Below are 57,671 nucleotides of genomic sequence, written 5' to 3' on the forward strand. Positions count from 1 at the left end.
GTACAATAGCTAATAAGAAAAAATGGTGGATCAATAAAAATCCTATCTTCCCGGGCCCTGTAGATTTTACATACTTTCTAGGACCTTATTTTGTTGGCACACTGTGGATATTTAAATTAACTTACGGCAGTTTTTTCAAATACTTACTTACAAATATAGCAATAGATTGGATTAATGCTTTTCCTTTTTTCTCTATCTCTCAAAAAGTTGGATTATTTAAATTTAAAAAGATGAAAGCTAGCACGTGGGGAGTTATGAGTGTGTGTTGGGCCATTTTAATTTATGGGATTCAGTATTTAGTGGAACAATCCATTAAACCAAAAAAATAGTTCTCAAACAAGATTTTAAAGGATTTTCATTCGGAATGATTGGTAACGAAGAAAAGTGTACCTGAGATAGAAGGATATTTCAAAATACAAAAAGAAATTATTTCCTTGCAAGATGCACTTCAACTGGTTCAAGATCAGGCTAATGTTTCCTTAAAGTAAGAGAAAAGATCCTATAGTAGTTCATTCACGAACTTGAATTGCTATTGGGGATGGCCTGTTAACCTAAATATGAAACATTTTAACAAAGAAGGCTACTGATATTCAGCAGCCTTCCTTGTTAGAGTATACAGCATCGGCGGAGGAGAACTATAAGTAGGGACCAGTCGTTGTGCCTCAATAATTTTGCAGAAGATGAACTGACGCAGGATGGGGCAATTTTTTTCGAAAAATCAATTTTTCTTACACTTCCAGCCCAAAAAATCATACTATACATTACGTACTGGGCATTTATCATGAATAAGAGAAGCCCTTTAAACTTTGAGGAAAGGATTAAAAAACCGTGAATAATAATCAAGATACATGGAGCAAATCTATGAATGATGACAATACATGGAGCAGAACTATGAATAATGACAACACATGGAGTCAAACTTTTAATTTCACGCAACAGCCTGCCGCATCTGCCTCTACTTCTAGATCTGCTCCTGTCCCCATCACTGTCCCGGTCAATGTCACACTCCCTGCCCCTGTCCCAGCTGCTCCCCCGGGAGGGATGATAGGCAGGGTGCTTGCAATCATTTCAGCAGTTTTCTTACTTGGTGCAGCTGTCTTTTTCTTAGTTTCCGTAGTCGTAGAGTAAAGTTTCAGAATGGAGCTTTCGAAGCATGATTATTTGTCAGGTGAAGCAGTAAGTCGAACCTTATTAGGGACAATTAAGAAAATGAACGAACATTTACTATAGAATTGTAGAAGATTAAGAGAATGTTTGATTTATGAAACTAAAAAAGGTACTTCTAAACATCTTAGAAATTATCATAGATTTGAATAGAACCGTTCAAATACTTATAGATATATTCCAATACTCCCACTGCATGAGAAAAGCCGATTCCTGTAAGCAGGAATCGGCATGCTTCATTTTTTAAAGATTTCCGATAGATAGATATTTAGTCTCTAAATATGGTTCGATTCCTTCAAGTCCGCCTTCGCGGCCGATTCCGCTTTCTTTCATGCCGCCAAATGGGATGTGAGCGCCAGACGGGGCACCGTCGTTCCAACCGACAATTCCAAAGTCCAGATGTTCACTCAAATATGTTCCTGCTTTATAGTCATTTGTGAAGAAATAGGCGGCCAGTCCGTACGGGGTACTGTTCGCAATTTCGACCGCTTCCTCCAAACTCTTAAAGGTGATGATCGGCGCAACGGGACCAAATGTTTCTTCCTGCATAATATTCATGTTGAGCGTTACTTTGGTTAATACAGTAGGATAGACAAAGAAGTAGCCTTGTTCTTGATCAACATTGAATTGATTTCCTGCCAGAACTTCCGCTCCTTTTTCAACCGCATCATTAATTTGAGCGACAATTTTGTTGTAGCCTTTTTCGTTAATAATAGGTCCTATATTCGTATCTTTATCCAGCCCATTACCAACTTTTAGCTTTTTGGCTGCTTCTGCTAATTTTTTAGAGAAGGCTTCAGCAATATTTTCATGGACAATAATCCGATTGGCACAAACGCAGGTTTGACCTGCATTCCGAAATTTTGTGGCGATTGTCTGATTCACAGCGAAGTCAAGGTCAGCATCTTCTGCAACGATGAGCGGAGCGTGGCCCCCTAATTCCATTGTTACATGTTTAATCGTATCGGCACTGTTTTTAATTAATTGCTTTCCGACTGGGGTAGAACCTGTAAAGGTAATTTTGCGCACATACTCACTGCTTGTAAAAATATCCCCCACCATTGTACCGGGACCGTTCACGTATTGGATAACATCGGAAGGAATCCCAGCTTCATGTGCCAGTTCTACTAATCTCATTGTTGTTAACGGAGTTTCGACGGCAGGCTTTACAATAAACGGGCATCCGGCTGCTAATGCAGGTGCTGCTTTCCTAGTCATCATTGCAGCTGGAAAGTTCCAGGGCGTAATCGCGGCAACTAAACCGATTGGCTGTTTGGTGACAATGATTCTTTTCGTTTCGCTTGCCGCAGGGACGGTTCTTCCGTAGATGCGTTTTGCTTCCTCTGCATACCAATCAATATAGCTCGTTGCATAGTTGACTTCGCCAAATGCTTCACTTAATGGTTTGCCATTTTCCAACGTCATAATTTCGGCTATTTCTGCTTTATGTTCTTGGATGACTTGCGACCAGTTTCTTAATAAGCGGGATCGTTCATGAGCGTTCACCTTTGCCCATTTTTTAAAACTGTCATGGCCATTTTTTATGGCTTGTTTAATTTCTTCTTCACTATCGACTTTTACTTCTTTGATTAGTTCACCTGTTGCCGGATTTTTCACTTGTAATAATTCTGCCATCTAACTCCACCACCTCTTTTTTTGTAGAAACTATTTATCTATAATTTTTTTGAACCATCAAGCTTCGGCACTAGCGACTAGTTTGCCACCATCAATATCAATAAAGTAACACTATAAGCATGGTCGGCGATGCAAAGGTTGCCATTGCTTCTCCCTTTAGCTACATATTTCTTTTTTTTTCCTGTCATTCAAACGCCTTTGATTCAGTGGCATTCTAATCGCCCATTATCATAGTATCAAATTCTAGTAAAATTATTACAAAAATCTGATCCAATGAAAAGTACCAAAATAGAAATAAAATAGGTACCAGATGGAGACGAAACTAAATTTGTCAATATAGTTCGGTAAAGCCAGTTCTTCAAGAAAACTGGCTTTATCCCACACGAAGTTTCCACCCTCTATGCAAAAGTTTCGCACAGATTTTCCCTGTTTTCAAAAAGAAAAAGCACTCTTAAGCGAGTGCTTCTGGACCTATCTTTGCCTTCTTCCTTTTTTTCCAAAAAAACAAACAAAGCAAAAAAATAAATGCGCCTACTGAATCAATCATCACATCAAAAACGGAGGAGGTTCTGCCTGGTACATACGCCTGGTGCCACTCATCTGTCGCAGCGTAAATGGCCGTAAACAACCATGCAAATTGATAAGCCCGCGGCCGCTTATTTAATGCTGTTTTGAATAAAACCGCAAGGATGCCAAAAACGGTCACGTGGGCTGCTTTGCGAATTAAGTAATCAATTATACCAATGCCACTTGAATCTTTCGGAAAAATATCCCCGAGTATGTTTGTTAAAAAACCTCTAGTGTGTTCATCATTATAAACCGGCAGGGCTGTAAAATAGAAAATTTGTATGCACCATGCGACCACCAATGCCCACCATATCCAACGAAATTTCACAAAATCCACCTCTGTGCCATTTTAACGTAAATCGGCAAAGCTGAAAATAGGATTTGAGTCGTAGAATGTCGTTTTGTCAGAATTATGTAGGAATATCTTCAAAACAACGGAAATGGCAGGGGAGCAGTGTTAGGTTCAGTTTTCCACTAAAAAAACGGTCTGGGAAGGAATCAGACCGCCTTTTATATAGTATTTTTAAAAAACATCAAAAATCAAGTTAACATAGCTCCGCCGTCTATCAAGATTTCTTGACCTATAACGTGGCTGGATAAGTCGGATACTAAGTACATCATTAGGTTCGCAATCTCTTCAGGCTCGGCATAGCGCCCATCTGGAGCAGTAGCTGCAAATTGTTTTCGCGTTGCTTCAGCTGCTGCCGGGTCCCCCTGGCCAAAGCCGCTTTCGATGGAACGCATCATAGCTGTGTTTACCACACCTGGACAAACTGCATTTACTCGTACTCCGTGTGGTGCTGCCTCAAAGGCGGCAGTTTTTGTCATACCAAGAACGGCGTGTTTGCTTGCGCCATATGCAACCATACTTGGAGTTGCCGCCAAACCTGCCCCTGAAGATGTATTTACAATTGCACCGCCTTTTTGTTCAATCATGTGCGGAAGTACATATTTCAAGCCCAGGTATACTCCACGTACGTTGATGGCCATTAATTTGTCGAATACTTCTGTAGGGTAATCTACAAGTGGAACAATTTTTCCTTCCCAGCCAGCATTATTTAGGAAAATATCAATTTTGCCATACTTCGAAATTGTCTTCTCAACATAGGCTTTAATGTCTTCCTCGCTTGTCACGTCAGCTTTCACAAATAGCGCTTCGCCGCCATTTTCCTGAATTAGGTTCACTGTCACCGTTCCAGCTTCGTCAGACAGGTCAACGACGACCACTTTTGCACCATTGTCTGCAAGAGCTAATGAAGCCGCCCGGCCAATTCCGCCACCACCCCCAGTGACAATTGCTACCCTACCTGTGAAGTCAAATTTTTGCATGTGATTTTCCCCCTTTATTCATTCATAAAGACTTGGATCGTATAGTATGCGCTTTCATTATAACTCAATAGTTGTTTAACAAATCTGAATTTTTCATGAATATTTTGTGGCAGGTCACGGTTAAAAATAGAGAACCGTGTATTTCCATGGAACTTCCTCGCTGGATCTTGTCCAGAACGATAGATTAGTTTAGTGTGACTTTATTTTAAAGCAACAGAATAGATATAGAAGGGAGATGTTTCAGCACTTCTCCCCTCTATTAGGCACCCATTTCAATAAAGGTCGAGTATTTTTCATATTTTGGCAGAAAAAAATTGTTTTTTATTGTAAAATTATGATTAATAGTATCTAATTTTCACTTTATTTGGCAACGCTTTCGATCAGATTCTTTAAACATGATGAACTAGAGAGGGTTTAACAATGAATACATTAACACCTCCAAAAAAAGCTACCTTAATTGCCTGCATGTATTTCCTGTTTCATGCCATATTTTTGTTTATTTTTCGAAACAATCAACGGGACTTAGCGTTTGTTAGTGATTTTTTTCAAACAACCGCTGCCATGATTTCGGGTTATTGGCTATTTAAAAAGTATTTAGTGGAACAGAGTAAGGATCGGAAGTTTTGGCTGTTTCTCAGTCTGACGATCTTCTGTTATGGCATTGGGATGCTTATCTGGGATTATTACGAACTCTATTTGAACGTCAAAACACCATTTCCTAGTTTTGCTGATCTGTTTTGGATGCTGATGTATGGATTTGTTATGATCGCCTATATCTATCTAATGTTCATTAATAGAAAAATAATCCGACTAGGGCAGATAATCTATGACACGTTAATTGTCGTTGTCGTTGCAACTTCGGTGAGTTGGGAATTAATCCTCAAACCAATGCTAGGTAGTTTAGCAGACCAAGGGATTTGGGACTATATCGTCACTGTCAGCTACCCGATCGGCAATTTAGCGATCCTCTTTGTTCTGTTATCTTTTTTGAATACAGTCAGCCTAAAACTTTCTTCCAACGTATTTCTGTTTGCTTTTTTCGGAACGTGCAGCTTTTTACTAGCAGATATCCTGTTTTTATACCTTATCTCCAAAGGACAATATTCGTCTGGCAGCCCTGTTGATCTCCTGTGGACACTGGGAATCTTTATGATTGGAGTCTCTTCTTTTTACTCTAAAACTACTATCCTTATTATAAAGGACCACACGGATCAAGTTAAAATAGACAAAAAGGGTTGTCCAAAAAGATTCTTTTCATTTCGGTTATGGATACCCTATCTGGGGGTCATTTTTCTATTTTTCATTATGATGATACAAGGAGAGGGTACTACTAGTATTCACTTCGGTTCCATACTTTCAATCATGCTCATCATCTTTCGCCAGATTTACACCTTGGTTCAGAATGATGCCCTCCTTGAGCAGTCCGTTCGGTTAAATCAAGAACTGGAATTTAAAGTCCAACAAAGAACGATGCAGATTTTCCGAAAAAATCAACAACTGAAGGAATCTATTGAAAAAGTGGAACACATGGCTTTTCATGATCCGTTAACAGAGCTGCCTAATCGACGGTATTTTGAGCAAAATTTAAGAAAAGCACTGAGTCACGCAAAGGAGAAAAATGAACAGCTTGCGGTTTTCTTTCTTGACCTCGACCGCTATAAATTGATCAATGATACGCTAGGCCACTCGATCGGTGACCTTTTATTGAAGGAGGTTGCTAGCAGATTAAAATCATGTGTAGGGGACGCTGGCGTTGTCAGCAGACATGGCGGGGATGAGTTCTTAGCCTTTTTGCCAAATGCAGACAGAAGAAAGGCTGCCATGGCCGCAGAGAATATCCTCGGATCCTTAAGAAAGGTGTTTATCGTTGGTGAACACCAATTATTTATCACTTCAAGTATCGGGATCAGCTTGTACCCGGATCATGGCTGTGAACCAGAAATACTAACGAAACGAGCAGATGCAGCCTTATTTGCCGCAAAAAAGGCGTTTCGAAATCAGTATACCTTTTACGATACATCGATGAATATGGGAACGATGGCTGATCTGGATTTAGAGAATGAGCTTCGCTTTGCCTTAGAAAAGGAAGAGTTCGTGCTTGTCTATCAGCCGTTAGTTCAAATCCAAGATCGGAAGTTAACGGGAGTGGAGGCCCTGATTCGCTGGAAACATCCAATGAATGGCTGGATGTCTCCTGAAAAATTTATCCCGCAAGCGGAAGAAAGCGGGTTTATCATTCCTTTAGGTCTTTGGGTGCTGGAAACGGCCTGCAGACAGTGGAAGCAGTGGGTGGAAAACGGATACCCACCGATTACGGTAGCTGTAAATATTTCCATTAAGCAGTTTTTTCATCCGGATTTTCTAAACCAGCTTCGTCTTGTTTTGAAGGAATCAGGAATGGACCCAGCTTATTTAGAGCTGGAAATTACCGAAAATACCTTTGTAAGCAGTAATACGAAAGAGTTATTTGCGGAACTCAAACGGATCGGAATAAAGATTAGCATTGATGATTTTGGGACAGGATACAGCTCGCTCCAATACCTAAAAAGGCTTCCAATCAATAAATTGAAAATTGATCAATCATTTATTAAGGAAATTCCCACCGATGTAAGTGATGTCGCCATCGTCCAAACGATTATTGCGATGGCCCATCATATGAATCTTGAGGTAGTTGCAGAGGGAGTTGAAAATGAAGACCAGCTGATTTTTCTGCAGAAGAACCTTTGCCATACCGCTCAAGGATACTTTTTTAGTAAGCCATTATTGGCGGAAGAGTTGGAGAGAACGGGTTTTGGTGCTGATCCGGTGCGAAATTCACTGTCCTGAACAAGTGAGTTTACTGCGGGGTTCGGAACTGATCAGCTGCCAACTCTGGGGGATGACAGCATTTTCCGGTGCTGCCCCACTGCCAAATTCCAGAGCAACTGTGTGTCGTGACGGTCTGTCTCTGTACAACCGAAATGAATCTATTGCTTTAAACAAAGAGTAGGGCGGTAACGAGAGCTTTCGTTACCGCCCTCAGGCTTTTTCTAAACTAAGTTATATAGAGGATTTTTGTAATTGTTAATAGATTGGAGCATAATGAATCCAATTAATTGAAGGAGTTTATAAAGTGGATATTCAACACCTTAAATATTTTGTAGAAGTGGCCAAGCAAAAGAATTTTACAAAAGCATCTCAAATTTTGCTTGTTTCTCAACCATCCATTAGTAAGATGATAAAAAGTCTTGAAGATGAATTAAAGGTCACATTATTAGATCGGTCAGAGAGGAAAATTGAACTTACTGATGCGGGGGTTATCGTTTATGAACAAGCTTTAAAAATTTTGCAGTCGGTCGAAGGTGTATATGCTTCTGTTAATGAGCTGATTCATGTAAAAAAGGGAACCGTAAAATTGGGATTAATGCCTACAACAGGTGTATTGCTTTTCCCTAATATACTTGCTGGATTTAAGAAAGAATATCCGCAAATTGATATCCAAATGGTCGAATACAATGGAAAACAATTAAAGCTTAAGGTAGAAGAAGGAGATATCGATTTAGGCATTACAGTACGGCCAGTGGCTTCCGATTTTGAATCGATCCCTTTGTTATCGGAAGAACTAGTTGTCCTGGTAGATAGTGAACATGAGTTGGTCGAAAGAGAGTCCGTCCGTTTATCCGATTTAAAAGATGAATCCTTTATCCTCCTAACAGAAGATTATGCCCTTCATGATGTGGTGCAGCAGGCATGTATGCAGTCGGGATTTGAACCAACAGTTGCTTATAAAAGTTCTCTGTGGGATTTAATCGGTGAAATGGTCACAACAAAGCTAGGAATTTCGTTAATCCCTAGGTCGATGGTGAGTCGGTTTAATAATCGGAACGTGCATGCGATTTCCATTTCCGATCCACGTATCGAGTGGGAATTAGTGCTCATTTACAAAAAAAGTAAATATCTTTCTTTTGCCGCGCGGGCGTTCATAGAGTATATTCAGTCGAATAAACTTTAAGCTTCTATAACTTTCTCGCATAGTTTTTATAGTTTATATATATTTTACGAATTGAAGCACTCCGAGTAGAATGATTTATAATTCTTCACACTTTTTAAAAAATTCTTTTATACTATGGAGGCTATGACGATGAGCGAAATAAAAATAGAATTAACCACCAATAAAAAAGAGAAACCTGCTATGAATCAACTAGGTTTTGGACGATTTTTCACCGACCATATGTTTATCTTAGATTACATAGAAGGAAAGGGTTGGCATGATCCACGCATTATTCCGTATCAATCGATTTCCTTAGATCCAGCGGCAAAGGTTTTCCATTACGGTCAAACGGTATTTGAAGGATTAAAGGCGTATGTAACAGTAGATAAAAGGGTGTTATTATTCCGTCCAGAAAGCAACTTCAAACGGTTAAATGCATCTAATGAACGTTTATGCATCCCTGCCATTAATGAGGAACATGCATTAGAAGCGCTTAAGCAATTAATTACAGTGGATCGTGAATGGATTCCGAATAAGTTAGGGACATCCTTATATATCCGTCCATTTATTATCGCAACAGATCCGCATTTAGGCGTGTCATCTTCGAAGAGTTTCCAATTTATCATGATTATGTCTCCAGTTGGTTCTTACTACAAAGAAGGCATTAAACCAGTCAAAATTCTAGTTGAGCAGCACTATGTACGTGCTGTTGTCGGGGGAACGGGTGGAGCGAAAACAGGCGGTAACTACGCTAGCAGCCTTAAAGGACAAGAAATAGCTAGCAAGGATGGATATTCTCAAACGTTATGGTTAGACGGAAAAGAAAGACGTTACGTGGAAGAGGTAGGAAGTATGAATATCTTCTTCAAAATGAACGGAACAGTCGTAACACCTGCGTTAAATGGCAGTATCCTGCCAGGAATTACACGTGATTCAATGATTCAATTGTTAAAGTCAAAAAATATTTCAGTCGAAGAGCGTCGCATTTCAATTGATGAGGTTATGGAGGCTTATCATAACGGAACATTAGAAGAGGCATTTGGTACGGGAACAGCAGCTGTCATTTCGCCAATTGGTGAATTAAAATGGAAGGACGAAAGAATCATCGTTAACAATGGTGAAATTGGAGAAGTAACACAAATGCTTTATGATACATTAATAGGCATCCAAAATGGCTCACTTGACGATCCATTTAAATGGACAATTAAACTTTGAACTTAGCAGTACAATACAAACGGGCGCATTTCCAGAGTATGGATCTGCGCTTTTTTCATGAAAGGGCCTTATTGTTGAACAATTTTTTAGATGTAATTAGTATTTATGTTATAAACTAAGATCGTTTATTGAATGGTTATAAGGGCATAGGGGGTGTCGTTTCTAGAACAGCCGAACTAAAAAAATGAAGACCACGAAAATAACACATGATAAAAGAGCAGGATAATGGATTTGATAAATGATACAAAAAACCCTTCAGAAGACAAATTAGTGACGGTTATTGTCGGTTAAAAATCTTTAACTGGCTGCTTGTCCTGTAAAATAAGTTTTGCATTTAATTAACTGTTGGAGTGGATTGGGATTTAAGCGCATAATAATACTTGTATACTACATAAGAACCAGAGGAAGGACTTTATAAATGAGTAAAGAGAGTGTTAACAAATTAGGAACAGATAGAATTGGAAAGTTGTTGGTTCATTTAGCTGTTCCAGCGATTACAGCTCAATTGGTTAATATGCTCTATAACATTGTGGATAGAATTTACATAGGGCATATTCCAAATATCGGTGCTGCAGCATTAACCGGAGTAGGGATAACATTTCCAATTATTATGATCATTGCGGCATTTAGTTCTTTAATTGGGATGGGGGGAGCTCCTCGGGCCGCCATTAGAATGGGACAAGGCAAAAATGATGAAGCGGAACAAATATTGGGAAACTGTTTTGTTGCTTTAATCGGAATTTCCGTTGTTTTAACGATTTTCTTTTTATTTTTTGGAGAAAAATTACTAGTGCTGTTTGGCGCAGGTAATGAAACACTTCCATACGCACTGAAATTTTTAAACACCTATGTATGTGGAACTATTTTTGTTCAGACTGCTTTAGGATTAAACACCTTTATCTCAACACAGGGCTTTGCTAAAATTAGCATGCTTACAGTTGTAATCGGGGCTGTGATTAGTATCATTCTTGATCCGATTTTTATCTTTGGCTTTGGCATGGGCGTACAAGGTGCTGCGGCTGCTAATGTCATTGCCCAATCTGTTTCAGCAATATGGACATTAAATTTTCTATTTGGCAAAAAATCAAAGCTTAGAATTCGAAAAAAATATATGAAGCTCCAAAAATCCGTTATTATTCCTGTTCTTCTTTTAGGAGTTTCTCCTTTTATTATGACAAGTACAGAGAGCCTTTTAAACATTACTTTTAATGCATCACTAAAAACCTATGGAGGAGATATGGCAGTAGGAGCCATGACCATTATGTCCAGTTTAATGCAGGTTCTCATGCTTCCCATAATAGGATTAACACAGGGGGCGCAACCAATTATCAGCTACAACTATGGGGCTAAGAATAATGACCGTGTGAAAAAAACATTTAAATTACTTATGATTTCTTCCTTAAGCATTTCATTTGTTTTTTGGCTTTTGATGAGTCTTTTTCCAAAATTATTTGTTTCTTTATTTAGCAATGATCCAAAGTTGGTGGCAACCACTGTGTGGTCAATGCGAATTTACATGGCTGCAGCATTTGTAATGGGGGCACAGCTTGCCTGTCAACAAACTTTCATTGCCATTGGGCAGGCGAAAACATCCCTTTTCCTTGCTCTGTTACGCAAAATTATTTTGTTGATTCCGTTAATCTACCTTTTGCCACATTTCTTTTCTAATAAGGATTTCGCGGTATTTCTTGCAGAGCCAATCTCAGATATACTTGCAGTTTCCGCTACTGTTACATTATTCGCGAATCAGTTTAAAAAGATATTAGCAAAAAACTCCTCAATGAAAAAAGTACATGTTGGATAAAGCAAGAGAAAGCTCCTTGTTATTCCATTTAAGGGCTATTTTCCTGAATAAGAGGAGGAATTATTAAAAAGAAAACCGAAGCTCTATTTTCTTTAATTAACTAGCAGTTAATTTCTTTGGAAGCGGAACGCTTTTAGGCAATTTTTCAACGACTAAAGTAACAGCTGAAGAAAAAAATCGTTAAGGAATAAACAATCCATGCATCCTGCTTAGCTAAATTTGTAATTAATACAGATGTGTCAAGGATGTATCTCTAATCGTAAATGCGATGACAAATATTATACGCAGCATATAATAGGGTTATGACAAAACCATAAAAAATGAAAAAGACGCCCATCGTTAAAAAATGACGATTAGCGTCTTCATGTTATTTACAGATTTATTAGCATATGCCGATTATCTTGGTAACCATTCTGCTTTGTTAGCTCCTCTTGGTACCAAGGCTGTATCATAATGTTCCGGTGTTTCCGACATTTGAACCTGGTCTGTATAGCCTTCGTAAGTACCAACCGGTGTTTCTGCAGTAAGCATTTCAGGTTTGATTTCTTCATGGCCTTCTTTTTTGTTTGCAGTTTCTTCCACATATTTAGGATCGAATACTCCAAGAGAAAGTATCCATAGAGATATACGTGTTAAAGAAACATGCACACGGTAGCTTCCTCCTTCAGTTATTCCTCTAATTAAGCTGATATGATTCCTATTGACGCAAACCAATAAACAAAATCAAAAGCTAGGTTATATATGTATTTTATTTTCATTATTCCATTAAAGCGCCCTTATATATAACGGACTTAGTCAATGACTTATTAAGACGTTTTTGGCTCAATATGAGTGATCCCGGAAATATTTTTGAAAGTTGCCGCATTTTTCAGCGGAAGAATGCGGCTTTCAGACGTTGAAAATAAATAACCTTATTTGTACTTAATATTACCTGCCCTGTGTTCCGTATCATTTTAGTAAAGCACGAAAGGAGATCCTACAAGGGTCAGTAGAATGAACAAGACCACGATTAACGCAAAAGAAACGTTACTAATGAATATAGATCTTGTAAAGACATAATAGTGAGGTATGTCTTATTTTTTTTGTAGCTATAACCCATTTAAAACTAAAGAATATGTTAACTGTTTTCAGACATGCCATATAAGGACAAGAGAAGAGTGAAAAAACTAGTAAAAGAATCTAAGCTAATGAAATGAATCTGAATACCTTATATTGAGTTTATTCTTTTTTGAAAGGATATAAGGAGCGATGAAATGGAAAAAAATGAAATAGACAATGAAAGTTTAAAGCCAAACAACTCGTGTGTAATCGGACCGACCAATGCCGAAGAGCGTCGAAGAGAGGCCTATCATGTTCGTGAAGAAGCTGCCCATGTCCAGAAGAAACTTCTTCTCCCGGAACAGCCTTGCAATCATGATGAACACTTGTTTTTTAATAAAATCGCTAACTATTCGAAAGGGCTTCCACACAATTCACTAGGAGAAGTTGACCTTAAGGCTTATAAATCCTTTGTTTACGCATTAAGAACGGGCAAACCAAAAGATTTTGAAAAGATCCCACTTGGCGGAGTTATCAAATTGTCCAATCCTCAAGCAGCGTATACATTTGACCTAGCCGGACCTGATAGTCACCATTTGGGTGTTATGGCTCCACCGTCCTTCAGCAGTGCATGGGAGGCGAGTGAGATTGCGGAAGTTTATTGGCAGGCCCTTACCCGTGATGTCCCTTTCGAAGACTATCACACCAATCCTATGACCACATTGGCCGCTTTAGATCTATCCAAGTTTTCTGATTTTCGGGGACCAAAAGTTAATGGACTAGTCTCTACGCAGACCTTATTTCGAGGTAATACACAAGGTGATCTCATCGGACCATACATCTCCCAATTCTTGTGGAAGGACATACCTTATGGAGCGACAACGATTCCTCAGTTATATCGTACCGCAGTAGCAGGGGACGACCACATGACATCGTATGGAGAATGGTTAAATATTCAAAACGGATTACTTCCAACAACGAAGAATCAATTTGACCCGAAACCTCTCTATATCCGTAATAGCCGAGATTTAGCCTCATTTGTTCACAAGGATTTTAACTACCAATCTATCCTTAGTGCTTGTTTAATTCTATCTAGTTTAGGGGATGCTGCACTTGACCCAGCAAACCCTTATCTGAAATCCGGGACCCAGGTTGGTTTCATTACTTTTGGCACTCCACATATTCTTGATTGGGTCGCCAAGGCTGCAAGGACAGCTCTAGAGGCTGGTTGGTTTCAGAAGTTTTTGGTCCATCGCCGACTCAGGCCAGAAGAGTTCGGTGGCCGCGTCCACAATCAATTGACAGGGGCTTCTAGTTACCCCATTAACCCTGAACTACTCAATTCAGAGGTTGTTTCCCAAGTTCACAGCAAATTCGGAACATACCTTTTGCCCCAGGCCTATCCGGAAGGCTGCCCGACTCATCCATCCTTTCCTGCAGGACACGCCTGTATGGTTGGAGCCGGCGTCACGATGTTAAAGGCATTTTTTAATGAATCATTTGTTATCCCCAATCCCGTTGTAGCCTCATCTGATGGTCTCTCCTTACTTCCTTTCACAGGTCCTTCATTGATGATTGGGGGGGAATTAAATAAACTTGCATCTAACATCGCCCTTGGACGGGATGCTGCCGGCGTCCATTGGCGTTCTGACGGCATCGAAGGGCTAAAATTGGGTGAAGCAGTCGCCATCGGTATCATTCAGGATTACAGGAAGACTTACAATGAGTATTTTAACGGATTCACTCTGACTAAATTTGACGGAACTACCATCAAAATTGGGTAGTATCTAAAAATCTTAAGATGCCTATCATTTATTATCTATTACCTATTACTATGATTATAGTAGCAGTTAACTTGTTCACGATTTGCATTAGATCTAAAAGGCAAAATGTCGAAATGAATTCTACTAATTAATGACAGAGCTCTGACACTAAAAAGGTGCCAGAGCTTATTTTCTTAATTCCTAAGGACTAAGACTATATTTTAGTTATTCCATTAAAGGGCGCATTTCAGGAGTAAAGAAAGTGCCCTTTTCTTATGTTTCAATGTTTCTCATAGTTTGCGATTGCTGAATAATCTATGTATGAACAAGACTCTTCTTGAACATAATAGAATCTAGATTAATGGATTTATACAGTAGGAGAGTCAAATAATCATGTTATTATCCGAAGTATGGGAAAAGTATTTTTACCTAATTTCGGCTCTTTTAATTTAGCAGATGGATGTATAGGAATATAGCCTTCCTCCTGTGTCCATTTGAATAGTGATTTAACGCAGCGAACTCTGTGTCCTAAACTAGATGGCTTTAAGTGATCTCCTACCTGTACTAGATACTCTTTTAATTTCTCAGTTGTCAATTCACTCATATCAATATTGTGCATGGGAAAGGTGATAAAGAAAGGGAAGTATATTTTAATACTCGTTGTTTCATTACCACTAGTGCGGTAATGCTTTAATAGGGTGGAGGGCAGGTGCCTTTATTGAATCCCATTTTCACCTTAATATTGTAATAAGTCCTGAAATGATTCAGCAGATAATGTCCATCATAAATTTATATCCGTTTTCGAATACTTTTTTCATTATGAGGTATGATAGTATATTGTTATTCTTAAAAAGGTAGTTTTTATAATTCACCGTTGTAAAAAAGCAATATATTGCGATTTAATCAGAGAAAGAAATGCTATATGTAGTATGGAAAATAGTCAAATTACCGTTTGTGTGTGAACCAGTATATATAAACGAAAGGGGACTAATACATTGAATAAAGAGGAACGCATTAAAGTTTTACAAGATGTAATAAAAATAAAATCGGTAAACGATAATGAATCAGAAGTAGCTGATTACTTAGCAGATCTATTCCAAAAACATGGGATTGAATCTGAAAAAGTAAAATATGGTGAAGGCCGTGAAAGCTTAGTAGCCACTTACAAAAAAGGTGACGGTAAAGTTTTAGGCATCAGCGGACACGAAGATGTTGTAGCAGCTGGTGATGAAAGTGAATGGAAATTCCCACCATTCTCGGCTGAAATCGATGGTGACAAATTATACGGCCGAGGTTCAACGGATATGAAATCTGGTCTAGTAGCCTTGGCCATCGCTATGATTGAAATTAAAGAAGAAAACGTAGACATCAACGGGACATTGAAATTCATGGGAACTGTTGGTGAAGAAGTCGGTGAATTAGGTTCGACACAATTAACTAAAGAAGGTTATGCAGATGATCTTGATGGATTGATTATTGGTGAACCAACTGGCCCAGCATTGATTTACACTCACAAAGGTTCAATGAACTATACAGTTGTTTCTCGTGGTAAATCTGCGCACAGCTCAATGCCTAAAGAAGGTATTAACTCAATCGCAAATATTAATGAATTTGTGACTCGTGCTAATGCAGAAATGCAAGAAATCACTAACAAATACAAAAATGATGTATTAGGTGAAACTGCTCATTCTATTACAATCATCAATGGTGGGGATCAAGTTAACAGTATTCCTGCTATTACAACATTACAAGGTAATATTCGTACAATTCCTGAATTTGATAACAGCAAAGTTAAAGCATTGTTACAAAATATTGTTGATGACTTGAACAAAAAAGAAGGATTTAACTTAGAATTAATCGTTGATTATGATATTTACCCTGTAGAATCTAAATCTGATTCTGAACTAATTAAAGCTATCCAAGCTGTTTCAAATCAAGAATTGCCTGTAACTGGTATTTCACCAACGACAGACGCAGCTGCATTTACTAAAGCTAACAATGAATTTGACCTTGTAATCTATGGTCCTGGCGTTTCAGATTTACCTCACCAAATAGACGAATACGTATCAATTGAAAACTACTTAGAAATGATTGATAATTACAAAGCAATTTATAAAGAATACTTAAAATGAGTTGTTACTATTTGATAAAGTGTACCCTATAGAGTAGACACCACAAAAAAGTCTACCTATAGGGTACTTTTTTGTATGTTAAGAAATAAGATGAAACAGAAAAATTACAGACTTTCCGAAAGAGAAAGCCCATGCAGGTCGTTAGCCCGTCTTTAGACATGGGATTAAGCATTTGAAAATATCACTATTTTTATTTTTATACAGATGTGATGTATCCTTAACAATGAGATATTATGGAATTCGTTGAAAATAAGTTTATTTGGTGTATTATTTAACTATACCTTTTAGTATAAAAGGTTAGATTTAATATAGATGAAAATTTTCCTACAATGGTATATGTATGGTGGTTTCTAAGAATTGTAGTAGAAGAAAAAATAATAATACTTTATTTTAAAGATTAACAAAGAATCCTTTAATTCTTTTATTATTATACATTTTAAACTATCAGGTATATCCTGCAAATATGAATGATAGGTGGAATATGAAATGAATTACCGTGTTTTACTATATTACTATTACACGACGATCGAAGACCCTGCAGCATTTGCAGCAGAGCATTTACAAGCATGTAAAAATTTAAACTTAAAAGGACGTATTTTAGTTGCCTCAGAAGGTATTAATGGTACCGTATCGGGAACGATAGAAGATACAAATGCATATATGGAGATGATGAAAAACAGTCCATTATTTGAAGGCATTGTATTTAAAATTGATGAAGCAGAAGGTCATGCCTTTAAAAAAATGCATTGTCGTCCACGTCAAGAACTTGTGCACTTAAGCTTGGAAGATGATATTAACCCGAATGAATTAACAGGCCGTTATCTATCGCCAGTTGAGTTTATGGAAGAAATGCAAGATGAGGATACAATCGTATTAGATGCACGCAATACCTATGAATATGATGTTGGTCACTTCCGTAATGCGATTCGTCCAGACGTTGAAAATTTCCGAGACTTGCCTCAGTGGGTACAGGAAAATCGAGAAATGTTTGAAGGCAAGCGCGTTTTAACATACTGTACAGGTGGTATTCGCTGTGAAAAATTCTCAGGTTGGTTAGTCCGCGAAGGATTTAATGATGTTGGGCAATTACATGGTGGTATTGCAACATATGGTAAAGACCCAGTGGTGAAAGGGCAGCTGTGGGATGGTCAAATGTATGTATTTGATGAGCGTTTAACGGTGCCAATTAACCAAGTAGAGCATGTGATTGTCGGCAAAGACCACTTTGATGGCACACCTTGTGAACGTTGTATTAACTGTGCAAACCCAGAGTGTAATAAGAAAATTATTGCTTCTGAAGAAAATGAAGCGAAGCATCTTGGCGGTTGTACAATTGAATGTACGAAACATCCTCATAACCGCTATATTGTGAAGCACAATTTGTCAGAAGAGCATGTACAAAAGGTCATTGCTCAATTAGAAGCAGAATCTAGTGCTTTGTTATGATACAAGAATAATGATGCTATCCATGCGTTGTCCAGAGTCAGCTTTTGTTTATCGGACTCAGCACAACAAGAAGATAGAACAGTTTGATGAGTTCTATAATGAAATTCAAAATTTCTCTATTTGTTAAAGCGTGATATATTAATATTTTCAGCAATCAGGCACAATTCTGAAGCGAGGATTGTGCTCTTTCTTTATGTTTAGTGCCATATTTGCAGAGCGCCACCAAAAAAATTGGATATTTATGTTACATTTTAGAAGAGAAAAATGCATCTAAAGTAACGGGTAGAAGAGTTGACTAAAGATTTTGCATTTTGTGATATTATTTACTAGGCCTTAAAATTTCTGTCAACTAAGTGTAGTCAATTTACAAGACCGATTAAGAAACGTGTACATTTAATGGAATTGCTCTTTTTTGACATCAAGATTAAACTAGCATTTGGAGGGAGAAACGTGCAAAAAAATCAAGAAAAAACGCTTCAACGCGGGTTGAAAGAAAGACACATCACTTTAATGTCTTTAGGGACTGCGATTGGAGTCGGACTATTTTTAGGGTCTGCTAACGCCATTCAGTTAGCAGGTCCTGCTGTTTTACTTGCTTATGCATTCTGTGGGTTAATTATGTTTTTTATCATGAGAGCTTTGGGGGAAATGGCGGTTTCAAATCCTGTTTCAGGTTCATTCAGCCAATATGCCCACGACTACATAAGTCCGCTTGCAGGGTATATCACAGGATGGAATTATTGGTTCTTATGGGTAGTCACCTGTATGGCAGAGATCACTGCCGTAGGTGTATATATGAACTTTTGGTTTCCAAACTCGCCATCTTGGGTTTGGGCATTAGCCACTCTTGTTGTGATGGCATCTATTAATCTAATAACCGTTAAAGCTTATGGGGAGTTCGAATTTTGGTTTGCACTCATTAAAATCGTTACTATCATCGGTATGATTTTAATTGGATTTGCGATGATTTTCTTTGGAATTGGCAATGGCGGAGTTGCGATTGGTCTTAGCAATCTATGGGAAAACGGTGGATTCTTTCCACATGGAATAAAAGGTGTGACCATGTCACTTCAAATGGTGATGTATGCCTACTTTGGAATTGAAATGATAGGAATTACTGCAGGTGAAGTGAAAAACCCTGAAAAATCATTAACAAAAGCCATTGATTCTGTATTTTGGCGTATTTTAATTTTCTATGTTGGCGCCACATTCGTCATTCTTTCTATTTACCCTTGGGACCAAATCGGAACATTAGGAAGCCCGTTCGTTATGACATTTGAAAAATTGGGCATTCGTTCTGCAGCAGGCATTATTAATTTTGTTGTATTGACAGCCGCTCTTTCATCTTGCAACGGGGGCATTTTCAGTACAAGCCGCATGCTGTATAATTTATCAAAAAATGATAAAGCACCGAAGAACTTCAGTAAATTGACAAAGTCAGGAATTCCTGGCATCGCCACTGTATTCACTGCGGCTATTTTGTTAGTGGGCGTTGTATTGAACTACCTCGTTCCTGCTAAAGTGTTTATTTGGTTTACAAGTATTGCAACATTCTCAGCAATATGGACATGGGTTGTGATTCTGATTTCTCAACTTTGTTTCAGAAAGAAGTTAACACTTGAACAGACAAATAGACTGAAATTCAAACTTCCTCTACATCCGATTAGTTCTTATGTTGCTCTTGCCTTTTTAGTATTCGTTGTCGGATTATTGGCATACAACCCTGATACAAGAATTGCAGTTATCGTTGGTCCACTCTTCATCGTCGTGCTGACTGTCATTTACTACATGATGGGTATGAACAAATCGAACAATGAAAATAGCAATCAAGAAAAAGCACAGACGAAAATGTCTTAGACAAATTACTACCTTGTTCAACGACACTTCCTGTTACTTGCATAGTCTTGAACTAGTTATCTAAATAATAGTAATAGCCCCCACTCTATAAAGGTGGGGGCTATTTGGCGCTTACTTTTATATTTGTTTTTCATAACGTGTAAATCTGCATTATCCTGCCGTATCTTCTGCATTACAAGGGGCATAACAAGGGGACGGTTCTCATGCTTCCATTAAACACTAGATAACAAGGGGATAACAAGGGGACGGTTCTTATGCTTCTATTAAACACTAGAACCGTCCCTTTGATTTCTTTAATCACAAACTTGGATATAAAAATATAAGGTCGAACCATCTTTGACGGTAGAAAGTACCTTGTGTCCATGTCTTTCGGCCGATTCCGGTACATTGATAAAGGACTGAGGACAATCGGCGATTACTTCCAATACTTTCCCGGCCTCTAGTTTCTTTATAGCATCAAGTGTATAAATTTCTGGATAGGGGCAGGATTCCCCCCGGACATCAAGCGTACCATCTACTAATAACTGTTCATTCTTTTTTTCAGACATCTTCATGACCTCCAATACGTTAAGCTGTAGTTTTCTTGGATGCAGGTGTACTTCTGCGTGCAATCTTTTTGGTATAAGAATTTTCTTTCCATACGACAAGCAGATAGAGAATAACCAGTAAGGCGCCTGTTACGAATAGGGCTCCGCTCCATCCAAGTGAAGTGATTAAATTGACTTCAGGCGCCCCTTTCACAAGCACATTAAAAATTCCCCAGTGATCCCAGCCGTAAGCCAGGATGGTGGCACCGACAATATTTCCGATCCCAACTGCAATAAATTGAACCTGGCCTTCCATTAATCGATACATCCAGCCTGTTTCACATCCGCCTGCAATTACAATCCCCACTCCAAACATGACACCGCCAAGGAGTGATCCCAGACTTGCCCAGTGAATGACGGGCTGCGCCCCTTTGTAAATAAAAATGGCTGTTCCAACCGTTTGAATGGCCATTCCAATAATAATCGCTTTGGCCATCGTTCCTCTGCCTGTAAGCCACAGATCTCGAAGACCGGATGTAAAGCAGATTTGCCCTCTTTGGATGAGCATACCGAATACGGCACCAAACAGTGCAGCAAGTCCTAACATCGGCTGCCCCGATGAAATATAATAGATCGCAATTAAGACAAGCACTCCAAATACAACTGCAGCGGCGTATAGCTGTCGACGATTAGGTTGAATAGTTGAGGAAGAGACCTTAGCGGGACGAATACCAAATTCCACTTTTGGTTTTCCCTTAAAAATTGGCAGGACAGCTAATTTGACTCCAATATATGTTCCCAGTGCAGTACCTGCAATAAAGAACCAGGCGTGGAGTGAAAATTGAGGTACTCCTGTAAAAAAAGCAGCCAAGTTGCAGCCCATTGCAAGACGGGTACCAAACCCGGCCAGGGCCCCGCCAACGAAACCCCACACCCAACGCCGTTTCTGCCGGGGAACTTTCCATTTGAAATTTTGACTTATAAGTGCACTGAATAAGCCTCCAAGGAGCATTCCCATAACCAGCCAGCCATCGGTTCGATTGATGGGTTCTCCTTTTAGTTTAATGGCATTAAAATAAGCCCACTTGGAAGTATCAACGCCAAATAACTGAAGGAAATTTCCACCCCAGCGGGTAAATTCACCGGTAACCGCCCAAAGTGTACCGGTCAGGCCAAAATAAAATGCGGCAAATACACCGGCGAAAACCAGGACGATGAATGGATTCCAAAAGCGATTAAAAAATCTTTCCTGAATTCTTTCTAAAAAAGCAATCATAGATGACCTCCTCGTTGTAATGAACACTTTCTTTGTTAGCCTATAATCAGAAAATATTTCTTTTTCATTATAGAGAAGTGGTATCATGAGATAAATTCAATTTATCGATAATATCGATGAATATCTATCGATTAAATAAATATAAAAATACTCTTGTTGAAAGGATACACAAATCAATTTCAGCACTAGCAGAGGGGATGAACGAATGGATTTACACCAGCTATTTGTCTTTACAAAGGTAGTGGAGCATAAAAGTTTTTCTAAGGCAGCAGAGGAGATATTCTTGAGTCAATCAACCGTCAGCTCTCATATCCAAGCATTAGAAAGAACATTCAATACGAGACTGTTTGATCGGGTCGGGCGAGAAATTATTCTTACGCCTTTTGGGAGCCGATTGTACCAATGGGCATTAAAATTACTACTTTTAAAAGATGAAGCCATGCTTGATTTAAAAGAGGGAATGACTGAACTTCGGGGAATGATTCGGATCGCGGCAAGTTCTGTTCCTGGGCAATTTATGCTTCCAAAAATGATCAAGCACTTTAGGAATCAATATCCGAATGCAGTTTTCCAAATTGAACAAACTTCTTCAAAAGTTGTGCTGGATAAGGTATTAAACGGTACTGTTGATGTAGGATTATTGGGGAAGGAATTTGAAAATGATAAACTTTGTTATATTCCATTGTTAAAAGAAAAATTAGTGCTCATTACATCAAATAAAACAGAAATAAAAGGACCAGTGAATATTCAGGATCTCTTGAAATATCCATTTATTATGAGAAATTCCGGATCGGGAACAAATGCGGCCATTGAGCAGTTTTTGAAAAAGAATAAAATCTCAAAAGAACAAATGAATATCATTGCTTATACAGAAAGCGGTCAAACCTTAATCCAGTTTGTAATGGAGGGCATAGGGATTGCCATTATCTCAGAAATTGCGGCTAGAGAATATACAAAAAGACAATTACTTAAAATGAAAGAAATCAACGGCTTCGATGACGAAAGATATTTTTACCTTGCTTATAACAAAAACAAAACGCTATCTTTACTTGCTCGATTATTTATTGAACATGGAGAAAAAGGGTTATATCATTGGCTTAATGGTTCGTAAAAAGCAACTAATACATGGGGGAAATGAACATGGAAATAAATATTGCACAAAACCGTGCTGAATTATCAGGAAAGTTAACAAATGTATTAGATTCCAGAACATTACAAAAATCCCACAAAAGACTTGTTGAAATATTGACTGCAGGTATGACGGTTCTTGATATTGGTTGTGGCACAGGTGCTATTACACGTGGAATTGCAGAGAAAGTAGGCCCATCAGGTCGTGTAGTAGGAATTGATAATAATTCAGATCTAATTGAAAAAGCTCGCCAATCGTATGCTGGGATACCGGGATTAACATTTGAAATTGGTGACATCTATAACCTTAACTATGAAAGTCAGTTCGACATTGTCAATTCCTCAAGAGTATTAATTTGGCTTTCTGATCCATTAAAGGCATTGGCAGCGATAAAATCTGCAGTTAAAATTGGTGGTCGTATCCTGATTGCAGATTATAATCATGAAAAAATTACATGGGATCCACAGCCACCCTCTAGTATGCTTTCATTTTACTCGACTTATTTAAAGTGGCGTTTCGATGCGGGCATGGATAATTCGATTGCCGACCACCTTAAAGAGATGTTCCAACAAGTTGGTTTTAAAGAAATCCTTGTTACCCCACAACATGAAGTCATAAAACGATCTGACCTTGATTTTAAAACCCGGATTGGAATATGGGCTGATACGGCGTCAAGTAGAGGACCTCAGATGGAAAGAGATGGTTTCATCACAGAAAAGGAATATAGGAAAGCAGAAAAGGAATACCGTGAATGGATGATTCGGGATGCGCAATATTTAAAGATGTATATGTTAGCAGTTGAAGGTGTGAAACTCTCATAGTTAAATGTATTTTGTAAAACAATAATAAAATGGAAATAAAAGTATAATTCCTAATTTTTTTATAGATGAATATTGGAAAAATCATTTGGCCATATTCCACAAAACGGGCGCGTTTCTTAAGTAAAGAAAGTGCCTGTTTTATTTCAAGGAATCTCACAGTTCGACCAATTAGTTATTCATCTGCGATTGTTGAATAACTTCGTTTAAAAAAGTCTCTCCTTGAACATATGATATCTTGACTAATTGATTTATACCATAAGAGAGTGAAAGAATAATGTTATTATCTGAAGCATGGCATAAAAAGCGGCACCCTCATTATTTCTCAGGGTTTCGAAATTTTCGTTTCCACGTTTGTCCATTACCAGGCAGATCCAAATATATCATGGGGGCTGATTTAAGAAATGGAACTTTATTCGAAATTATTCTAATCCTTTTACTGTAATTAGTAAGAGCAATCATTTTTCTACTAATTAAATAATATAATTTTAATGACAAAAACAGGTTTACTGAATGATTAATTAGGAGAAAAAGGGGAAGGAAATATGAAGAACTTCTATAAATATGATAATAGTATATCTAGCAATCTTCGATTTCATAGATCATTCTGGATTTTATTCCTTTCATTTTTTTTTTATGGTTATGATTATCCCTAGTATTATTGTTTATAGTACGGGTAACGTTGAACATAAAGAGACCTTAAACGGATCGAATCAAAAGCAAAGCTCCTCTAAATTTCAAAAAGGACAAGAGTCTTCTCAAAAATCTCCATTAACAATTGGGTGGGTTTCAGGTAATAATCTAAGCCTTCAACATTTAACTGATTATAAAAATCTAAAGGTTGTGTCCCCCGATATAGCATCTATTGATAATCAATATAATCTCCAAGTAATTTCTGATTCTTCGTTAACAAATACCATACAAAAACAAGGAAAAGTGGTATGGGCACTAATCACAATGAGAACCGATACAAAAACAAATGTACATGCATTTCTTGCTAGCTCTAATAAGACCAAGGAAGTGATTAAAAATATTGATCAATCTGCCCTAAATAATAATTGGTATGGAGTCAATCTAGATATAGAAAATGTGAGTAGTTCGGATCGGGTAGCGTTTTCCCAGTTTGTTGAAAAGTTAGCCGTTGAATTAAGCAAATCTTCTATTATTCTTTCCATTGACCTTCCTCTCGATCCGAATGCATTTGATCATGAAATTATTGGTAAATATTGCAATTATATTGTTTTTATGGGGTACGACCAGCACTGGTCGACGGATCCCGTTCCTGGTCCTGTCACATCCTTATCATGGTTAAGGGAAAATCTACAAGAATTTATACAAACAGGGATACCTCCTGAAAAAATCATCTTAGGACTTCCTGCGTATACCAGAATTTGGGAAGAAAATGAGCAAGGGCAGATTGTAAAAGATCCTGCTGAGCCTATTCAATATGTAGAAAATTTATTAGAGCAAAATCATAGAAAGTTGTCTTGGGACCCTACTTTAGGAGAGTATTATTCCACTTATACAGTAAAAAACCAACAATATAAAATTTGGCTGCCCACTGCAAAGTCTTTTAACATTTATCTAAATTTAATTTCACAGTTTCACCTAGCTGGATCTGCTGTATGGAATCTAAATCAAATAGATTATAATTACTGGAATAAAATATATAATAATTAGGATGGTGAAGAGATAGAGACAAGGGAGGCATACCATTGTTTGCTCTACAGGGCTAGATACAACAAACTTAAAGTACTGGTGCGTTAGTAGAAGAACAATTCAGTGATTTTAGGGTTGAGACATATCTTAGTTATTCCATTAAAGGCGCGATTGCGGAATTAAATTTAATCGGACCCTTTTTATTTTACAGAGAAGCATTTCACAAAAATTAAACACTTTTATTTTAACCCCGTCTAAAAATCAGAACGGGGTTATGTGTGTTACCGTGTTTAAAATCTACTAACTTTTCTCCAAGTTTTCACCATTGTCCAGTAAACTTCTAATCATCAAGTAACGAAAGGAGGAAATAAAGTTGAATGCTAGAGTAAAGCTAGGTATTTTCTGGGGTGCGATTGTTGTGTTGATCATTGGTGGAATCAATTTTTTTAGACACCTGCTTGGCGGTCATCGGCACTTTAAAGGCGGTCCTAATGGATTTCGCTCAGGGAGAATGATGGGCCAACCCGGTGGTTTTGGACCGCGTGCATATATGAACGGCCCGCATCACGGAGGAGAATTCCATGTGATCGGATTTCTGCTATTCCTCATCATTGCAGCAGCTGTTGTCGTTCTTGTGGTGAGATGGTTGAGAAAGAGAGCAAAGGCTTCTTTGATACAGCAATTGATTGAAACACCTGTCGTTGGTTCACATATAACTGTCAGCAACCAAAATGCGAGCATCTTAGATCAATGGGAAAAAAATTTAACAGATAAAAAGGAGATTGAATAAAATGGGTATCTTTAAAAGATTAAAAACGATTACCAAGGCTGAACTGAATGGGTTATTGGATGGCTTAGAAGAACCGATTGCGATGTTGAATGAATATTCTCGGGAAATGGAGCAAGAGCTCGCGAAAGGTCAGCAGGCGTTGGCACGACAAATTTTTGTAGAGAAAAAGCAGGCAGCACTCATTTTAGATACACAGGCATTGGTTGACAAAAGAACGCGGCAGGCAAAGCTGGCGATTGACAAGGGTGAAGAGGCAATGGCCAAGCTTGCTGTACAAGAAAAGCTGATTCACGAAAAGCAGCTAAAGCTCTATCTGGAACAGTATGAAACATTAAAAGGGCAAACGCAAAGCCTGACTGAAAAGTTAAATGAGCTGAGAGGAAAATATCATGAGCTTCAGCATAGGAAAATTCTTTTAGCTTCACGTGCGAATGTTGCGCAGTGCACGAAACAAATCCAGAAAGCCACGGTCTCCTTTCAAACGGATACGATTGCCAGAGGAGTCGCCCGGGCAGAGGAACGGATTTTAATGATGGAGGCACAGGTACAAGCTGGAGGTTCGTCAGCTTTTGCTGGGCACGACGCAGACTACAAAAACCTTGTCGACGATGAGGAACTGATGCTTGAAATTGAAAAGCTGAAAGCGGAGAAAGTGACTTTATAGATAAGTAGGGCCAAGGCAGAAAAGGAGCACACCACGTATGCTCCTTTTCTTTTTAATAACAAGGCTTCGTTACTGTTTATTGTTGATGACCTTAACGGACAAATTAATGGTTCTAGTAGTGAATTTTGTCCGTCATAAAGCCGATGAAGGACAGTTTCATGGTTCCAGCTGTCGATTTTGTCCGTCATAAAGCCGATGAAGGACAGTTTCCGGGTTCAAGCGTTCGATTTTGTCCGTCATAAAGCCGATGAAGGACAGTTTCCGGGTTCAAGCTGTCGATTTTGTCCGTCATAAAGCAGATGAAGGACAGTATCATGGTTCAAGCGTCCAATTTTGTCCGTCATAAAGCCGATGAAGGACAGTTTCCGGGTTCAAGCGTTTAATTTTGTCCATCATAAAGCCGATGAAGGACAGATTCCGGGTTCAAGCGTCCAATTTTGTCCGTCATAAAGCCGATGAAGGACAGTTTCCGGGTTCAAGCGTTCAATTTTGTCCTTCATAAAGCCGATGAAGGACAGTTTCCGGGTTCAAGCGTTCAATTTTGTCCGTCATAAAGCCGATGAAGGACAGTTTCCGGGTTCAAGCGTCCAATTTTGTCCTTCATAAAGTAGATGAAGGACAGTTTCCGGGTTCCAGCTGTCGATTTTGTCCGTCATAAAGCCGATGAAGGACAGATTCCGGTTTCAAGCGTCCGATTTTGTCCTTCATAAAGCCGATGAAGGACAGTTTCCGGGTTCAAGCGTTCAATTTTGTCCTTCATAAAGCCGATGAAGGACAGTTTCCAGGTTCCAGCTGTCGATTTTGTCCTTCATAAATTTTTTAAGTTAAAATAAAGGTTGCATTGGTACGATTCGGGTGATGGGTGAAGATTTATCGTCCAAAATCCTGAAGGTAAAGGAGTTCTGTAATAGATGAATATCTTATTAGCTGAAGATGATCCAAGTCTTGGTGAATTAATCGTATATATGCTAAAAAAGAAGGGTGAATATAAGGTGGATTGGGTAATGGAGGGGGAGGATGCTTACGATTATGCCATCTCGTCACACTATGATGTAGTAATCCTGGATTGGATGATGCCAAATGGGGATGGTGTTGATGTCTGCCGCCGGTTACGGAGGCAGGGATATTCCGGCGCCATTCTAATGTTAACAGCTAAGGATACGGTTCAGGACCGAATCGAAGGCTTGGATGCAGGGGCGGATGATTATTTGGTTAAGCCGTTTGAAATTGGGGAGCTGCTGGCGCGGCTGCGTGCCCTTTCCCGCCGCAACTTTGCACCGATTTTGGAAGAGGAAATTGAGATTGCAGGTTTGGTACTGAACCGGCTGAGTCATGTGGTTTGTCAGGGACCTCAGCACATTCAATTAAGTCCCCGCGAATTTGAACTATTAGATTTATTAGTCCAAAATAGAGGACAGGTATTGCCCCGGGAGATCATTTTGGAGCGAATTTGGGGCTTTGACACGGACGTAGCACCTAAAACAATTGATGCGACGATCAAGTTGATTAGAAGAAAGCTGGAAGCATTCGGGAAACAGGATTTGCTGCAAAGTATTAGAGGGGTAGGGTATAAGGTTGAAAATGAATCTTCTTTCGTTCATTCGGGCATTTACAAATCGCAGTGAAAAGGATGTATTCAAGAGAACACAGGGCAGGCTGACCCGAACTTATAGCGGTTTGATAATGTTATTTTTGATTGTGTTTATTTTCATCGTCTATTCCGTTCTTTATGTCGTGATTCTCAAGAATCAGGAGCATGAGCTTCAATCGTTGGTGAATCAAGAGGCAAGCTTTATTGAGGATTATTTGGTGAAAAATGAACAAAAGGACTTGCGTGAATTTCAAAATCAAGAAGTCGTGTTTGCAGGGGTAAATCAATATTTTTATTACGTTGTAAATTCGAATGGTGAGTTGATCATGGGAAATGAGGCCAATCATCAACTGCGCCCCGATCTCCTCAGCCTCGTGAATGCAAGGTTACAAAGGGATAACGAAATCCGGAAGGAAATCCTACATATAGAAGCAGGTCCGAAAGGCCGGGGAAGAAAGATGGAATTTCGTCCCCGTGAGTTTAATCAAGATATTCATCTGATGATTGCCAGCCGTTCGATCTATTATAAAGGACAGTTTATTGGTAACCTTTATATTGGTAAAGACATAACCTTCGCTTATCAGCTCTTCCATTGGCTGCTGATGATTCTTGTGATGTTAGGAATTGTTTTTTTCGGTGCAGCGGTGTACATGAGCGTTGTTATGTCCAAACGCGCAATGGTACCAATCACTGGGGCCTTTACGAGACAACGTGAATTTGTTGCTGATGCTTCTCATGAATTACGGACTCCTTTAAGTGTGCTCCTATCCTCGATTGATGCGATGGAAATGACGATTGAACCTGCGAAGGAAGAAGCATTTGTTGGAAAGTTGCTAACGAATATGCGTCAGGAAGTGAAGCGAATGACCAATCTGGTTAGCGATTTATTGACACTGGCACGCTCTGATGCAAATCCAAATGAGCTTAGCAAGGAAACGTTTGAATTTCGACCACATGCCGAAAAAGCAGTTGAGTCTGTCGGTCCGCTCGCTGCTGAAAAGGAAATCGCACTAAGTATGCAGGCACCGAATTCCTTGACGGCAACTGGAGATCAACAAAGATTATCCCAGCTATTATATATTCTTTTAGATAATGCCATTAAATACACACCAACGGGAGGAAAAGTCAAGTTATCACTTTCTAATGAAGGAAAGGATCTCTATATCAGCGTTCAGGATACGGGGATTGGTATCAAGCAGGAGGATTTTGAACACATTTTTGAACGGTTTTACCGAGCGGATAAATCACGAACCCGGCAAGTCGGCGGTCACGGCCTGGGACTCTCCATTGCCAAATGGATTGTCGAAACCCATGGCGGCACCATCAAACTATCCAGCAAAGTGGGGGAAGGAAGCACGTTTGTGGTCCGAATTCCATCGAGGGGACAGGAAATCCATTAAGTTAAAGCTTAGTGCTCATTTATTGCGCAGGTTTTGTGAGAATTTCGCCGAACTGCTTAATGATTCCGCGAATTTAAGCGATAAATCCGCGAAAATTTCATTAATTCCGCGAAACTGGATGATAATTCCGCGAAAAATAATTTTATACCGCGAAACCGGATGTTAATTCCGCCGAACGGCATACCTAGGAGGCCAGTTCAGCTCCCATTGATCTAATGGGGGTTTTCACATATTTTTCACCTATGCCGGAAGATAAAACTATTCACCATGAAGGCTTTTTAGAAAAGAACCTCTCTTTTACAAATTGAAAACTATACATAAGAACTCCTCTAAAAAAAAGCAATACAACAAATAGAAATGGAGATAGTCTATCTAAAGATACAATCCTTAGTTTTTTTAATAACTTCATACCTGGAAAAGCAAATAAATATTGGGCAATGCTATTGACAATTAGAAATAATGAGAATTTTCCATAAGTCCATTTTAGAAACCAAAAAGCTGCAAATAATTCAGGACCTAGTGTAAAAGAGACACTTCCGCGAATCTTGGGATGAATGCTGCTATGAAATGTCCACCACTGTCTTTTTAGAGCAAAAAAATGCATAAGTTCTGAAAACAGACTGATAAATAATACAGCAGGAAGAAATCTTTTGATTGTCCTTTTTCCCAAGAGTGGGAGTGTGAACCAGGGGAGGATCATCATAATGATTACTAAAAACCTTGAATTCTTCATAAAATGCACCTCGAAATTTAGAATGTGCATTTTTATGGTAAATATTCGTAAAACATATTATGAACCCCATTATTGGTACTTCATTTTTCTCATTGGAAAAAGCCCTTCATTTTTCGAATCAGGAAGTTTTCGTTAAACCCAGGGCTTTGTGCTGCCAAAGGATTTGTTCAACCACCTCTGATTGCTGCTTTTCACATTCAACGATTAAAATGACCTCAGTTTGTCCCTTTTTCTGTTGCCAATCGGCTTTTTTAATGAAGTAAGAAGTTACCAGTCCAAGTATCGCTCCAACTACGAGTCCAATGCCCGCCCAAATGATCGGTCCCCAAGCCAAGATAAATCCATAAATGCTTCCCAGCAGCATAAAGATGGAAGCAAAAATAAACGATAATTCATATTTACTGGCTCCTTCTTGATGGACCATTTTTATATCCTGGCCATTGTTGGAGTATTTATCTAATGGCGCGGCGAAAATATTTTCCTTACCAATACCGTTTTGCTCTAAATCACTAAGCGCCAGCTCTAAAAATGCATTATGGTTAAAGGTTGATATGAAGTGCATAGAATCCCTCGTCCTGTCCTTTTTAGGCATATTGAATGAAAGGGGCTGAAAGTGATCAGCCAAATAACTGGATTGCTCTACTTTAAAAAGTTTATCGTTACGGGCGAGAAGACCCCTTCCTCAACGAGTAGGGAGGGGATGAATCGCCCATCCGAAGGAGAGTTATTAGTTGAGATAGGAACATACATTCTGGTATAATAAAAATATAAATACATTGAAAGGGGTATGACCTATGAGCATTAAAGCCTTCTTTTCGAATCGGGTATACAAAAATACTCTTCCGAAGGAATTCGTCGATGCTATTAGTCATGCTCTTTTCGTTTTCAACAGCGCAAAGCACTTTTCGTTTAGTACGTCTATAAAAGAAAAACGCTCTGGCCTAATTAGGCGTTCAAAATCCATGCACCTTACCGTAAAAGAGCGCTTTAAATTGGATGATTATTATGCAAATAGTGTTGTCCAAGAAGCTAATGCAATGCAAAAGAGTCTTTTCGGGCTTAATAAGTTATATATTTCAAATAAGGAAATTCAAATTACTTCTGTTAAACACAAACTTAAAAAAGTAAAGGCTCGACTCACCACATTGAAAAAGATTAAAACCTCCTTCATAAAAGGCAAGCCTTCCTTCCCCAAAAGTTCAAATGTGCATAAAGTGGGCAGCTTTTTTGCTGTTACGTTTAAGAAGAAAACGGACATCTACTATCATGCTTATCAGTTTGAACATGAATATTTAGATCGAGAAATCAAAAAGCTTAAAACTAGAATAGGCTTCTTATCTTTAAAGTTGCACAAATATGAGAAACAGTTAAAGAAGTTAAAAACAGACATAAGGAGTGTTGTTTTTGGGTCTAAAAAACTATTTAAATCCCAATACACGAAAAATGAATTTAAAGATAACCACCAATTATGGGTTAAGAAATGGGAACATGCGCGCTATAATCAAATGACGATTTCAGGCAGGAAAGATTCATCCCATGGCAACTTTGTTTTCCAATATGATCTTCAAAAACATCAATTATCATTTAAAACCCCGTCTGATGTAAGGGTCGAAATAAACGAAATACATTTCCCGTACGGTCAAAAAGTAGTGGAAGATGCTATTTTAAATCAACTGAATTGTAATGATAAGAAAAAATTTGGCAAACCGATCGCTTGGTCTGTTGAAGACCATGGCGCTTATTACATCATCAAATGCATGATTAATGTGGACGCTAAACAATATATTAATTATTCAAAGTCAGACGGAATCATTGGTGTAGATTGTAATGTTGACCATTTTGCTGTTTCAGATATTAATTCAAAAGGACAGCTTATCTCTTCAAGGACACTAAAATTCAATATAGTAGGAAAAACTTCAGGTCAAATCACCAAAATCATCGAATCAGAAGTAATGGAATTGGTGAATATTGCCGAGCGGGCCAATAAACCTTTAGCAATTGAAAAATTAGATACCACAAGTTCAAAAGTATCCAATGCTTACGGAAATAAAAAGGCAAATTTAAAATTTAATATGTTCGCTTATCACAAAAAGAGTTTGGCTATTAAATCGAGAGCGGAGAAAATGGGGGTAGCAGTATTTGAAGTAAACCCTGCTTACACGAGTCAAATTGGGAAAATGAAATACATGAAACGCTTCGGAATCTCCATCCATGAAGCAGCAAGCTTTGTCATTGCCCGAAGAGCAATGGGATTCAAAGAAAAGCTCCCACCAGTTTTAGGTACCCTATTACCTGAGAAGATGGTAGGTACTCATCATTGGGCGCAGTGGGGGTATATTTCGAAGATGCTGAAAGGAATTCGCACTTGTGCCTATTACCGTTCAGAACTTTTTAATGTAGACAAGTTTCGTTCTACGAACGAATTCTTCTTACCAGGGGCTCTCACAGACTTGGAAGCAAAAAGTTTGTTGAAATTAAAAAGTGGAAAAACCTCCTCTCAGTTGAGCGGGAGAAGGTCATGTACCCTTGGTATATGTCTTGCTTTGCAAGAATCCCCCACTTCAAACAAACCGAAAGGTTGTTAAGCGGGGGTAGTTCAATTGTAAATAGGATATCTTGATAGGTGGAACTTACAGAAAAAAGCAAAATGGATGGCAAATTAATAAACCATTGAGGATTCATGACAGTAGCGGCTAGATTGGTATTTCCCTCGAACGTTAAATGAACTCCCGGAAGTAAATTGGAATAATAAACGGTACTAATGAAGCAAATGAGTACGAAGAAGCCTATTGAAAGTCTGTTGCAATAAATAGAGCCTACACCAGGGGTAAGGAAGGACCAAATAGCACCGCTCCAGGGTTTTCGATAATCAAGATAATTAATTTCCAGCCCCGAAATTTTAAAGGGTAATATTGGCGAATTTAGGCGGTCAGCTAATTTTGCATACTTATTTAAATCAATCGTAGTCGTATAACTGTCCCACATCGTAAAAATGTATACACTTGTGTAAAGAAGAAACCAGCGGGTATCAAGCACTGTTTTGGCAAGCTCGAATTCACCTATCATAGACAACACAATCGCTTCATTAATATGAGCTTTTGCATTAATAAAGAATTCCCAAAGCATCAGTAGGGCTCCTGTCAAGTTTTTGCATAAAATGAGATGTCCTGACCCAGGAAAGGCGGCGGACCACCATACGATTGGCCATGGATTCCGCTCCTGAATATAATTAAAGAGAAATGGTGAAAAATGTCCCTTTGGACGGCGGAGTTCATTGGGGTATGATTTTTTCAATACTTTCTACCTCTCAGATCGAATCTAATTTTGCCGGAATCATGCAATACACACACGCTAGTACATTATTACCAATTTAATTCCAAAATACCCCATGTGTATTACATGATGCAACAGGTACCGAGGATAGTACCTCCCGTGGATACATTTTATGGTATTCAAACTACGCCACTTTCCTTCATATATCCGCCTCTTTTGGCTCTCCCTCTTTCATCACTCTCATATGGACTAAGTAAATTACTAAGATAAAATAATACCGCAATTCAGACAATAAATTTACTGTTGAAAAACGCTTACAACAGGTTTATACTATGGATAAATCGATTTAGTAAATCGGTTTACTAAATCGATTTACTGATTACTTTTTTAAAAGAAAGGATCTTCGAAATGCGAAACGTGATTATACCGTTAAATGCTTTCGATCGGGGTGAAGTACTGAAAAATGGGCAAGCATCCTTTGTTGAGCACATTGCTCAAGCTGGGGCTTATGGGGTTGAGATTCGCCGGGAGCTACTGCCGGAAGAAAAAAACCGGCAGCTTGATCAAATTAGACAGGAAATCGCTCGATTCGGACTATTCACGGTCTATTCGGCACCGATTGAATGTTGGAAGGCGGATCACCACTTAAATATAGAAGAATTAATAAATGTGTTTCAAGAAGGAAAAACGCTTGGCGCGACATGGCTAAAAGTATCTTTGGGACATTTTCACAAGGAACTATCAAATATCGCCGAACTCGGCCACTTTTTAAAGCAGCAGCAAGGAATTCAATTATTGGTTGAAAATGATCAGACACTTTATGGCGGAAATATTCAGAACATGAAATCCTTTTTTGAAAGCGCTGTAGAGCAAGACGTTCTGGTAAAAATGACATTTGACGCCGGGAACTGGTATTATTCCAGCCAGGAAGTTGAGGAAGCGTTAAATCTTCTTGCACCATATGTCGATTATCTTCATTTAAAACAGGTTGAGAAAGCAGCAGACAAGCTGGTCACCGTACCATTGGAAAAAGGTCGAAATCACAGCTGGGAGAAAGTATTCAAGCATTTTCCGGCTGAGCTGATGAAGGCACTTGAATTTCCAATTGAACCGAAAGAACGAGCAAAGGATTATCTTCAGTTTATTCAAGAATTAGCAGCGGAGGTGTTAGCATGACAAGGCTAGATGCGGTTACCTTTGGCGAAGCAATGGCATTGTTTATCGCCAATCAACCAGGTTCTTTACACGAAATTAACCAGTTTACACGTGAGTTGGCTGGCGCAGAAACAAATGTCGCGATTGGACTTGCACGACTTGGGTTGCAATCCGGGTTTGCCTCTAAGGTTGGCAACGACGCTTTTGGAAAGTTTATTATTGATCGGCTCAAAAGTGAAAATGTTAACACGGAGCACGTCTTAGTTGATAACCATTATCAGACTGGATTTCAATTGAAGTCGAAGGTTACCACTGGGGATCCGGAGGTTGAATATTTTCGAAAAGGCTCTGCCGCAAGTCACCTAAGTGTCGCAGATTTTAAAGAAGCCTATTTTCAAGGCGCTAAGCATTTGCACATGACAGGAATTCCGCTGGCCTTATCGGAGGAAACTAGAGCCTTTGCCAGGAATGCTCAGGATTTTATGAAAAAGAATGGACTTCGTGTTTCATTTGACCCAAATTTAAGACCAACACTTTGGAAAACACGTTCTGAAATGGTAGAAACAATTAATGAGGCAGCGTTTGGAGCCGATTATGTTCTTCCTGGCATTTCCGAAGGAGAAATTTTGACCGGTTACAAGCAACCTCGGGATATTGCTTCTTTTTACTTAGAAAAGGGAGTTAAGCTTGTTGTGGTTAAGCTTGGTGCCGAGGGGGCATTTTATAAATCAGCAAAAGAAGAAGGAACGGTCCATGGTTTTAAAGTGGAAAAAGTGGTTGATACCGTGGGGGCCGGTGATGGCTTTGCTGTCGGCGTGATCAGTGGCTTGATCGAAGGGCTGCCTATTTGTGATGCGGTATTACGCGGAAACGCGATTGGCGCGCTAGCAGTTCAAGCACCAGGCGATAACGACGGTTATCCAACCAAAAGTCAGTTAGAAAAATTTTTAACTAACCAATTACAAGGAGTGAAATGACATGATGGAAACAATCGCCAAACAACGATGGATACGTCTTATTCCAATTGCCTTCATCACCTACAGTTTAGCTTACCTTGACCGTGCCAACTATGGCTTTGGTGCAGCATCAGGATTAGCAAAGGATCTTCATATAACACCAGGAACATCTTCTTTATTAGGTTCACTGTTCTTTTTAGGATACTTCTTTTTCCAAGTACCTGGTGCCAGTTACGCTGAAAAAAAGAGTGCCAAAAAACTAATTTTCTGGTCATTAATTTTGTGGGGCGTTTTAGCCTCAGCAACAGGACTTATTACGAATATAAAATTATTATTTGTCATTCGCTTTGCGCTTGGTGTCGTTGAAAGTGCGGTTATGCCGTCGATGCTTGTATTCTTAAGCCACTGGTTTACGAAGAAGGAACGGTCACGTGCCAACACCTTCTTAATTTTAGGAAACCCGGCAACGGTATTGTGGATGACAATTGTTTCAGGTTATTTGCTTAACTCGTTTGGCTGGAGAATGATGTTTATTGCAGAAGGTATTCCAGCTGTTATTTGGGCATTTATTTGGTGGAAAATCGTTGATGATAAACCGAAGGATGCAAAATGGTTAACAGATCAAGAAAAACGTGATTTTGAAGCACAATTAGAAAAAGAACAAGAAGGCATCGCCCCTGTAAAAAACTATGGCGAAGCATTTAGGTCAAAACCAGTTATTTTACTAAGTGCTCAATATTTTCTGTGGAGCATTGGTGTATATGGATTTGTTATGTGGCTTCCATCGATTATTAAGGCAGCTCCAAATATGAGTATTGTTGAAACTGGTTGGTTATCGTCAGTACCATACATTTTATCAGTTGTGTTAATGCTTGTCGCTTCTTATTTCTCTGATAAAACGTTAAACCGCAGCGCGTTTGTATGGCCATTCTTATTGATTGGTGCGGTCGCATTCTATATCTCTTATGCAATTGGAACCAGCCACTTTTGGATTTCATTTGTTTTGTTAGTCATTGCCGGCGGTACAATGTACGCTCCCTATGGTCCATTCTTTGCAATCATTCCTGAAATCTTGCCACGGAACGTTTCCGGCGGAGCAATGGCGTTGATTAACAGTATGGGCGCACTTGGTTCATTTGCAGGTTCTTATGTCGTTGGTTACTTGAACGGAGCAACAGGCGGATTTTCTGCTTCATACATCTTTATGGCAGGTTCTCTTTTCCTTTCCGCGATTTTAACGGTTTGGGCGGTAAACGCAGCGAAAAAGAGCAAAAGTCAGTCTGATGTAAAAATGGGTGCATAAAAGGAAATTTGCGGATGACAGTTCACAGCTGTCATCCTTTTTCCTATTAGGCGATTGATCCAGCAAGATATCGATTCAAAAGGGGGATTTTTGTAAAATAAAAAAAGAAATTTAGCAGGCTGGATAATTAGTGGCTTTGCCGCTAAAATGAAATCATTGGTAGGTGTCATGGGGACGGTTCTTGCGTACCCACTTCAAGGACATGAGAACCGTCCCCATGACCTTTCCCATGACCTGTTGAAAGGGAAATGAAAGAGGCAGAATTTATGGAAAAAGTGACGATGGCCGATGTGGCCAAGGAGGCAGGCGTTTCAAAAAGCACTGTTTCACAGTATTTAAATAAACGGTATGAGTATATGGGAGAAAAGACAAAGCTTAAGATTGAAGAAGCGATAGACCGGCTTGGGTACCATCCAAATACGCTCGCTCGGAGCTTGAAGCAAAAGCGGACTTCAATGGTGGGGATCATCGTGGCGAATATTTTGCATTATTTTTCGACATCGGTTATTCGCGCCATCGAGGATTTTTGCCAAAGGAATGATTTGCACGCGATTGTGTGTAATGCCGATGACAATCCGGAAAAGGAAAAAAGATATGTTGAGATGCTGCGGGCCAAGCAGGTCGATGGCCTGATCATTTTTCCAAACGGGCAAAATCATGATTTGTATAAAAGGATGATCGATGAAGGATATCCAGTCGTGTTTGTGGACAGAAAAGTTGAAGATGTTGATGTGTTTTCCGTTGTTACAGACAATCATGAGTCGACATATGCTGCAATTACCGATTTCATAAAGAATGGTCATCAGAACATTGCGTTTGTTGCCCAGCCGCTGACGATTAGTACTCGGCGTGGCCGATTTGAAGGCTATCAACAGGCATTGGCTGATGCTGGTTTAAAAATGAATCCAAATTTTGTAATTGAGTCCGATTTGCCTGAAATGACAAGTAAGCTGGAGCAGCTTTTTTCATTAGAGGAGAAGCCGACAGCGTTATTTGCCGGAAATGACCGCGTCTTTTTGGTGGTTATGAAGTTTCTGAAGAGGAAGGGTATTCAGCTGGGTAAGGATCTGGAACTAGTTGTCTTTGACAATATCCCGTTTAACGATTTGCTCGAGTCACCCATTTCCTTTATTAACCAGCCAGCTCTAGAGATGGGCGAAAAGGCAGCTGAGCTTTTATTTGATCAAATTAATAAAGTAGACAGAGCACCGGGGGAGTTTGTTTTTCCAAGCTGGAGAGAGTAGGCATGAAAGTGGCCACTCTTTTTTTATGATTGAAATGGTGTCTTCTTTTAAAAATGAACGAAATTCGGCGCCCGCTTTCTTTTTCCAAAATGGATTAATATAACTCTCTCCTTTTTTCAAAAAATAACCAGAGATGTCACCTCTCGTCTATTGAAAACCGCTTACAAGAGAGATATAATTCTTTTATAAACCGATTTAGTAAATCGGTTTATCTACCAGGAAAAAGGAGAACACTCATCATGAAAATACAATTGGCATTGGATCGAATGAAAATTGCTGATGCAATCGCTTTAACAAGAAAAGTTGAAGATTCGGTTGATTGGATAGAGGTGGGGACCTCATTAATCAAAGAATTTGGTGTTACGAGTATTAAAGAGCTGAAAAATGCATTTCCACATAAAACAATTGTCGCTGATGTGAAAACAATTGATAATGCACGTTATGAATTTGAAATGTGCTTTAAAGCCGGTGCTGACGTGGCCACGGTCATGGGCGTTTCACCGCTTGTTACAATCGATACTTGCCTGGAGGTCGCTCAGCGTTACAACAAACAGATCATGATTGATTTATTGAATACAACTGAACAGCAAAAAATAGAACTTCGGAAATACAAGGATGCTATTTTTTGTGAGCATGTGAGTAAGGACCAGCAGGAGGAGTTGGGTGCTGCGAACCGTGGGACAATAAAAAGCAAGCTGTATGAAGAGGGTGGATTGCAGATCGCCGCTGCCGGGGGAATCACGCTGGATTCACTTGAACAGTTAAAAGCGACATTGAACCCGAACGTCGTGATCGTCGGTTCGGCGATTACAAAAGCAAACAGCCCTTCAGAAGCGGCAGCACAGTTTAAACAAAAAATTTTACAAGTAGAGGGGAAATAGGTCATGGCACTCATTTCAACAATTTTAACCGAAATTGAAACGGTTTTAAGTCAGGTGGAGGAAGAAAAACTTCAAAAATTGGCAGGAACACTCCAGAAGGCATCGCGGATTTTCATTATCGGGGAGGGCCGGTCTGGACTGATGTCCAAATCGTTCGCGATGAGATTAATGCATTTGGGTGCTACTGTTTATGTGGTCGGAGAAACAATTACCCCAGCAATTGCGGCAGGCGATCTATTAGTTGCTGTTTCCGGTTCTGGCACCACGAAGAGCGTGGTCTGGACAGCTGAAAAAACAAAAGCGCTTGGCTGCCAGGTGATCGCAGTAACAACGAATCCCGAGTCGGCGGTAGCAGCTGCAGCAACCGAAATTATTCACGTACCCGCAGCAACGAAGTACCGTCGTGAGAATGAACTCAAAACGATCCAACCACTCGGTTCATTATTTGACCAATGCGTGCATATTGTCTTTGATGCCGTCTGCTTGGAATTCAGCAAGCTTAATGACATCGACAACGCAGAGGCACTAAAACGCCATAGCAATTTAGAGTAAATTTTTAAAAGGTGCCATTCATTATTCGGATGGCACCTTTTAAATAATCTTAGTTATTTTTTAGCTAATCAGAATTGATATCCATAAATTCTGAACGCATAAGTACACCTACGCTTCTGTCATCGCTTGCAGCTTGCCAATCAGCGAGTTTTCTTTAGCCTGTAGGCTCTGCGTTCTGCGTATTCTGAACAAGGTATACATATTTTGATTAGCTTGCCTTTTTCATTGTAGTATTTTCTTAACGGTGTGGTTTTTCTTTTGCAGATTGCACATTTATTATTTAAAAAGTCGAAGAATCCCATGAAATCTACTCCTATTTACTTACAGATAATCGTATTCTAGGGTATTTTTATCGTATTATAGTATATGCTTGGCAACAGCATAGGTTTTATAGAAGGCGCAGTTTGGCATGTTACTCTACACGTTTGCCAAGGGATTCTACACGTTAGGCAAGTGATTCTACATATTTGGCGAGTGATTCTACATGTCTGGCGAGTGATTCTACATATTTGGCGAGTGATTCTACATGTCTGGCAAGTGATTCTACATGTTAGCCAAGATATTCTACATGTCTGGCAAGGGATTCGACATATTTACCAAGGTATTCTACATATATGCCAAGTGATTCTACATTAATGCGATGATCTTCTCCATATTCAAAATTCTCCATTTCGTTTAACCGATTAGCCCCCAATATCAACAACTACATTAAGAACAGCAGGGAAGCACAGGAAAAGAACATTTTGTGAACCTTTGATTTTTTTAATTACAAAATCTATAAAAGTTCGGACGAAGAGACTAAGATGAAGTAGAAATGATGGTGGTCCACTTCATAAAGAAATGCAAGCGTTTACGAAATGAAATTTCAGAGGAACTGGGACAAAGTGTTTGAACTCCATCTACGTTTGCTTAGAATAGCACAAATATAGTTGTGCTGCTACTAGAGTTGGTTGCCGTTTTACTAGTTTACTTAATATTACATTTACACCCGACTATGGGTTTAAAATTTTAACAAAAATGGGGGATATTCAATGTCAACTTTACGCGAAGAAGCGTTAAGAATGCACAAGGAACATAAAGGGAAGGTTGGAGTCTATTCGAAGGTTCCGGTCCATAATGCAAAGGATTTAAGTTTGGCCTATTCACCAGGTGTGGCTGAGCCTTGCTTGGACATCCATGCAGATGAGAGTAAGGTCTATGATTACACCTCAAAAGGGAATCTTGTTGCCGTTGTTTCAAATGGAACGGCTGTCCTGGGGCTTGGAAATATCGGTCCAAAAGCAGCGATGCCTGTTATGGAAGGAAAGGCAGTGCTATTCAAATCGTTCGCGGATGTAGATGCATTCCCGATTTGCTTAGGTACTACTGATACTGACGAAATCGTCAAAACCGTTAAGCTGTTAGAACCAACCTTTGGCGGGGTGAATCTAGAGGATATTGCAGCGCCGCAATGCTTTGAAATTGAAGCCCGCCTTCGCGAAGCTTGTGATATTCCTGTTTTTCATGATGACCAGCATGGTACCGCGATTGTAACAGCAGCCGGGTTAATCAACGCTTTAAAATTAGCAGATAAACAGATTGAAGACATTCGGGTTGCCGTCAATGGTGCGGGTTCAGCAGGTGTAGCGATTGTTAAGCTGTTGCTATCTATGGGTGTAAAAGATGTTATTTTATGTGATACAAAAGGCATCATTTACGAAAGCCGTCCGGTTGGAATGAATAAATTTAAAGATGAAATGGCGAAGATCACGAACAGAGAGCAGAAACAAGGCACATTAGCTGATGCACTTGTTGGCGCTGATTTATTTGTTGGTGTATCAGCAGCTGGAGCAGTAACAAAGGAAATGGTTCGTTCGATGCATCGTGATCCAATTATTTTTGCAATGGCTAACCCAACTCCGGAAATTATGCCGGATGAAGCAAAAGAAGCAGGAGCACTTGTAGTTGGTACAGGGCGTTCAGATTTTCCTAACCAGGTTAATAATGTGCTTGCCTTCCCAGGAATTTTCCGCGGTGCATTAGATGTCCATGCCAAGGAAATCAATGAGGAAATGAAGCTTGCTGCAGTATATGCGATTGCTGGTTTAATTTCTGATGAAGAGCTTCATGCGGATCACGTTATTCCTGATCCATTTGACCCTCGGGTTGCAGCACATGTAGCTTCTGCAGTTGCAAACGCTGCAATAGAAACAGATGTTGCTCAAAGAATTGTCAATGTCGAGGATATCAAAAAGCGCTTATTGGCATTTGCAGAACAAAAACAACCAGCGCTTGTATAAGTAAGCTGGTCCTAAAAAGTATAGCTAGTTGTATAAGTAGGACTATCTCATCCTAGGGTGAGATAGTCTTTCAAATTTTGAGAAATGGGTGCAGAATCAAATTGGGTTAGTAATTTTTTAATAGAGCTAGGCGATGAAAAGGTTGTTTTTTTCAGGGGATAGAGGAACTGCAATCGGGCAGAATTAGAAAGACATTTTAGTTAGTAAAGAAAGTAAAATTTTTTAGCCTTGAGAACTGTCTAGCTGCAGCGCCCAGCGACTAGTGTACTTCGCCCACTTCCCTACGATAAGTTAAGCACGAATGCGCTAACGCTCTTCGTGTTTCCTTTATCTCAGTCAGTGTGCTCCAGTCCTGTCGTGCGCTAAACGGGCGCTTCCGCTTTTCTGATGGAGGGGATTGGGTTGGCGATTGCGCTGACGATGTTTGTACTGGGAATGTTATTAGGATTTGTTGGAGCCGGGGGCTCTGGCTTTATTATTGCGATTTTAATGGTTCTCTTTGGAGTACCGATTCATACAGCATTAGGAACTTCACTGGCAGCGATGGTGTTTACCACTTTGTCGGGGGCTTTCAGCCATTTTCGCCAAGGAAACATTGCGGTTAAAACGGGTCTGATTGTGGGCGGATTTGGTGCAGTTGCTTCCTATTTTGGCTCCAAGCTGGCCGGCTTGATTCCAGTGCAATCTTTGCATTGGCTAACAGCGGGAATGTTATTTCTATCCGCCATTATCTTGGTCGTCCGTTTGTTTATTGTTCAAAAAATAAAGACAAACCGTCATAAAGAGGCAGCTGGGAACCTATTGCTAATTAAGAAAGCGGCTGTTGTCGGTCTTGTTACAGGACTATTGTCTGGTACATTTGGGATTGGTGCGGCTCCTTTCATTCAAATTGGATTGCTTGTCATCATGGGTCTTTCGCTTAGACAATCAGTGGGGACAACTATGCTTGTGATCTTGCCCATTGCGTTAGCAGGTGGAGTTGGCTACTATTTTCAGGGATACTTAAATTTTACCCTGTTAGTGGAAGTAGTGGCAGGAACCATGATCGGTTCCTATGTTGGCGCTAAGTTTACAACCCTTGCACCGCAGCCAGTCTTAAAAGGAGCGATGGTGCTAACACCTATTATCGCAGGAGCGATTATGTTAATAAGTAAAAGATAGAGTCAAAGACTGCAAACGATTTTTATCAGAAATCCTTGCAGCCTTTTTGCGTTAACAAATCAGGACAGGTGCCTTACAAAATATAGAAGGTATCTGCCATAGGTTGAAAAATTTTTAAAGGTGAAGCCAGCAACCTTTCAAAGGATGGAGGGGAAATATGAGAAAGGGAAGATGGAGCTTACAGTCAGTCATTATTATGTTTGTATGTCTTGTGGTCACAGTTTCCCTGCTGATAACGGATTTGCTTATTAGTACGAGAGTAGCTAAAGGGACGGAAGAAAGTCAGGCTGAGAAGGCGAGAAACGTAGCACGTATGGTAGCACATAGTCCGCTTGTGATTGAGGCCATGAGCGGAAAACGGAATGAAAAGGATATCCAACCGTTTACCAATGAAATCACGAAGGCCACGAACGTCTATTTTATTGTAGTAATGGATATGAAGGGGATCCGCAAATCCCATCCCGATCCTAAAAAGATAGGAAAACCCTTCGTAGGTGGTGATGAAGGGCCTGTCCTAAAAGGGAAAGAGCATCAGTCAATTTCAAAGGGCTCGCTTGGACCTTCATTACGATCTTTTACGCCAATTAAAGACGAAAAAGGAAAGCAGATCGGGGCAGTTGCAGTGGGAATTTCTCTAGATAATGTGCAAAAGGCCGTCAATAAGAGCCGGACTGGGATCTTTATTGGGACGATCATTGGCGTCTTAATCGGTGTTCTCGGGGCTGTTATTTTAGCAAGATATATTAAAAAAATATTACTTGGGCTTGAGCCGTTTGCGATTGCGAAATTATTAGAAGAACGAAGCGCCATGCTGCAATCGGTGCACGAGGGAATTGTGGCGGTTGACCAAGAGGCAACAATAACACTCGTTAATCGAGCGGCGTTAAAGCTGTTTGAAAAAGCAGGGCTGCGTGAAAATCCGATTGGAACAAATATCGAGGAATATATGTCGACAGCCCACTTGAATGATTTTTTAAAGACAGGTAAAGTCGAATTGGATGAAGAACAGAATCTAAATGGGATCACCCTCTTAACCAATCGTGTGCCTGTTATTGTTGGGAATAAAGTAGTCGGGGCAATTGCTACCTTTCGCGATAAAACCGAAATCCAGGTGCTCGCCGAACAACTGACGGGAGTGCGCATATATGCTGACGCACTTCGGGCCCAGGCACATGAGTTTATGAATAAGCTACATGTGATTATGGGGATGATCCATATGGGATATTACGATAAAGTAGTCAACTATATCAATGAAACGGTTGACCATCGGAACACTGAAATTGGCTCCGTTACAAAGAGGATAAAGGACCCTGTGCTAGCTGGTTTTTTAATTGGAAAGCTTAGTCATGCAAGAGAATCTGGGGCAGAGTTAATTGTTTCCTGTGATCACCCGCTGCCGCAGCCGGCTGATTCCGGTGTTACCCACGAGCTCATTACGATTGTTGGTAATTTCATCGATAATGCCATCGATGCTGTTGCCGATTGTTCAGTCAAAAAAATAGCTGTCGAGTTCGATTATGGGGATGATATTTTAACAATCAAAGTAAAAGATACAGGAGCAGGCATGAGTGAGGAGCTGCAAAACCAAATTTTTAAAAAGGGATTCTCCACAAATGGCGAAAATAGGGGGTTAGGACTGTATCTTGTCTCACAAGCGATTAAAAAACTGGAGGGGGAAGTAATTCTTTCATCAAAGCCAGGAAAAGGAACCGTTTTTGCCGTCTATCTACCATATATAGCAGAGGGGGAGCCAGGATGATCCGAGTAATGATTGTTGAAGATGATCCAATGGTAGCTGAATTTAATAAGCGCTATCTTGAGAAAGTGCAAGGATTTACGTTGATCGCAATGGCCGCATCAGTTGACGAGGCCATTAAGATCATTGAAAAAGTAGAGATCGATCTTATTCTCTTGGATATTTTTATGCCAGGGAAACAAGGACTAGATCTGTTAACCTACCTCCGCGAACATGAGAAAGAGACAGATGCGATTATCATTTCAGCAGCATCTGATATGGAAAGGATTAAAAAAGCCTTACGATACGGGGCGGTTGATTATTTAATTAAACCGTTTGAATTTGAACGCTTTAACAGGGCGTTGGTTTCCTATAAGGAACAATCTAGGCTCATTCATACTCAACAGTTTATTAACCAAGATGTGTTGGATCAGCAGCTTTTGCACCGCGAGGAAAAGCCGCTGATTGAAGATCTTCCAAAGGGACTAACAAAAGATACCTTAAAACAAATTTGGGAAGCAATTCAAGAACTGAAACATGTCCCGTTCTCAACCGAGGATGTCGTGAAGCTCGTTGGAATTTCGCGTGTTTCTGTCCGTAAGTATTTAAATTTTTTAAAGGAAATTGGCATTCTTGACGTAAAGGTGATTTACGGTACAGTTGGAAGACCCGTTTACCAGCATGAATTTAACCCATTTAAGGAACATCTCATTAAAAACTTTTTGTAAGCAGCATTGGACTTTTCTTTGGACGTATAAAGCAATCCAGCTACAGCTTCCTGCTCCTAGTTTGGACGCTTTCACTTTTTTTATTTACAAAAACACTTATTTAATTTACATAAACTATGAAAGCGTTTTATTTCGGCCTATTATTAAAACATAAATAAATAGGGGGATGAACGTATGGAACCAGCTAAAAAAATGGAACCGCTTACCGCTGTTGAGGGTGGGATACAAGATAATAAAGGTTTTTTTGCTAAATTTGGAAGTATAAAAATAGGGGTAGTGCCATTACCGCTTTATCTCATAATCGCAGCTGTTATTCTAGCATCTGCAAGCTATAAACTGCTTCCCGCTGATATGATCGGCGGCTTTGCCATTATCATGGTACTGGGGATATTTTTTGGTGAAGTTGGAATGAAGATTCCAATCTTAAAGGATATTGGTGGTCCTGCTATTTTAGCACTCTTAGTTCCGTCAATTTTAGTGTATTTGAATGTTTTTAACGAAACTACAATAAATGCAACTACCCAACTGATGAAAACATCAAACTTCCTTTACTTATATATCTCAGTTTTAGTTGTCGGCAGTATTCTTGGGATGAATCGCCGTACTTTGATTCAAGGGTTCATTCGCATGTTTGTTCCGCTGATTGTCGGAACACTTGCCGCTGTTGCCGCAGGTGTACTTGTAGCAATGCTTTTTGGATATGATATGAAACACGCATTTTTCTTTATTGTTGTTCCAATTATCGGTGGCGGAATCGGAGAAGGCATTTTACCTCTTACACTCGGTTATGGACAAGTACTTGGAAAAGCATCTGAATCATTTGTCGGCCAATTAATTCCGGCCGCTGTAATTGGTAATACTGTTGCAATCATTTGTGCCGGTGTTCTTGCAAACATTGGCAGGAAAAAACCGCATCTTACTGGTAACGGCGTTTTAGTTAAAACAAAAGGCGGCGACGGTATCACAGAAGCAACGACAATTGATAAGCCGATTGATTTCTCACTAATGGGCGCAGGCTTGCTCATTGCTTGCAGCTTCTTTATCTTTGGCGGACTGGGAAATAAATTTTTAGGAATTCCTGGACCAGTGTTAATGATTCTTGCAGCAGCAATTGTAAAAGCAGTTAAAGTTATGCCACCTAAAATGGAACAAGGTGCCTATCACTTATATAAATTTGTATCAGGCAGCTTGACTTGGCCATTAATGGTTGGATTAGGAATGCTTTATATTCCGCTTAAGGATGTTGTAAAAATTGTTACACCCGGATATGTAATTGTTTGTGCAGCCGTTGTGTTGGCAATGATGGCTTCTGGTTTCTTTGTAGGAAAACTAATGAAACTGTACCCGATTGACTCTGCAATTGTTACAGGAACTCACAGTGGTTTAGGCGGAACTGGGGACGTAGCGATTCTTTCAGCTTCCGGCCGGATGTCATTAATGCCATTCGCACAGGTTTCAACAAGAATCGGCGGTGCTGCAACTGTTATCGTAGCAATCATGTTATTGAAACTTTTTAGCTAGAAATTTCGGGCCGTGCTGACACGGCCCGTTTTTACTTTTTTTGATGGTGGATTGAACATTCAGCTCCTCAAAAAAGCTGACAGGAGGGTGTGCGCCAGCTTCCGCTTTTTTGGAAAAAATGATTGCGGGTAATTGGAAAATGTACCATAATAGAGGAAACGAATACATATTTAAAATTTGTAATATTTGAACTATTCATGAACCTTAGTCGACGAAGGATAGGAGCCTTTTAAAATTGAGGGATACCATTTATTACAAAAATGCTATCTGACTGTTTTAAAGGGCTCTTTTAATAAGGGGAGGAAGTAAAGTGGAATTTTATAAAAAAAATATTAATGGGAATAACCTTCAAGTGGTGGATTATCCGGGTGAAAAAGGCCCGATTGTTATGATTCATGGTTTAACTGGAAGTCACAAATATATGCACTATTATGCTGAAAAACTCAAGGGTGAGTATCGGGTGATATCCCTGGATTTGCGCGGACGCGGGAATAGTGATAGCACCGATCCAGAGCCATCCATCTTTAAACATGCAGAGGATATCATCGGATTAATCAAAATGTTAAAGCTTGAAAATCCTATTCTTATAGGACACTCGATGGGTGCGTTTATTTCAGCGATTGTAGCCAGCAAATTACCATCAGTAAAAGCCGTTGTACTCCTTGACGGTGCTGCTAGGATGTCTGAACACCAAAGAGCGATTGTGAAGCCATCTTTAGGACGGCTTAGTAAAGAATATCAATCGAAGGACCATTATATTGAAGAAGCCAAACAAATCTACAGTCATTTGGGCATCAGCTGGAATGACATATTGCAGGACATAGTCGAATATGAGGTCGAACCTGTCGGCGATTATTGGAAAAATAAATCAAGCGAAGCGGGTATTTTAGGCGATTCGGAAAGCTTTTATACGTTTGAAGTAAAGGAAATTTGCTCGAAAATTATGTGTCCGGTCTTGCTCGTGTATGCAAAGGGAGAAATCGGCGCGATGCCGCCGCTTTTTTACTTACGTGATTACGAAGATACACAAGCCTATACAAAAAACATTGAAACAGTCATTTCCGATTGTAACCACTACACCATGGTTTTTGAAAACCGTGAAGATATCAATGGCTATATTGAGAAGTTTTTGAAGAAAATTGAGGCATAGAGGAATCAGTAGGGAGAAGGTAATTACTTACTCAGTCTAAAAAAGAGGAGCATATCACAATGTGATTGCTCTCTTTTTTGGTTAATTTCACTAAGAATGTGGTCTTAGACATAGCTTAAGCTGTTGTAAGATCTAACAAATTGTGACATTTGCGGAAAAAAGTTGTGAATACGGCGGAATGTTAGCGAAAACGCACGGAATGTAATCACATTCACGCGGAATACATGGTCGAATTCGCGGAATAGATAATTAAAAGAGACGGATATCTTCACTAGAGGCTCACATATACCGCTCTAACCTATTGAAAAATTGAATAAGAAATTGATAGAAATTCTTTTCGGCAGGGGCAAGGTCTCTTTTTTTCGGTATGATCACACCGACTGTTCGCTGGACTTGCGGGCTATTAATCGGGATTTTGACTGTAAACCTGGGAATAGAGTCATAGAATGTGCTTTCAGGTAAAAGGCTGACGCCAATTCCTGCTGAAACAAGACCTTTTAAGGCATCCATATCTTCTCCCTCAGAGGTAATGTTTGGTTCAAAGCCAGCCTCGTTACATGCTTCTACCGCAATTTTTTGGAGGACATACCCTTTTGGAAACAACACGAATGACTCATTTCGCAATTCACCTAAAGACAAGCTTTTTCTGTCGGCCAGAGGATGACTGTTCGGAAGCAGGGCGACGATGGGTTCTATAAATAAAATTTTGGACTCAAGATCAGGATCCTTCATGGGAACAGGGCCGAGAAAGGACAAATCAATTTCCCCCTTTTTAACGGCATCAATTAAGTAGGAATAGGATCCCTGGCGCAAATGGAAGTTAACATTTGGCAGGATTTCCTTGTAGGCAGAAATGACATTTGGCAGCCAATATCTGGCCAAGCTTGTTGGGTAACCAATCTTGATTGTCCCGGCTTGCGGATCGAGATACTCATTAATTTTTTCCTTTGCTTCATCAATCAACTTAACTGCATTTTTTATATCATGTAAAAAGGTAGTTCCGATTTGGGTAATCCTAATGTTTCTGCCGACATGTTCCAGTAGCTTAACCCCTAGCTCCTCTTCCAGCTTAGTAATCTGATAGCTCACGGCTGATTGGGCAACATTTAAATTTTCAGCTGCTTCTGTAACATGCTCACGTTCAGCTACCTCGATAAAATATCGTAATTGTCGCAGCTCCACTTTTGCTGCCTCCTTCATTCATCTAAAAATTAGATTAATCTAATATAAATTATATATTGTTTATATCGTTAGGAAAACATAAAATTAAGATAAATAAAATATTTCGACAATAACCTACAGGAGGAGAATAAGGATGACCTATAACCAACTACCAAAAGCACAAGGTCTCTATCGTCCTGAATTTGAACATGACGCATGTGGAATCGGCTTATATGCTCACATAAAGGGAAAGGCTACACATGAAATTGTTACCAAGGGACTGCAAATGCTTTGCAAATTAGATCACCGCGGCGGCCAGGGAAGTGACCCGCTTACAGGGGATGGAGCGGGATTAATGGTTCAAATTCCGGATAAGTTTTTCAGGAAAGAATGTTCGGTAATGAAATTGCCGGAAAAAGAGAAATACGGTGTGGGGATGCTGTTTTTCTCAAAAGACGATGCGGAACGGGGAGAAATTGAAAAATATATCAATCTATTGGTTGAACAAGAAGGGGAAACGGTGCTTGGCTGGAGAACGGTTCCGGTCGATGCCGAAAAAATTGGGGTAACGGCGCAGGAGAGCTGTCCGGTCATCCGCCAGTTGTTTGTTGGTGACAACGAAAATCGTACGGATTCTTTAGGATTTGAACGAAAATTATACGTGATTCGGAAACAAGCGGAAAAATGGGCAAAGGAATCGGGATACCGTTTTTACTTTGCGAGTCTTTCCAGCAGAACGATTGTTTATAAAGGCTTGTTAACACCACAACAGGTCGATCAGTTTTATTTAGATTTGCAGGATGAGAATTTTGTGTCGGCGTTTGCTTTAGTGCATTCCCGCTTTAGTACAAATACATTTCCAAGCTGGGAAAGAGCTCATCCAAACCGTTATTTAATTCATAATGGGGAGATTAATACGCTCCAGGGTAATATTCACTGGATGAAGGCGCGTGAACAGCAATTCGTTTCCAAGGCGTTTGGGGAGGATTTGGCAAAAGTGCTGCCAATTCTTGATACGGATGGAAGTGACTCCTCCATCTTAGATAATGCGCTTGAATTCTTAGTGCTTGCCGGCAGGAAGCCTGCCCATGCAGCGATGATGCTCATTCCGGAGCCATGGTCTAACAATCCGCATATGACAGAGGAAAAGCGTGCTTTTTACGAGTATCATAGTTCTCTAATGGAGCCATGGGATGGTCCGTCAGCTATTTCGTTTACAGATGGAAAACAAATTGGCGCTGTATTGGATCGGAATGGTCTTCGTCCGGCTCGTTATTATGTTACTGAAGATGATTATATTATTTTTTCATCAGAGGTTGGGGTTATCGATGTTGAGCCAGAAAAAGTGTTATACAAAGAGCGCTTACGCCCGGGAAAAATGCTCCTTATCGATTTAGAAAAAGGACGGATTATTTCCGATGAAGAAGTGAAAGCAGAACTTGCACAGGCGCAGCCTTACCAGCAATGGCTGGATGAACAGCTTGTCCGCTTAGAGGATAAAATAGAGTCTGAGGGAGAAACATTAGCGAATTTACAAGTCCGCCAGAAAGCCTTTGGATATACCTATGAAGATATTAATAAATACATCCTTCCAGTTGTGAGTGAAGGAAAGGATCCGCTTGGGGCAATGGGAAATGATATGCCGCTTGCCGTGTTATCAGACCGGCCGCAGCTGTTGTTCAACTACTTTAAACAATTGTTTGCCCAAGTTACCAATCCGCCGATTGACTCGATTCGCGAGGCAATCGTCACTTCGACCGTTTCCTATTTAGGAGCTGAGGGCAATTTGCTTCATCCGACAGCAGGAAATTGCCGCCGGATTCAGCTGGAATCACCAATTATTACGAACAGTCAGCTTGAGCAATTAAAAGCACAGCCTGATTTTACTAGTAAAACGATAAATATACTGTTCACGGATGATCTCGAAGCCAGCCTTACAGCTGTTTGCCGTGAAGCAGAGGCTGCGATTGCGGACGGGGCCAGCTTATTAATCCTGTCAGACCGCAATATGAATGAAAAAGAAATGGCGATACCTTCATTATTGGCAGCAAGTGCCCTTCATCAGCACTTGATTCGTCAAGGCTTGCGGACAAAAGCCAGCGTCATTGTTGAAACAGGAGAAGCAAGAGAAGTTCATCATTTCGCGGTATTGCTTGGCTATGGTGTCGATGCGATAAACCCTTACCTGGCGTTTGCTGCCTATAAACAAGCAGTACAGGAAGATACTTTACCATACACCTATGAAGAAGCAGTTGAAAAATATGTGCATGCGATGACCGAGGGCGTTGTCAAAGTCATGTCCAAAATGGGGATTTCTACCGTTCAAAGTTATCGTGGTGCACAAATTTTTGAAGCGGTGGGAATTGGTTCGGATGTCATTGAGCGTTTTTTCTCTGGGACAGTCTCCCAGCTTGGTGGAATCGGTTTAGAAACCATTGCTGAGGAAGCGAAGCTACGTCATGAGGGGGCATACAAGGAATTAACCGACAAGACATTAGATTCAGGAAGCAACTTCCAATGGAGAAGTGACGGCGAACATCACGCCTTTAATCCGGGCACCATTCATACTTTGCAATGGGCGTGCCGCAACGGTGATTATGAATTATTTAAAAAATACTCTAATCTTGCAAATGAAGAGAGACTAGGCTTTTTACGTAACTTATTCACCTTTAATGGATCACGTCCATCCGTGCCGCTTGACGAAGTAGAATCTGTAGATTCAATTGTCCGCCGCTTTAAAACAGGGGCAATGTCGTTTGGTTCAATCAGTAAGGAAGCTCATGAAACATTGGCGATTGCGATGAACCGTTTAGGCGGAAAAAGCAACAGCGGTGAAGGCGGGGAAGATTCAAGCCGCTATGTTTTAGATGAAAACGGTGATAACAGGGGAAGTGCGATTAAACAAATTGCCTCCGGGCGTTTTGGTGTAAAAAGTCATTATCTCGTCAACGCTAAAGAGCTGCAAATAAAAATGGCACAAGGCGCAAAGCCGGGCGAGGGCGGACAGCTGATGGGCAAAAAGGTGTATCCGTGGGTGGCCGACGTTCGCGGTGCAACACCTGGCGTCTCTTTAATTTCACCTCCGCCGCACCATGACATTTACTCGATCGAGGATTTAGCACAGCTGATTCATGATTTGAAAAACGCCAACCGTGATGCCCGCATCAGCGTAAAGCTTGTCTCGAAAGGCGGCGTCGGCACGATTGCAGCCGGTGTTGCTAAAGCGGTTGCCGATGTAATCGTGATCAGCGGCTACGACGGCGGAACAGGTGCGTCACCTAAAACCAGTATCCAGCATGCCGGACTGCCTTGGGAACTTGGCCTTGCTGAAGCGCACCAAACGTTGATGCTGAACGGTCTGCGCGATCGGATTGTCCTGGAAACGGATGGTAAATTAATGACCGGCCGGGATGTAGTCATGGCAGCCTTGCTTGGAGCAGAAGAGTTTGGGTTTGCGACAGCACCGCTTGTTGTTCTTGGATGTGTCATGATGCGTGTCTGTCATCTGGATACGTGCCCAGTCGGGATTGCGACGCAAAACCCTGAGCTTCGCAAAAAGTTCACGGGTGAAGCTGATTATATTGTCAACTTTATGCGCTTTGTTGCCCAGGAAGTGCGTGAACTTATGGCAGAACTTGGCTTTAGAACCGTGGAAGAAATGGTTGGCCGCACAGATGTTTTAACAGTGAGTGACCGGGCTAAAGCACACTGGAAGGCACAGCATTTGGATCTAACCACTTTGCTATATCAGCCTGAAGGGAACCGTACGTTTAGACATGCGCAAAATCATCGAATTAATGATTCTCTTGATATCCAAAAAATTCTGCCGGCAGTGAAACCGGCGTTAGCGGAACAGATTCCTGTGGATATCAGCTTCCCAATTACAAACGTCAACCGTGTTGTTGGAACCATTGTCGGAAGTGAAATCTCTAAACTCTACGGTGAAGCAGGTCTGCCGGAGGATACGATTACCTTAAGGTTTGCCGGTTCTGCCGGTCAAAGCTTTGGTGCGTTTATACCGAAGGGGATGACCATGGAGCTTACCGGTGACACGAATGATTATGTTGGTAAAGGTTTGTCAGGCGGTAAAATTATCGTCAAAGCAGATGAACATACCATGATGGCTTCAGGGGAAAATGTCATTGCCGGAAATGTCGCTTTTTACGGGGCAACCAGCGGTGAAGCCTATATTAACGGCCGTGCCGGTGAACGTTTTGCTGTCCGGAACAGCGGTGCAAACGTGGTTGTTGAAGGAATTGGTGACCATGGCTGCGAGTACATGACAGGCGGCCGGGTTGTTGTTTTAGGTGATGTTGGCAAAAACTTTGCCGCAGGGATGTCCGGCGGGATTGCCTACGTCTTAACAGATGAGCCGTATGAATTTAGGCAGTTATGTAATCAAGCATTAATTGACTTTGAATCTGTTTCTGACCCGGCCGATCAGGCTGAGCTGAAACAGTTAATTGAAAATCATTTCCGTTATACACAAAGTATAAAAGCTAACAGCATTCTTGAAAGCTGGGAAGAAGCTGTGAAATATTTTGTCAAGGTAATACCGAAGGATTATAAGAGGATGATGAATCTGATCGAGGCCCAAAAAGAAACGGGCTTAACCGAAGAAGAAGCGGTTATGAGTGCCTTTTTAGCCAATTCATCTGCAAAATCAACACATGTAAAACAGCAGGAAGCTGTAATACGCTAAGAAAGGGGAGAGGAAAATGGGAAAAGCAACAGGTTTTATGGAATATGCCCGCGAAAAAGCGGAAGAACGGCATGCCCTTAAACGCCTTAACGACTGGAAAGAGTATAAGCTTCCTTTCTCTGCTGAAAAAATAAGCAAACAGGGGGCCCGCTGCATGGATTGCGGTACACCCTTCTGCCACATCGGGATGGAGATTCAAGGGGCAACATCAGGTTGTCCGATTCACAACCTGATCCCGGAGTGGAATGATTTGGTCTACCGCGGCCGCTGGAAGGAAGCACTTGACCGACTAATGAAAACGAATAATTTCCCTGAATTTACAGGAAGAGTTTGTCCGGCTCCGTGTGAAGGCTCATGTACCTTGGCGATTTCTGATCCTGCGGTTACGATCAAAAACATAGAGCAAGCGATCATTGATAAAGGCTTTGAAGAAGGCTGGATCACGCCGCGGGTTCCTTCATCACGGACGGGTAAGAAGGTAGCGGTGATCGGTTCCGGTCCAGCCGGTCTGGCTGCCGCTGATCAGCTTAACCAAGCCGGCCACTCGGTAACGGTATTTGAGCGTGCCGACCGGCCCGGAGGATTACTGATGTATGGAATTCCTAACATGAAGCTGGAAAAAGAAGTCGTTGAGCGCCGGGTTCGTTTATTGGCACAAGAAGGAATCGACTTTGTCACCAATACAGAAGTCGGCAAGGATATCACAGCTGTTGAGCTTCAAGCTCAGTTCGATGCAGTGATCCTTTGTACAGGTGCGCAAAAGCAGCGTGATTTGGTGCTCGAAGGCCGTGAAGCAAACGGGGTTCACTTTGCAATGGATTATTTGACCAAATCGACCAAAAGTCTATTAGACTCTAATTTTGAGGATGGTCAGTTTATTAATGCCGAGGACAAGGACGTCATCGTCATTGGCGGCGGGGACACAGGCGCAGACTGCGTGGCTACTGCACTTCGTCAAAAATGCCGCAGCGTTGTACAATTCGGTAAACATCCGCAATTGCCGGCTGAACGTACTGCTGACAATATGTGGCCAGCTAATCCAAATGTTTTTACAATGGATTATGCCTATAAGGAAGCAAAAGCTTCGTTTGGGGAAGATCCGCGCCAATACTCGATTCAAACGAAAAAAGTCGTTGCGGATGAGAATGGAAAGGTAAAAGAGCTTCACACCATTGAAATGGAGAAACTATGGGATGATAAAGGCTGTTACTATTATAAAGAAATCCCAGGCACTGAAAAAGTGTGGCCGGCGCAATTTGTGTTCATCGCGATCGGTTTTGAGGGAACAGAGCAGCCGCTGCTAAGCCAATTCGGTGTGAATACCGTGGGGCAAAAGGTTGACGCTGCATACGGAGAGTTCAAAACAAACGTCGAAGGTGTATTCGCTGCAGGTGATGCCAGACGAGGCCAAAGCCTAATCGTCTGGGCCATTAACGAGGGGCGCGAAGTTGCACGGGAAGTTGATAACTATTTGATGGCGTAATGATAGGAGGAGAGCAATCATGAATGATCGCTCTCCTTTTTAAATTACCTTTTTTTAGATGTGCTGTGCAAAGATTGCTGCTTTGGATATCGCTTGATCTGCATCGGCTACATTAAGGTTTGGCGCAATTATCATCTAGTTTGGCGAAATAAAATTAATTTTGGCGAAATCATTATAAAAATTGGCGAAATAAATTTAAAAACGGCGCAATTATGAGTGAAGTTGGCGCAATTCAGTTAAATCAGGATGATTCCATGAATGGGTATGGTACTATTGGTCCAAAGTTCTCTTTATAATCGAAAATATTGTATAATTTTTACATAGGAAACCTAGTGGCCATTAAGGCTAATTAAAGATTACTAGTAAGCATGTTTACTAGATACGGAGGTTCACAGAATCGTGGCGAAAGCACTGGAAACACAATTATCAGAACGTTTTGAGGTAGCTTTTAATCAAATACATAACTGGCTGCAAGAAAATATAAAAAACGCCGGAACGGACCGGTTTGCGGAATTACTGCGGCTAGGATTTCCGGTTCATTCAATCATTCGCAAGCATTATCATGATTTAAAGATATTTGGGCGATTAAGAAATTCAATCGTTCATGACAAGATTGAATTAGGGTTTTACATTGCCGAGCCGCATACGCGTGTCGTCAGCCTAATCGAGAATATTGCTTCAAAGTTGGTTCAGCCAAGGGAAGCCCTCTCGATTGCGACGAAGCCTGTTTTTTACTACTACGAGGATGCAAAATTAAAAGATATTTTAACTGTTATAAATAAACGGTCTTATTCAATTTTTCCGATTTATGACGGGAACGGATATAAATGGCCGTTAACAGCAGATTGTATTATTAAATGGTTTGCTGAGAATATGGTGGAAAGTGTCATCCAACTAGAAGATGTAACGGTCAAGGATCTCTTTCCTTTGAAGAGGTCCACTCCGATTGAATTTGTTAGGAAAAATGTAGACATGTTTGAGATTGAAGAAATTTTTGGAGAATACCATGTGAAAAATCAAAAACTTGAAGCGGTGATCGTTACCGAAACAGGCAAGCAAAGCGAAAAACCATTAGGAATCATAACATCCTGGGATCTTGTTGAAATTGATGTCTTAGACTAGAATTCGAATGTTGTGAGATTTTGACGGTGAAGGAAGAGCCAGCGAGGGTAGCAAAAGAACGATCCAGCCTCCTTTTGTAGAATCAGGTACGCCATTTGGAAAAATTCAATCCGAATGTCGGAAAATATTGGTTGCGAACATTTGTTCTTTGTTTTATAATCTTAACTGTGGGTAATAATAGCAAGTATGCAAAATAGTAATGACCTTAGGAGCTGATTAAGATGACATTAAAATTAATTCCCTACTTCGTGATGAATGGCAACGCAAAGGAAGCAATCCAATTTTACGAAAAAGCATTAGGTGCTCAAGTTCTCTTTATGCAATCTTTCGGAGAAATGCCGGAAAATCCAGAATTTCCATTACCCGCAGAAGCAAAGGACCTTGTTTCGCACGCGTCAATAAAAGTTGGTGAAACGGACCTTATGTTTTCTGATACATTTCCGGGTCAATCAGTTCAAAGTGGAAATCAAGTAACAATCTGTATTACAACGGATAACGCTGATCAAGCACGTCAAATGTTTACTGCACTGCAGGATGGCGGTCAAGTAACCATGCCTCTTCAGGAAACTTTTTTCAGCCCAGCTTATGGAAATGTAACAGACAAGTTCGGCATAAGCTTCCAAGTATTCACTGAAGGCAAACAACACTAATTCATACGGCTGTCCCGCTTGCCCTTAGGCATTGGATTGGTTCAATTAACTTGAATTAAGATTAATGGTCCCTGGAACACCCATACAACCTTACGATATACATACGGA

The 57,671-nt window shown here is 40.2% G+C and carries 43 protein-coding genes (1 of these 43 only partly in view); 34 read left to right on the forward strand and 9 right to left on the reverse strand.

The window, feature by feature from the left end:
• On the forward strand, nt 1-329 hold the 3' portion of the coding sequence (locus JN080_RS04930) for a hypothetical protein (RefSeq protein ID WP_256234809.1). The gene continues 136 nt to the left of window position 1, outside the view; the window shows 329 of its 465 coding nt (coding positions 137-465); its start codon lies beyond the left edge, outside the window; it ends in the stop codon at nt 327-329.
• Between the two features lie 499 nt (nt 330-828).
• On the forward strand, nt 829-1,128 hold the full coding sequence (locus JN080_RS04935) for a hypothetical protein (RefSeq protein ID WP_256234810.1): 300 nt from the start codon (nt 829-831) through the stop codon (nt 1,126-1,128).
• A gap of 279 nt (nt 1,129-1,407) precedes the next feature.
• Here the strand turns inward: JN080_RS04935 and JN080_RS04940 are convergent, their stop codons facing one another.
• From JN080_RS04940 to JN080_RS04950, 3 genes are all read right to left on the reverse strand, one after another.
• Nucleotides 1,408-2,799 (reverse strand): NAD-dependent succinate-semialdehyde dehydrogenase, encoded by a 1,392-nt coding sequence (locus tag JN080_RS04940; RefSeq protein ID WP_256234811.1) that lies wholly within the window; start codon nt 2,797-2,799, stop codon nt 1,408-1,410.
• 451 nt (nt 2,800-3,250) lie between these two features.
• On the reverse strand, nt 3,251-3,694 hold the full coding sequence (locus tag JN080_RS04945; protein ID WP_256234812.1) for a VanZ family protein: 444 nt from the start codon (nt 3,692-3,694) through the stop codon (nt 3,251-3,253).
• A 212-nt stretch (nt 3,695-3,906) separates the two neighbouring features.
• Nucleotides 3,907-4,695, reverse strand: a complete 789-nt coding sequence (locus JN080_RS04950) for an SDR family NAD(P)-dependent oxidoreductase (RefSeq protein WP_256234813.1) — start codon at nt 4,693-4,695, stop codon at nt 3,907-3,909.
• A gap of 420 nt (nt 4,696-5,115) precedes the next feature.
• On the opposite strand from JN080_RS04950, the gene JN080_RS04955 reads away from it, so the two are divergent.
• The 4 genes from JN080_RS04955 (at nt 5,116) to JN080_RS04970 (ending at nt 11,684) form a co-directional block, all read left to right on the forward strand.
• Nucleotides 5,116-7,521 (forward strand): putative bifunctional diguanylate cyclase/phosphodiesterase, encoded by a 2,406-nt coding sequence (locus JN080_RS04955; RefSeq protein ID WP_256234814.1) that lies wholly within the window; start codon nt 5,116-5,118, stop codon nt 7,519-7,521.
• Nucleotides 7,522-7,807: 286 nt separating this feature from the next.
• Nucleotides 7,808-8,686, forward strand: coding sequence for a LysR family transcriptional regulator (locus JN080_RS04960; protein WP_256234815.1), 879 nt, complete (start codon nt 7,808-7,810; stop codon nt 8,684-8,686).
• Between the two features lie 123 nt (nt 8,687-8,809).
• Entirely contained in the window at nt 8,810-9,880 is a 1,071-nt protein-coding gene (locus JN080_RS04965) for a branched-chain amino acid aminotransferase (protein WP_256234816.1), read from the forward strand.
• Nucleotides 9,881-10,298: 418 nt separating this feature from the next.
• Nucleotides 10,299-11,684, forward strand: coding sequence for an MATE family efflux transporter (locus tag JN080_RS04970; protein WP_256234817.1), 1,386 nt, complete (start codon nt 10,299-10,301; stop codon nt 11,682-11,684).
• A 396-nt stretch (nt 11,685-12,080) separates the two neighbouring features.
• Here JN080_RS04970 and JN080_RS04975 read toward each other — a convergent pair whose 3' ends face one another.
• Complete coding sequence (locus tag JN080_RS04975; protein ID WP_256234818.1) at nt 12,081-12,332, reverse strand: hypothetical protein; 252 nt, start codon at nt 12,330-12,332, stop codon at nt 12,081-12,083.
• A gap of 305 nt (nt 12,333-12,637) precedes the next feature.
• The gene (locus tag JN080_RS29605) at nt 12,638-12,724 is read right to left on the reverse strand and encodes a YjcZ family sporulation protein (protein ID WP_375141585.1); all 87 of its coding nucleotides are present in this window, start codon (nt 12,722-12,724) and stop codon (nt 12,638-12,640) included.
• 213 nt (nt 12,725-12,937) lie between these two features.
• Here JN080_RS29605 and JN080_RS04985 point away from each other — a divergent pair, with 213 nt between their 5' ends.
• The 4 genes from JN080_RS04985 to JN080_RS05000 all read left to right on the forward strand — a co-directional run bounded on the left by JN080_RS04985 (nt 12,938) and on the right by JN080_RS05000 (nt 19,920).
• Nucleotides 12,938-14,506: a vanadium-dependent haloperoxidase gene (locus JN080_RS04985; RefSeq protein ID WP_256234819.1), complete on the forward strand. Its 1,569-nt coding sequence runs from the start codon at nt 12,938-12,940 to the stop codon at nt 14,504-14,506.
• A gap of 974 nt (nt 14,507-15,480) precedes the next feature.
• Nucleotides 15,481-16,617 carry an ArgE/DapE family deacylase gene (locus JN080_RS04990; RefSeq protein WP_256234820.1) on the forward strand — a complete coding sequence of 379 codons (1,137 nt, stop codon included), beginning with the start codon at nt 15,481-15,483 and terminating at the stop codon, nt 16,615-16,617.
• 486 nt (nt 16,618-17,103) lie between these two features.
• Nucleotides 17,104-18,063, forward strand: a complete 960-nt coding sequence (gene trhO / locus JN080_RS04995; protein WP_256234821.1) for an oxygen-dependent tRNA uridine(34) hydroxylase TrhO — start codon at nt 17,104-17,106, stop codon at nt 18,061-18,063.
• Nucleotides 18,064-18,573: 510 nt separating this feature from the next.
• On the forward strand, nt 18,574-19,920 hold the full coding sequence (locus JN080_RS05000) for an amino acid permease (RefSeq protein WP_256234989.1): 1,347 nt from the start codon (nt 18,574-18,576) through the stop codon (nt 19,918-19,920).
• A gap of 293 nt (nt 19,921-20,213) precedes the next feature.
• Here the strand turns inward: JN080_RS05000 and yedF are convergent, their stop codons facing one another.
• Nucleotides 20,214-20,468: a sulfurtransferase-like selenium metabolism protein YedF gene (yedF, locus tag JN080_RS05005; RefSeq protein ID WP_256234822.1), complete on the reverse strand. Its 255-nt coding sequence runs from the start codon at nt 20,466-20,468 to the stop codon at nt 20,214-20,216.
• Nucleotides 20,469-20,487: 19 nt separating this feature from the next.
• Entirely contained in the window at nt 20,488-21,723 is a 1,236-nt protein-coding gene (yedE, locus tag JN080_RS05010; RefSeq protein WP_256234823.1) for a selenium metabolism membrane protein YedE/FdhT, read from the reverse strand.
• Nucleotides 21,724-21,928: 205 nt separating this feature from the next.
• Between yedE and JN080_RS05015 the strand changes: the two genes are divergently transcribed.
• From JN080_RS05015 to JN080_RS05045, 7 genes are all read left to right on the forward strand, one after another.
• Nucleotides 21,929-22,834 (forward strand): selenium metabolism-associated LysR family transcriptional regulator, encoded by a 906-nt coding sequence (locus tag JN080_RS05015; RefSeq protein WP_256234824.1) that lies wholly within the window; start codon nt 21,929-21,931, stop codon nt 22,832-22,834.
• Between the two features lie 29 nt (nt 22,835-22,863).
• Nucleotides 22,864-23,673 (forward strand): class I SAM-dependent methyltransferase, encoded by an 810-nt coding sequence (locus tag JN080_RS05020; protein ID WP_256234825.1) that lies wholly within the window; start codon nt 22,864-22,866, stop codon nt 23,671-23,673.
• A 633-nt stretch (nt 23,674-24,306) separates the two neighbouring features.
• Nucleotides 24,307-25,350: a glycosyl hydrolase family 18 protein gene (locus JN080_RS05025; RefSeq protein ID WP_256234826.1), complete on the forward strand. Its 1,044-nt coding sequence runs from the start codon at nt 24,307-24,309 to the stop codon at nt 25,348-25,350.
• Between the two features lie 352 nt (nt 25,351-25,702).
• Nucleotides 25,703-26,119 carry a hypothetical protein gene (locus tag JN080_RS05030; protein WP_256234827.1) on the forward strand — a complete coding sequence of 139 codons (417 nt, stop codon included), beginning with the start codon at nt 25,703-25,705 and terminating at the stop codon, nt 26,117-26,119.
• A 1-nt stretch (nt 26,120) separates the two neighbouring features.
• Nucleotides 26,121-26,783 (forward strand): PspA/IM30 family protein, encoded by a 663-nt coding sequence (locus JN080_RS05035; protein WP_256234828.1) that lies wholly within the window; start codon nt 26,121-26,123, stop codon nt 26,781-26,783.
• 911 nt (nt 26,784-27,694) lie between these two features.
• Nucleotides 27,695-28,408: a response regulator transcription factor gene (locus tag JN080_RS05040; protein ID WP_256234829.1), complete on the forward strand. Its 714-nt coding sequence runs from the start codon at nt 27,695-27,697 to the stop codon at nt 28,406-28,408.
• Complete coding sequence (locus JN080_RS05045; protein ID WP_256234990.1) at nt 28,365-29,774, forward strand: sensor histidine kinase; 1,410 nt, start codon at nt 28,365-28,367, stop codon at nt 29,772-29,774. Before JN080_RS05040 ends, JN080_RS05045 begins: the two co-directional genes overlap by 44 nt.
• 851 nt (nt 29,775-30,625) lie before the next feature.
• Here the strand turns inward: JN080_RS05045 and JN080_RS05050 are convergent.
• Nucleotides 30,626-31,069 (reverse strand): Z-ring associated ZapG family protein, encoded by a 444-nt coding sequence (locus JN080_RS05050; RefSeq protein ID WP_256234830.1) that lies wholly within the window; start codon nt 31,067-31,069, stop codon nt 30,626-30,628.
• 232 nt (nt 31,070-31,301) lie between these two features.
• On the opposite strand from JN080_RS05050, the gene JN080_RS05055 reads away from it, so the two are divergent.
• The 13 genes from JN080_RS05055 to JN080_RS05115 all read left to right on the forward strand — a co-directional run bounded on the left by JN080_RS05055 (nt 31,302) and on the right by JN080_RS05115 (nt 48,445).
• Entirely contained in the window at nt 31,302-33,092 is a 1,791-nt protein-coding gene (locus tag JN080_RS05055; protein WP_256234831.1) for an IS200/IS605 family accessory protein TnpB-related protein, read from the forward strand.
• 1,096 nt (nt 33,093-34,188) lie between these two features.
• Nucleotides 34,189-34,956 carry a sugar phosphate isomerase/epimerase family protein gene (locus JN080_RS05060; protein WP_256234833.1) on the forward strand — a complete coding sequence of 256 codons (768 nt, stop codon included), beginning with the start codon at nt 34,189-34,191 and terminating at the stop codon, nt 34,954-34,956.
• A complete protein-coding gene (locus JN080_RS05065) occupies nt 34,953-35,912 on the forward strand; it encodes a sugar kinase (protein ID WP_256234834.1) in 960 nt (319 codons plus the stop codon). The genes JN080_RS05060 and JN080_RS05065 overlap by 4 nt, the downstream gene beginning before the upstream one ends.
• A 1-nt stretch (nt 35,913) precedes the next feature.
• Nucleotides 35,914-37,194, forward strand: a complete 1,281-nt coding sequence (locus tag JN080_RS05070) for an MFS transporter (protein ID WP_256234835.1) — start codon at nt 35,914-35,916, stop codon at nt 37,192-37,194.
• A gap of 266 nt (nt 37,195-37,460) precedes the next feature.
• Nucleotides 37,461-38,438: a LacI family DNA-binding transcriptional regulator gene (locus JN080_RS05075; RefSeq protein WP_256234836.1), complete on the forward strand. Its 978-nt coding sequence runs from the start codon at nt 37,461-37,463 to the stop codon at nt 38,436-38,438.
• Between the two features lie 239 nt (nt 38,439-38,677).
• Nucleotides 38,678-39,319: a 3-hexulose-6-phosphate synthase gene (gene hxlA / locus JN080_RS05080; RefSeq protein WP_256234837.1), complete on the forward strand. Its 642-nt coding sequence runs from the start codon at nt 38,678-38,680 to the stop codon at nt 39,317-39,319.
• Between the two features lie 3 nt (nt 39,320-39,322).
• Entirely contained in the window at nt 39,323-39,871 is a 549-nt protein-coding gene (gene hxlB, locus JN080_RS05085; protein ID WP_256234838.1) for a 6-phospho-3-hexuloisomerase, read from the forward strand.
• Nucleotides 39,872-40,902: 1,031 nt separating this feature from the next.
• Complete coding sequence (ystJ, locus tag JN080_RS05090) at nt 40,903-42,150, forward strand: NADP-dependent malic enzyme (protein ID WP_256234839.1); 1,248 nt, start codon at nt 40,903-40,905, stop codon at nt 42,148-42,150.
• 402 nt (nt 42,151-42,552) lie between these two features.
• Nucleotides 42,553-43,311 carry a sulfite exporter TauE/SafE family protein gene (locus JN080_RS05095; RefSeq protein WP_256234840.1) on the forward strand — a complete coding sequence of 253 codons (759 nt, stop codon included), beginning with the start codon at nt 42,553-42,555 and terminating at the stop codon, nt 43,309-43,311.
• A gap of 157 nt (nt 43,312-43,468) precedes the next feature.
• Entirely contained in the window at nt 43,469-45,070 is a 1,602-nt protein-coding gene (dcuS, locus tag JN080_RS05100; RefSeq protein ID WP_256234841.1) for a DcuS/MalK family sensor histidine kinase, read from the forward strand.
• A complete protein-coding gene (locus tag JN080_RS05105; RefSeq protein ID WP_256234842.1) occupies nt 45,067-45,774 on the forward strand; it encodes a response regulator in 708 nt (235 codons plus the stop codon). Before dcuS ends, JN080_RS05105 begins: the two co-directional genes overlap by 4 nt.
• Nucleotides 45,775-45,948: 174 nt before the next feature.
• Complete coding sequence (locus JN080_RS05110) at nt 45,949-47,295, forward strand: 2-hydroxycarboxylate transporter family protein (RefSeq protein ID WP_256234843.1); 1,347 nt, start codon at nt 45,949-45,951, stop codon at nt 47,293-47,295.
• 310 nt (nt 47,296-47,605) lie between these two features.
• A complete protein-coding gene (locus JN080_RS05115; protein WP_256234844.1) occupies nt 47,606-48,445 on the forward strand; it encodes an alpha/beta fold hydrolase in 840 nt (279 codons plus the stop codon).
• 279 nt (nt 48,446-48,724) lie between these two features.
• Here the strand turns inward: JN080_RS05115 and gltC are convergent, their stop codons facing one another.
• Entirely contained in the window at nt 48,725-49,627 is a 903-nt protein-coding gene (gltC, locus tag JN080_RS05120; protein WP_256234845.1) for a glutamate biosynthesis transcriptional regulator GltC, read from the reverse strand.
• Between the two features lie 133 nt (nt 49,628-49,760).
• On the opposite strand from gltC, the gene gltB reads away from it, so the two are divergent.
• The 4 genes from gltB (at nt 49,761) to JN080_RS05140 (ending at nt 57,563) form a co-directional block, all read left to right on the forward strand.
• Nucleotides 49,761-54,308 carry a glutamate synthase large subunit gene (gene gltB, locus JN080_RS05125; RefSeq protein WP_256234846.1) on the forward strand — a complete coding sequence of 1,516 codons (4,548 nt, stop codon included), beginning with the start codon at nt 49,761-49,763 and terminating at the stop codon, nt 54,306-54,308.
• Between the two features lie 16 nt (nt 54,309-54,324).
• Nucleotides 54,325-55,791, forward strand: coding sequence for a glutamate synthase small subunit (gene gltD / locus JN080_RS05130; RefSeq protein WP_256234847.1), 1,467 nt, complete (start codon nt 54,325-54,327; stop codon nt 55,789-55,791).
• Nucleotides 55,792-56,190: 399 nt separating this feature from the next.
• Nucleotides 56,191-56,913 (forward strand): hypothetical protein, encoded by a 723-nt coding sequence (locus tag JN080_RS05135; protein WP_256234848.1) that lies wholly within the window; start codon nt 56,191-56,193, stop codon nt 56,911-56,913.
• Between the two features lie 221 nt (nt 56,914-57,134).
• A complete protein-coding gene (locus JN080_RS05140) occupies nt 57,135-57,563 on the forward strand; it encodes a VOC family protein (protein ID WP_256234849.1) in 429 nt (142 codons plus the stop codon).
• The last annotated feature ends 108 nt before the right edge of the window (nt 57,564-57,671 follow it).

Origin of the sequence: Bacillus sp. EB600 (assembly GCF_024494385.1) — a bacterium.
Classification (GTDB): Bacteria; Bacillota; Bacilli; order Bacillales; family Cytobacillaceae; genus JAEVLT01.

What these genes read in the sequence shown, in the direction of transcription:
- JN080_RS04940 (WP_256234811.1), bottom strand. Translation starts at nt 2,799, where the DNA reads ATGGCAGAATTATTACAAGTGAAAAATCCGGCAACAGGTGAACTAATC.
- JN080_RS04950 (WP_256234813.1), bottom strand. Translation starts at nt 4,695, where the DNA reads ATGCAAAAATTTGACTTCACAGGTAGGGTAGCAATTGTCACTGGGGGT.
- JN080_RS04955 (WP_256234814.1), top strand. Translation starts at nt 5,116, where the DNA reads ATGAATACATTAACACCTCCAAAAAAAGCTACCTTAATTGCCTGCATG.
- JN080_RS04965 (WP_256234816.1), top strand. Translation starts at nt 8,810, where the DNA reads ATGACGATGAGCGAAATAAAAATAGAATTAACCACCAATAAAAAAGAG.
- JN080_RS04970 (WP_256234817.1), top strand. Translation starts at nt 10,299, where the DNA reads ATGAGTAAAGAGAGTGTTAACAAATTAGGAACAGATAGAATTGGAAAG.
- JN080_RS04985 (WP_256234819.1), top strand. Translation starts at nt 12,938, where the DNA reads ATGGAAAAAAATGAAATAGACAATGAAAGTTTAAAGCCAAACAACTCG.
- trhO (WP_256234821.1), top strand. Translation starts at nt 17,104, where the DNA reads ATGAATTACCGTGTTTTACTATATTACTATTACACGACGATCGAAGAC.
- JN080_RS05000 (WP_256234989.1), top strand. Translation starts at nt 18,574, where the DNA reads ATGTCTTTAGGGACTGCGATTGGAGTCGGACTATTTTTAGGGTCTGCT.
- yedF (WP_256234822.1), bottom strand. Translation starts at nt 20,468, where the DNA reads ATGTCTGAAAAAAAGAATGAACAGTTATTAGTAGATGGTACGCTTGAT.
- yedE (WP_256234823.1), bottom strand. Translation starts at nt 21,723, where the DNA reads ATGATTGCTTTTTTAGAAAGAATTCAGGAAAGATTTTTTAATCGCTTT.
- JN080_RS05015 (WP_256234824.1), top strand. Translation starts at nt 21,929, where the DNA reads ATGGATTTACACCAGCTATTTGTCTTTACAAAGGTAGTGGAGCATAAA.
- JN080_RS05020 (WP_256234825.1), top strand. Translation starts at nt 22,864, where the DNA reads ATGGAAATAAATATTGCACAAAACCGTGCTGAATTATCAGGAAAGTTA.
- JN080_RS05025 (WP_256234826.1), top strand. Translation starts at nt 24,307, where the DNA reads ATGGTTATGATTATCCCTAGTATTATTGTTTATAGTACGGGTAACGTT.
- JN080_RS05035 (WP_256234828.1), top strand. Translation starts at nt 26,121, where the DNA reads ATGGGTATCTTTAAAAGATTAAAAACGATTACCAAGGCTGAACTGAAT.
- JN080_RS05040 (WP_256234829.1), top strand. Translation starts at nt 27,695, where the DNA reads ATGAATATCTTATTAGCTGAAGATGATCCAAGTCTTGGTGAATTAATC.
- JN080_RS05045 (WP_256234990.1), top strand. Translation starts at nt 28,365, where the DNA reads ATGAATCTTCTTTCGTTCATTCGGGCATTTACAAATCGCAGTGAAAAG.
- JN080_RS05050 (WP_256234830.1), bottom strand. Translation starts at nt 31,069, where the DNA reads ATGCACTTCATATCAACCTTTAACCATAATGCATTTTTAGAGCTGGCG.
- JN080_RS05055 (WP_256234831.1), top strand. Translation starts at nt 31,302, where the DNA reads ATGAGCATTAAAGCCTTCTTTTCGAATCGGGTATACAAAAATACTCTT.
- JN080_RS05060 (WP_256234833.1), top strand. Translation starts at nt 34,189, where the DNA reads ATGCGAAACGTGATTATACCGTTAAATGCTTTCGATCGGGGTGAAGTA.
- JN080_RS05065 (WP_256234834.1), top strand. Translation starts at nt 34,953, where the DNA reads ATGACAAGGCTAGATGCGGTTACCTTTGGCGAAGCAATGGCATTGTTT.
- JN080_RS05070 (WP_256234835.1), top strand. Translation starts at nt 35,914, where the DNA reads ATGATGGAAACAATCGCCAAACAACGATGGATACGTCTTATTCCAATT.
- JN080_RS05075 (WP_256234836.1), top strand. Translation starts at nt 37,461, where the DNA reads ATGGAAAAAGTGACGATGGCCGATGTGGCCAAGGAGGCAGGCGTTTCA.
- hxlA (WP_256234837.1), top strand. Translation starts at nt 38,678, where the DNA reads ATGAAAATACAATTGGCATTGGATCGAATGAAAATTGCTGATGCAATC.
- hxlB (WP_256234838.1), top strand. Translation starts at nt 39,323, where the DNA reads ATGGCACTCATTTCAACAATTTTAACCGAAATTGAAACGGTTTTAAGT.
- ystJ (WP_256234839.1), top strand. Translation starts at nt 40,903, where the DNA reads ATGTCAACTTTACGCGAAGAAGCGTTAAGAATGCACAAGGAACATAAA.
- dcuS (WP_256234841.1), top strand. Translation starts at nt 43,469, where the DNA reads ATGAGAAAGGGAAGATGGAGCTTACAGTCAGTCATTATTATGTTTGTA.
- JN080_RS05105 (WP_256234842.1), top strand. Translation starts at nt 45,067, where the DNA reads ATGATCCGAGTAATGATTGTTGAAGATGATCCAATGGTAGCTGAATTT.
- JN080_RS05110 (WP_256234843.1), top strand. Translation starts at nt 45,949, where the DNA reads ATGGAACCAGCTAAAAAAATGGAACCGCTTACCGCTGTTGAGGGTGGG.
- gltB (WP_256234846.1), top strand. Translation starts at nt 49,761, where the DNA reads ATGACCTATAACCAACTACCAAAAGCACAAGGTCTCTATCGTCCTGAA.
- gltD (WP_256234847.1), top strand. Translation starts at nt 54,325, where the DNA reads ATGGGAAAAGCAACAGGTTTTATGGAATATGCCCGCGAAAAAGCGGAA.
- JN080_RS05140 (WP_256234849.1), top strand. Translation starts at nt 57,135, where the DNA reads ATGACATTAAAATTAATTCCCTACTTCGTGATGAATGGCAACGCAAAG.